This window comes from Stenotrophomonas sp. 05N423 (assembly GCF_056397145.1).
The window spans coordinates 1-57426 of record NZ_JBFTMV010000005.1 but is presented as its reverse complement, the minus strand read 5'-3'; the positions used below and the strand labels follow the sequence as shown (position 1 = coordinate 57426).

Here is a 57426-nt window from a genome sequence, read left to right as displayed (position 1 = left end):
CATGTCCACGCCGACGGTGCCGATCGCGCCCTTGGCGGTGCGCAGGCCGACGTGGTCGCCGCTGGCGTCCAGGCCGTCGATCTTCTCGTTGCTGAAGTTCGACTCGTAGTAGCCCGCGCCCACGAACGGGCGGAACACGTTGTCGGCGGCGCCGAAGTGGTACTGCGCGCTCAGCGCCAGCGGCTGCTGCTCGACGGTGCCCGCCTTGGCGCCGCTGCTGGTGCGGACGCGATGGTCGAACTTGTCGGCCGCGCCCCACAGTTCGACGGCAATGTTGTCGTTGAAGTAATAGCTGGCGCTCACGGTCGGCGCCGGGCCGCCGTCGAATTTGTCGATGCCGTTGGCCGGGCCGCTCTTGGGCTGCAGCAGGGTCACGCCACCGACGACGGCGAAATGCTTGCCGGATGCGGTGTCGGCGCTGGCGTCCTGCGCGAACGCGGCGGGCGAAAGCGCCAGGGCGCCAAGGACGGCGAAGCTCATGATCTTGATGGTACGCATGGGTGATTCCTCGTGTTGCTCTCGGGATTGCGTTGTTATCGAGGCCCTCGGTCGGGGCGCGCACATCCTCGCCGCGGCAGGATGAATCGATCCGCACGCGTGATGGCCTGCGCGCGATGGTGTTCAGGGAAAATGGCCGCATGCCCGCAGTACCGGCCTGGGGCCGGGAAAAATCATTCATGGAGTTGTGTCGCGCGTGACGAACGAAACGGTGTTGCAGGGACTGCCTGCGCAGGTGAATGCGCAATGCCGCATGCTTGTGCTCGGCTCGATGCCGGGCATGGCGTCGCTGCAGGCGGCGCGCTACTACGCGCACCCGCGCAATCGTTTCTGGCCGGTGATGGGAGCATTGTGCGGCTTCGACCCGCAACTGGATTACACGGTGCGCCTGGCCCACCTGCAGCAGGCCGGCGTCGGGCTGTGGGATGTGATCGGCCGCTGCCGGCGGCGCGGCAGCCTGGATGCGGCCATCGTCCGCGGCAGCGAGGTGGCCAACCCGCTGCCGGAACTGGTCCGGGGCCTGCCGCGGCTGCAGGCCATCGCCTGCAATGGCTCGGCGGCGGCGCTGGCGTTCGAGCGCCATGTGCGCCCGGCGCTGCCGGCCGGGCACGGGTTGACGCTGCTGGCGCTGCCATCGACCAGCCCGGCCAACGCCGCCTGGTCGTTCGAGCGGCTGCTGGGCGAGTGGGCGCGGCTGTCGCCGTGGTTGCCGGTAGCGGAACACTCCATCCCCTGAGCGGCTGGACGCAGGGGACAGGCCAGGACAGACGGCAGGCCAGCGGTGCCCGTGGGCAGGGCGGCCGCGCCCGCGGCCCGCGGGGCATGGCGTGTCCTTGTCCGTGGACATACGTAGGCGAATCCAGCGACGGCGGTTGGCGCTGCGGCGCGCTGGCGCCACAATAGGGGTTTCCCTCACTGTTGCTGGAGTTGTTTCATGGCCGAAATCAAGGAAGCAGTTGTCCCCGATATCGGTGACTACAGCGACATCCCGGTGATCGAGGTGCTGGTCGCCGTCGGTGATACGGTCAAGAAAGACCAGGGCCTGGTCACGCTGGAATCGGACAAGGCGACGATGGAAGTGCCGTCGGCCGTGGCCGGCGTGGTCAAGGAAATCAAGGTCAAGATCGGCGACACCCTGTCCGAGGGCAAGGTCGTGGCGCTGATCGAGGTGGCCGCCGAAGGCGCTGCCGAGGGCGCCAAGCCCGCCGCCGCTGCTGCTCCGGCCAAGGTCGAGCCGACCGTCGAGACCGGCGCCAGGGTCGAGCCGGTGGCCGTGGCCCCGGTGCCGGACAAGCTGGCCCAGCGCGAGATCGCGCAGGAGACCGTGCTCGCGGCCAGCAAGCCGGCCAGCCCGCCGGTGCAGTTCAACGCCGAAGGCGTGCTGCCGTCCAACGTGCCCTACGCCAGCCCGGCGGTGCGCGTGTTCGCCCGCGAGCTGGGCGTGGACCTGGCCCAGGTGGGCGGCACCGAGAAGGGGGGGCGCATCACCAAGGCCGACGTGCAGAAGTTCGTCAAGGGTGCATTGTCCGGCGGCGTCGCCGCGGTTGGCGGTGCCCCGGTGGCGGCCGGTGGCGGCCTGAACCTGCTGCCGTGGCCGAAGGTGGACTTCAGCAAGTTCGGCGAGACCGAAGTACAGCCGCTGTCGCGGATCAAGAAGATCTCCGGCGCCAACCTCGCCCGCAACTGGGCGATGATCCCGCACGTCACCCAGTTCGACCAGGCCGACATCACCGACCTGGAAGCCCTGCGCGTGGCGCTGAACAAGGAGAACGCCGCACCTAATGGGAGCGGGGCGGGCATCAAGCTGACCATGCTCGCCTTCCTGATCAAGGCCAGCGCCGCGGCGCTGAAGAAGTTCCCCGAGTTCAACGCCTCGCTCGATGCCAGCGGCGAGAACCTGACCCTGAAGAAGTACTTCCACATCGGGTTCGCCGCCGACACGCCGAACGGCCTGGTCGTGCCGGTGATCCGCGACGTGGACAAGAAGGGCGTGGTGCAGCTGGCCGCCGAGATGGGCGAACTGTCGAAGAAGGCGCGCGACGGCAAGCTCGGCCCGGCCGACATGAGCGGCGGCTGCTTCTCGATCAGCTCGCTGGGCGGCATCGGCGGCACCGCGTTCACCCCGATCGTCAATGCGCCGGAAGTGGCCATCCTCGGCGTCTCCAAGTCGTCGATCCAGCCGGTCTGGAACGGCAAGGAGTTCGCGCCGAAGCTGCTGCTGCCGCTGTCGCTGAGCTACGACCACCGCGTCATCGACGGTGCGCTGGCCGCGCGCTTCACCACGTACCTGTCGCAGGTGCTGGCCGACATGCGCCGCGTGCTGCTCTGATCCCGAGGACTTGAAAGATGGCGAACACGATTGAAGTCAAAGTCCCCGATATCGGCGATTACAGCGCAGTGCCGGTGATCGAGATCCTGGTGGCCGTGGGCGACACGGTGGCCAAGGACCAGGGCCTGGTGACGCTGGAGTCGGACAAGGCGACGCTGGAAGTGCCGTCTTCGGCCGCCGGCGTGGTCAAGGAAATCAAGGTCAGGCTCGACGACAAACTGTCCGAGGGCGACGTGGTGGTGGTGCTGGAAGCCGAAGGCGCCGCTGCTGCACCGGCTCCGGCCGCGACTCCGGCCCCAGCCCCGGCGGCGCAGCCAGCCGCCGCGGCCGCCCCGGCGGCGGTCAGCGCACCGACGGCTTCGGCCCCGGCAGCGACCGGCCCGGTCGAGGTCAAGGTGCCGGATATCGGTGACTACAGTGGCGTGCCGGTGATCGAGATCCTGGTGGCCGTGGGCGACACGGTGGCCAAGGACCAGGGCCTGGTGACGCTGGAATCGGACAAGGCGACGCTGGAAGTGCCGTCTTCGGCCGCCGGCGTGGTCAAGGAAATCAAGGTCAAGCTCGACGACAAACTGTCCGAGGGCGACGTGGTGGTGGTGCTGGAAGCCCAGGGCGCCGCGGCTGCGGCCGCCAGCAACGTGGTGCCGGGCAGCAAGCCGCCGGTGACCCCGTCGCATCGCGCGCCGGACCCGGCCGTGGCCGCCAAGGCGATGCCGTCCAGCGGCCGCACCGCCGACATCGAATGCCGCATGGTGGTGCTGGGCGCCGGCCCGGGCGGCTACACCGCCGCGTTCCGTTCGGCCGACCTGGGCATGGATACAGTGCTCGTGGAGCGCTACTCCAGCCTCGGCGGTGTCTGTCTCAACGTCGGCTGCATTCCGTCCAAGGCGCTGCTGCACGCGGCCGAGATCATCGACCATGCCGCGCATGCCGATGAGCTGGGCATCGCCTTCGGCAAGCCGAAGATCGCCCTGGACAAGCTGCGCGAATACAAGGAAAAGGTCGTCGGCCAGCTGACCAAGGGTCTGGCCGGCATGGCCCGGCAGCGCAAGGTGCGCACCGTGCAGGGCGTGGCGAAATTCGTCTCGGCCAACGAGCTGGAGATCGCCGGCGACGACGGCAAGACCCAGCTGCTGCGCTTCGAGCAGTGCATCATCGCCGCCGGTTCGCAGGCGGTGAAGCTGCCGAACTTCCCGTGGGACGACAAGCGCGTGATGGACTCCACCGACGCGCTGGAACTGGCTGAGGTGCCGAAGTCGCTGCTGGTCGTCGGTGGTGGCATCATCGGCCTGGAAATGGCCACCGTGTACAGCGCGCTGGGCGCGGCGGTCACCGTGGTGGAGTTCATGGACCAGCTGATGCCGGGCGCCGACAAGGACCTGGTCAAGCCGCTGGCCGACCGCCTGAAGAAGCAGGGCATCGAGGTCCACCTCAAGACCAAGGCATCGGGCGTGACCGCCGACAAGAAGGGCATCACCGTCACCTTCGAGGCCGCCACCGCGGGCGAGAAGCCGGCGATGGAGAGCGGTACCTTCGACCGCGTGCTGGTCGCAGTTGGCCGCGCGCCGAACGGGAAGAAGATCGACGCCGACAAGGCCGGCGTGGAAGTGACCGACCGCGGCTTCATTCCGGTCGACCGGCAGATGCGCACCAGCGTGCCGCACATCTTCGCCATCGGCGATATCGTCGGTAACCCGATGCTGGCCCACAAGGCCACGCACGAGGGCAAGCTGGCCGCGGAAGTGGCCTTCGGCGAGAAGAAGGAGTGGGTGGCCCGCGTGATTCCGTCGGTGGCCTACACCAACCCGGAAATCGCCTGGGTCGGCGTCACCGAGACCGAGGCCAAGGCCAAGGGCCTGAAGGTCGGCGTGGCGAAGTTCCCGTGGGCGGCCAGCGGCCGCGCCATCGGCATCGGCCGCACCGAAGGCTTCACCAAGCTGGTGTTCGACGAGGAAACCCACCGCGTGATCGGCGGCGCCATCGTCGGCGTGCATGCCGGTGAGCTGCTGGCCGAGATCGGCCTGGCCATCGAGATGGGGGCCGAGGCTGAGGATATCGGTCACACCATCCATGCCCACCCGACGTTGAGCGAGTCGGTGGCGATGGCCTCGGAGATCTACGACGGCACCATCACCGATCTGTACATCCCGAAGAAGAAGTAACCCACGCGACGCCCCTTCACCGGGGCGTCGCTGTTTCCGGCGTTTGAAGGAGCAGGGAATGTTGCGAGTGATCGTGGCGGCAGTGTTGCTGGCAGGTGCGGGCAATGCGTTGGCGGAAGACGAGGATCCGCAGCTGGATGCGGCGTTGCTGGAATGTCCAGGCGCGGCGTCCTTCGTGAAGGCGGACAAGGCGCGCGAACAGGAATTGATGCGCAGAAGCGCCGGCATCGTGCCGTCCGAGCCGCAGTTGCGCGAGCAGTTGCTGGAAATGGCGCGCGTCGATCAGCAGGCACGCGAAGGCGACTGGTCGCAGGCGATGGTCGAGAAGATGCTTGCGGTGGACGCGGCGAACCTGCCGAAGATCAGGCAGGTGGTCGCCGATCACGCAGGCCTGCCGGACGTGCGTGCGGTTGGCGTGGATGGCCTGGGCGCGGCCTGGCTGCTGGTGCAGCATGCCGACAGCGATGCCGGCTTCCAGCGGCAGGTGCTGGACGGGCTGGCGCCGAGGGTGGCAAGCGGCGAGATCTCGTCGCGCGAATTCGCACTGCTGACAGATCGGGTGCTGGTGAATTCCGGCAAGCCCCAGCGCTACGGCAGCCAGCTCGCCGCGATCAGTGGCAAGCGGGAGCCGAAGGCCATGGAAGCGCCGGAGCAGGTCGACCAACGCCGTGCCAGCATCGGGCAGATGCCGTTGGCGGATTACATCTGCGTCGCCGCGCAGATGTTCCCGGCACCGGCCACCGATGCCGACGGCAAGCTTCTGTAGGCCTGCCATTGGTGTCGTGGAGCGGCGCTATGCCGCGCGTGGGCGCGCCCCTGCCGGGCATGGTTCGGCACGCCGTGACCGGCGGGATCAGAACGACAGGCTTACGCCCGCCATTGGGCCCTTGAACTCCTGCTTCAGGCCGATGACGCCGTCGCTTCCTTTCCTGTCGGCGTCGAGCTTGAACCAGTCGTAGCCGGTGAAGATGCCGAAATTCGGGTTGAAGTTGTACTGCACGATGGCATTGGCGCGGCTCAGGTCGCCCTTGTAGTGGTCGAAGCTGCCCCAGCGCGTATTGAGGTACTGGCCCTGCAGGTTGATCAGCCAATGCCCGGTCGGGGTGAAGGTCAGCCGCGCGCCGATCACCGGCGCGATGCCGTCGGTCTTCCCGTCGAGGAAGCGGCCTTGGTAGAGATCTCCCAGGTCGGCATGGGCATCCACGCTGACCCTGGCGTACTCGGCGCCCAGCTGCAGGCCCAGGTCGAAGCGGTCGCCGTCGACGACCGAGTAGTCGTACACCAGGCTGGCGACCTGGTACTTCAGTTCACCCTTGACAAAGCTGCCCGCCGGCACGGTGGTGCCGGCGAAGCTGACGCTGTCGTCCAGCGTTTCGCGCCGGTCCTTGTCGTACTTGAGGTAGTCGAATATCAGCCGCTGCCGGTCGCTGATGCGGAACAGGCCGTCCACGCGCGGCTCCCATTCCTTGCCGCCCAGGTCGAAGTCGCGGTCGAAGGAAACGTCGCGCCCATCGACGACGGCGCTGCCGCGCAGGGTGTTGGAAGAATCGATATGCATCGCGCCCACGCGCAGGGTGAAGCGCGGATCGCTGTCGGTGGCGCTGGCCGCTGCGGGATGCAGGAAGGCGAGGGCAAGCGTGCAGGTCGTGAGGTGAGGGGAAAATCGCATCGTTCTGGTTGCTCCGTGTGTCGAATCCGGAACAGCCACCCTGGACGAAGCGAAGTGCCGCCTGCGTGACCGGAAGGTGCAGGGGATGTACAGAAAGTGCGGCGAGGTGGCCCGGTTGGGGGCCACCTCGCCCGTTGCGCCCGCCGCGCACATCGACGAGGTAATGGCGGCGGACGTGCATCTGTGACCCGGTACCGACGCCGAAGTTCCACATGTTGCGATGCAAAAATCGGGCTTCCCGGCCTTACCCGGAGCCGGCCGAAAAATCCAGTAAATGCGGCAACTTGCGGTTCGGAGGGGGGCGGCTTGTGGCGGTTGTCTCGCAAAATGTCCCCCTGCTATAATTTGGCGGCTCGATGAGGCGCTCCCGGCGCCGTCCAGATCTCCTTGTTCCATGAAGCAGGACATTCCACGTGCTGAACTCCGTTGATGCGGGTCGGCGGCTGATGCTGCGTGCCGCGGTCTACCCGCTGGCCGCAGTGGTTGTCCTGGCTCTGGCCTTCCTGCTGGTGGGGCCTAAGTACGCCCTTGGCGCGCTGGTTTCCGGCGTGACGGTGGTGGCGGGGACGGTCCTGGCGGCATGGGTGGGGCTCGGCGGCGGCGTACAGGCCGCCGGTTCGGCGATGATCCGCATGTTCCTGGGGTTTGCGCTGAAGATCGTGCTGATTGTCGCCGTGCTGGCAATGGCGTTTGTCTGGTGGCGGCTTCCTCCCTTGGCGCTGCTGGCGGCGATTCCAGTGGCGCTGATGTTCCAGGTTCTGGCTCTGGCCAGGCGTTGATCGAATTCACATAAAGGTTCCGGACACATGGCGGGCGAGGCTCTAACCCCTACCACCTATATCCAGCATCACCTGCAGAACCTGACCGCCAAGGTCGGGGACGGCGGCGGCTTCTGGACCATCCACGTCGATACCATCGTCACCGCGGTGCTGCTGGGCCTGCTGATGGTGTTCGCCTTCTGGATGGCCACCCGCAAGGCCACCGCGGGCGTGCCGGGCAAGTGGCAGGCCTTCGTCGAGATCTGCCTGGAGTTCGTCGATCGCCAGGCCAAGGACACCTACCACGGCAAGAGCAAGCTGGTGACGCCGATCGCGATCACCATCTTCTTCTGGATCCTGTTGATGAACCTGGTCAAGATGATCCCGGCCGACTTCATCGCCAAGCCGCTGGAATGGGCGGGCATCCACTACTGGAAGCCGGTGCCGACCGCCGACGTCAATGCCACCCTGGGCATGTCGATCAGCGTGTTCTTCCTGATGGTCTTCTTTTCGCTCAAGTCCAAGGGCCTGGTCGGCTTCGTCAAGGAGTTCCTGACCGCCCCGTTCGGCAAGTGGATGATGCCGTTCAACCTGATCCTCAACATCGTCGAGTGGCTGAGCAAGCCGATCTCCCTGGCGATGCGACTGTTCGGCAACATGTTCGGCGGCGAGATCGTCTTCCTGCTGATCTGGGTGCTGGGCGGCGCCGGCGTGTTCGGTGCTGTTGCCGGTGGTGCGTTCGGCCTGGGCTGGATGCTGTTCCACCTGCTGGTGATTCCGCTGCAGGCCTTCATCTTCATGATGCTGTCGATCGTGTACCTGAGCCTGTCGGAAGACAGTCACTGAGTTACAAGCTTCATCCAGTTCCAACCTTCATCCGTTTCATCACCCTTAGCTACTTAAGTTCTCGGAGAAAACCATGTACTTCGCCGTCCTGACCAATCTTGCCCAAGTCCAGAGCTCCACCGCCCTTGCCGTCGGCATCATGATCGGCCTCGCCGCGCTGGGCGCCGGTCTGGGTCTGGCCATCATGTCCGGTAAGTTCCTGGAATCGGCTGCCCGCCAGCCGGAACTGATCCCGGTCCTGCAGGTGCGCATGTTCATCACCGCCGGCCTGATCGACGCCGCGTTCATCATCTCGGTCGCCGTCGGCCTGCTGCTGGCCTTCGCCAACCCGCTGGCCTCGGCCCTGCTGGCCGAAGCCGCCAAGCTGGCCGGCTGATCCAGCTGCAGTGAGATGGCCGGTTGCCCAAGGGCAGCCGGCTTCGGATGAAGGTTCGGCCGTGTCGCCACGGCGGCACGGCCACCCCCGACACCAGCGATCGAGCTAACCCATGAATATCAATCTCACCCTCATTGCACAGGCCCTGGCCTTCGCCGCGCTGATCTGGATCATCGCGACCCTGATCTGGCCGCCGCTGATGAAGGCCATCGAAGAGCGCCAGCAGAAGATCGCCGAAGGCCTCGCCGCTGCCGACCGCAGCCAGAAAGATCTGGCCCAGGCGGAAGTGAAGGTCAACGAGGCGCTGAAGGAAGCCCGTGGCAAGGCCAACGAGATCATCGACCAGGCCCACGCCCGCGCCAACCAGATCGTCGAGGCCGCCAAGAACGAAGCCATCGCCGAAGCCAACCGCCAGAAAGAACTGGCCCAGGCTGAAATCGACGCCGCCGCCAACCGCGCCCGCGAAGACCTGCGCAAGCAGGTGTCCGCCCTGGCCGTGACCGGCGCCGAGAAGCTGCTCAAGCGCGAAATCGACGCCAACGCCCACAAGGCGCTGCTCGACGAGCTGGCCGCGGAGATCTGATAGATGAGCCAGGCCCTCACGCTTGCCCGCCCGTATGCCCGCGCCGCGTTCGCGATTGCGCGCGAGGACGGCAAGTTCGCGCCGTGGTCGGAAGCGCTTGCGTTCTCCGCCCGCGTTGCCGCCGATCCGCGCGTGTCGGCCCTGCTGTCCAATCCGGAGCTGGGCCGCGGCGACGCCGTCGCCCTGCTGGCCCCGGAAGCGGCGGGTGAAACCTACGGCCGCTTCCTGAACCTGCTGGCCGAGTCGCACCGCCTGCAGCAGCTGCCGGAGATCGCCGGCCTGTTCGACCAGCTGCGCGCGGAAGCCGAAAACGTGGTCAAGGCCACGGTGACCTCGGCGGCCGAGTTGTCGGCCGACGAGCTGGAAAAGATCAAGGCCGCGCTGCGCAGGCGTTTTGGCCGCGACGTCGAGGTATCGACCGCGGTGGACGCTTCGCTGATCGGCGGCGCCGTGATCGACGCCGGCGACGTGGTCATCGATGGTTCGCTCAAGGGCAAGCTGTCGCGCCTGCAGACCGCGCTCGCACACTGAATTCACTTATCGTCCGGCTTGATCGCCGGCACTAGGACTTGACGATGGCTACCACGCTCAACCCCTCCGAAATCAGCGAACTGATCAAGAACCGCATCGAGAAGGTCGCCCTGTCCGCGGAATCGCGCAACGAAGGCACCGTGACCTCGGTGTCCGACGGCATCGTGCGCATCTACGGCCTGGCCGACGTGATGCAGGGCGAAATGATCGAGCTGCCGAACAATACCTACGCACTGGCGCTGAACCTGGAACGCGACTCGGTCGGCGCCGTGGTGCTGGGCGACTACGAGCACCTGCGCGAAGGCGACGTGGCCAAGACCACCGGCCAGATCCTGTCGGTGCCGGTCGGCCCGGAAATGCTCGGCCGCGTGGTCAACGCGCTGGGCGAGCCGATCGACGGCAAGGGCCCGCTGGGCACCTCGCTGACCGCTCCGGTCGAGCGCGTCGCCCCGGGCGTGATCTGGCGCAAGTCCGTCGACCAGCCGGTACAGACCGGCTACAAGTCGGTCGACTCGATGATCCCGATCGGCCGCGGCCAGCGCGAGCTGATCATCGGCGACCGCCAGACCGGCAAGACCGCGATGGCCATCGACGCCGTGATCAACCAGAAGGGCACCGGCATCAAGTGCGTGTACGTCGCGATCGGCCAGAAGGCCTCGACCGTGGCCAACATCGTGCGCAAGCTGGAAGAGAACGGCGCCCTGGCCCACACCGTGGTCGTGGCCGCCACCGCTTCCGAGTCGGCCGCGATGCAGTACATCAGCGCCTACTCCGGCTGCACCATGGGTGAGTACTTCATGGATCGCGGTGAAGACGCCCTGATCGTGTACGACGACCTGTCCAAGCAGGCCGTTGCCTACCGCCAGATCTCGCTGCTGCTCAAGCGCCCGCCGGGCCGCGAAGCCTACCCGGGCGACGTGTTCTACCTGCACTCGCGCCTGCTGGAACGCGCCGCCCGCGTGTCCGAGGAATACGTCGAGAAGTTCACCGAAGGCAAGGTCACCGGCAAGACCGGTTCGCTGACCGCGCTGCCGATCATCGAGACCCAGGCCGGCGACGTGTCCGCCTTCGTCCCGACCAACGTGATCTCGATCACCGACGGCCAGATCTTCCTGGAGACCGATCTGTTCAACGCCGGCATCCGCCCGGCCGTGAACGCCGGCATCTCGGTGTCGCGCGTCGGTGGCTCGGCCCAGACCAAGATCATCAAGAAGCTGTCCGGCGGCATCCGCATCTCGCTGGCGCAGTACCGCGAGCTGGCGGCGTTCGCGCAGTTCGCTTCGGACCTGGACGAGGCAACCCGCAAGCAGCTCGAGCGCGGCCAGCGCGTCACCGAACTGATGAAGCAGAAGCAGTACGCGCCGATGTCCATCGCCGACCAGGCGCTGTCGATCTACGCCGTCAACGAGGGTTACCTGGACGACGTGCCGGTCAACAAGCTGCTGGCGTTCGAAGAGGGCCTGCACGCCCACTTCGCCAACACCGCCGGCGAGCTGACCGCCAAGATCAACGCCACCGGCGCCTGGAACGACGAGATCGAAGCCGCCTTCAAGAAGGGCATCTCCGAGTTCAAGACCACCGGCAGCTGGTAAGCCGCATGTAGAGCGGGGCGCTCGCCCCGCTTCACTGTGACAAAGCGGGGGACAGCCCTCCGCGCTACGGGAAACAAGAGATGGCAAGCGGACGCGAAATCAAAACCAAGATCAAGAGCGTGCAGAACACCCGCAAGGTGACGCGCGCGCTCGAAATGGTCTCGGCCTCCAAGATCCGCAAGGCGCAGGATCGGATGAAGACCTCGCGTCCGTACGCGCAGGCGATGAAGCAGGTGATCGGCCACCTGGCCCAGGCCAGCACCGATTTCCAGCATCCGTTCCTGGTCGAGCGCGAGAACGTCAAGCGCGTGGGCTACATCGTGATCTCCTCCGATCGCGGTCTGGCCGGCGGCCTGAACAACAACCTGTTCCGCAAGGCCGTGGCTGAAATGCGCGGCTGGCAGGACCAGGGCGCCGAGATCGACATGGTGACCGTGGGCCAGAAGGCCAGCGTGTTCTTCCGCCGCGTCAACGTGAACATGGTCGGCAGCGTCACCCACATCGGCGACCAGCCGAAGCTGGAAACGCTGATCGGCGTGATCAAGGTCATGCTCGACGCCTTCACCGAAGGCAAGGTCGACCGCGTGTACCTAGTCTACAACCGCTTCATCAACACGATGACGCAGAAGGCCTCCTTCGACCAGCTGCTGCCGTTGCCGGCCAGTGAGACGCAGGTCGCCTCGCACGACTGGGACTACCTGTACGAACCCGATGCCGCGACCGTGCTCGAGCACGTGATCACGCGCTACATCGAGTCGCTGGTCTACCAGGCCGTGCTGGAGAACGTTGCTTCCGAGCATGCGGCACGCATGGTGGCGATGAAGGCGGCAAGCGACAACGCGAGCAAGCTGATCGGAACCCTGCAGCTGGTCTACAACAAGGCCCGCCAGGCAGCGATCACCCAGGAAATCTCCGAAATCGTCGGCGGCGCGGCAGCAGTCTGACGCGCACAGTCAAAGCATTTACTTAGAGGATGCAGCAATGAGTCAGGGCAAGATCGTTCAGATCATCGGCGCGGTCGTCGACGTCGAATTCCCGCGCAGCGACGTGCCGAAGGTGTACGACGCGCTGAAGGTCGAGAACACCGAAATCACGCTGGAAGTCCAGCAGCAGCTGGGCGACGGCATCGTCCGCGCCATCGCGCTGGGCTCCACCGACGGCCTGAAGCGTGGCCTGGTCGCCAACAACACCAACCGCGCCATCTCGGTGCCGGTCGGTGCCGGCACCCTGGGCCGCATCATGGACGTGCTGGGTCGCCCGATCGACGAAGCCGGCCCGGTCGCCGCTTCCGATTCGTGGGAAATCCACCGCGCCGCCCCGTCGTACGAAGACCAGTCCTCCTCGACCGAGCTGCTGGAAACCGGCATCAAGGTCATCGACCTGATGTGCCCGTTCGCCAAGGGTGGCAAGGTCGGCCTGTTCGGCGGCGCCGGCGTCGGCAAGACCGTCAACATGATGGAGCTGATCAACAACATCGCCAAGGCGCACAGCGGCCTGTCCGTGTTCGCCGGCGTGGGCGAGCGTACCCGCGAGGGCAACGACTTCTACCACGAGATGAAGGACTCCAACGTCCTGGACAAGGTGGCGATGGTGTACGGCCAGATGAACGAGCCGCCGGGCAACCGTCTGCGCGTCGCCCTGACCGGCCTGACCATGGCCGAGTACTTCCGCGACGAGAAGGACGCCAACGGCAAGGGCAAGGACGTGCTGCTGTTCGTCGACAACATCTACCGCTACACGCTGGCCGGTACCGAAGTGTCGGCGCTGCTGGGCCGCATGCCGTCGGCCGTGGGTTACCAGCCGACCCTGGCCGAGGAAATGGGCGTCCTGCAGGAACGCATCACCTCGACCAAGACCGGTTCGATCACCTCGATCCAGGCCGTGTACGTGCCCGCGGACGACCTGACCGACCCGTCGCCGGCCACCACCTTCGCCCACCTGGATTCGACCGTGACCCTGTCGCGTTCGATCGCCTCGCTGGGCATCTACCCGGCGGTGGACCCGCTGGACTCGACCTCGCGCCAGATGGACCCGCAGGTCATCGGCACCGAGCATTATGACACCGCCCAGCGCGTCCAGCAGACCCTGCAGAAGTACAAGGAACTGAAGGACATCATCGCCATCCTGGGCATGGACGAACTGTCCGAGGAAGACAAGCAGGCCGTGTCGCGCGCCCGCAAGATCGAGCGCTTCTTCAGCCAGCCGTTCCACGTGGCCGAAGTGTTCACCGGCTCGCCGGGCAAGTACGTGCCGCTGAAGGAAACCATCCGCGGCTTCAAGGGCATCGTCGACGGCGAGTACGACCACCTGCCGGAGCAGGCGTTCTACATGGTCGGCGGCATCGAAGAAGCGGTCGAGAAGGCCAAGAAGATGGCCGAAAAGGCCTAATTCCGGCGTAAGGCGGAGTCCGCTCCGCCGCCGCGGCATCCTGCGGTGGGCGCAGGCCCACCCAACCAGGCGAAGAGAGTTCCATGAGCACCATCCGTTGCGACATCGTCAGTGCCGAGCAGCAGATCTTCAGCGGCGAAGCGACCCTGGTCGTGGCCACCGGTGAACTGGGCGAGCTGGGCATCGCGCCCAAGCACGCACCGCTGATCACCCGCCTGAAGCCGGGCAAGGTCGTGGTCACCACCGCTGCCGGCGAGCACCTGGATTTCGCCATCTCCGGCGGCATCCTGGAAGTGCAGCCGCAGGTCGTGACCGTACTGGCCGACACCGCCATCCGCGCCACCGACATCGATGAAGCGGCGGTGCGCAAGGCCAAGGAAGAAGCCGAACGCGTGCTGGCCAACCGTGGCGAGGCCATGGAGCTGGCCGAGGCGCAGCAGCGCCTGGCCGAAGTCACCGCGCAGCTGCAGGCGCTGGAGCGGTTGCGCCGCAACCTCAAGCACTGAGTGCGGGCTGGAAAGGCAAAGAGGAACGCCGGGCTTGCCCGGCGTTTTTCGTTTGTGCGCGGCAGGAATCCGCATGAACGCACCCAGGTGCATCCCGAGGCTTCCCTTTTGGACCCCTGCGCATCGATACGCGCTGTTGCAGAGAGATCTGCATGCGGGCCCGTTCACGCACCAAGGTGCGTTCCTGCAAAGGATTCCCGGCTCAGCGGTAGACCACGTGCCGCAGCAGGAAGAAATTCAGCACCGCCAGGCCGCCTTCCACCAGTGGTTTGGCCAGCCAGGCCATCTGCAGGCCCAGCGTCTGCGCGGCCCAGGCCAGCAGCCAGCTGCTGAGCGCGGTCATCAGCAACCACAGGGCGAGGAAGCGTGCGAAGTGCTTCCATCCATGGCGGCGCCCGTCTTCGCGCGGAAAGGTATAGCGGCCGTTGAGCCAGAACCCGAGCAGAGCGCCGCTGCTGCGCCCAAGCAGGTTGCCGGGCACCGGCGGCAGGCCGGCGGCCGTGGCCGCCACGAACACCAGCCAGTCCAGCAGCAGCTGCATCAGGCCGGCGGCGATGTAGCGGCCGCCTTGTCGCAACAGGGTCATGGGATGAGGGCAGGAATGGGAAGCCGCCAATGCTACCTGTTGGCGACGGAGGCGTGTCCCGGCGCGGCGCGCGGCGATACGGAATGTGGGTCGGTTGCCGGCCTGCCATGCCTGCACCTGTCCATTCGAGGCGCTTTCCAAACCGGCCGTATGCTCCGGGACACGACCGACACCGCTGCGGCGCATGCGCGGCGAACAGGCATATCCCGCAGCGCCATTGCGCTCGACGGCCCGCCAGCGCGTTCTTAGAATCCAGACATCGATTACCGGAAGTCCACCGATGAGCCAAGCGTTGCACGTCATCATCCTCGCCGCCGGCGCCGGCAAGCGCATGAAGTCGGTCCTGCCCAAGGTGCTGCAACCGGTGGCGGGGCGGCCGATGCTGGCGCACGTGATCGAGACCGCGCGGCAACTGCAGCCGGCCGGCATCCATGTGGTTCATGGCCATGGTGGCGAAGCGGTGCGCACCGCCTTTGCCGGCCAGGACGAGCTGCTCTGGGCAGAACAGGTGCAGCAGCTGGGCACCGGCCATGCCGTGCTGCAGGCGATGCCCGCGGTGCCGGATACCGCGCAGGTACTGGTGCTGTACGGCGACGTGCCGCTGATCCGCGCCGATACGCTGCGCGCGCTGCTGCACGATGCGCCGCGGCTGGCGGTGCTGGTGGCCGAGCTCGACGATCCCGCCGGCTACGGCCGCATCGTGCGCGATGCCGAGGGCAAGGTCGCGGCCATCGTCGAGCAGAAGGACGCCGACGACGAGCAGAAGCGCATCCGTACGGTGAACACCGGCATCATCACCGCCGAATCCACCGCGCTGCGGCGCTGGCTGTCGGGCCTGTCCAACGCCAACGCGCAGGGCGAGTACTACCTGACCGACGTGTTCGCCGCGGCCGCGGCCGAATACACGCCGGCCACGCTGGTGCACGTGGCCGATCCGCAGGAAGCCGAAGGCGCCAACGACCCCTGGCAGCTGGCGCAGCTGGAGCGCGCCTGGCAGCTGCGTGCGGCGCGTGCGCTGTGCGAGCAGGGCGTGCGCCTGCTCGACCCCGCGCGCCTGGACCAGCGCGGCACGGTCAAGGCCGGCCGCGACGTGCAGATCGACGCCAACGTGGTGCTGGAAGGCGAGGTCGAACTGGGCGACGGCGTCGTCGTCGGCGCCTTCGTGCGGTTGAAGGATGTCAGGCTCGGCGCCGGTACCGAAGTGCGCCCGCATTGCGACCTGGAAGGCGTGGTCAGCGAGGGCGCGGCGCAGATCGGTCCGTTCGCGCGGCTGCGCCCGGGCACGGTGCTGGCCGAAGGCGTGCACGTGGGCAACTTCGTCGAGACCAAGAAGGCGACGCTGGGCAAGGGCAGCAAGGCCAACCACCTGACCTACCTGGGCGACGCGGTGATCGGCAGCGGCACCAACATCGGCGCCGGCACCATCACCTGCAACTACGACGGCGTGAACAAGTTCCAGACCACCATCGGCGACCGCGTGTTCGTCGGTTCCAACAGCTCGCTGGTGGCGCCGGTGACGCTGGGCGACGATGCCACCATCGCCGCCGGTTCGGTGGTCACCCGCGATGCGCCGGAAGGCCGGCTGACGGTGGCGCGCAGCCGCCAGCAGACCATCGAAGGCTGGAAGCGCCCGCAGAAGAAATCCTGATCAACCCAACCGGGGCAAGACGCATGGACGGTTTTGAACAGCAACTCGCGGCATGCAGCACGTTCTTCGTCGCCACCGCGCAGATCGGCGGCGGCCTGCTCGGCCTGGTATTCGTGGCGATGACCTTCAACCGCGACCGCCACGGGCTGGGCAGGGATGGCGCGATGCACGCGCTGGCGCAGCAGATCTACCTGGACTTCCTCAGCGTGCTGGTGTGTTCGCTGCTGTTGATCGTGCCGGTGCTGGGGCGGGAGAACCATGGCCTGCTGCTGCTCGCGGTCGGGCTGGTGCTGATGGCGCGGACCCTGCGCAGCGTGGTCGCGCTGCGGCGTGGGTTGTGGTCGCGGCCGGTGGTGCTGCAGCGCTTCGGCCTGTCGATGATGGGGCAGCTGTTCTTCATTCTCGCCGGTGTGCTCCTGCTGTTGCCGCAGGGACGGGTGGAGCAGGCATTCCCGCTGGCGATGTGCGCGGCGCTGGCATTGCTGGTGGCGGGCAGCCGCAGCGCGTGGCTGTTGATCGCGGTCGACGAGGCCGAACCGGGCGCTTGACGCGCGGCGGGAGCGGGGCGCGTCCTCTGCCGGTTCAGGCGGCGCCGGGCAGCAGGATGGTCACGCAGAGGCCACCGTCGTTGCGGTTCTGCAGCGAGATGCGGCCGTCGTGCGCCTCGACGATTTCGCGGGTCAGCGCCAGGCCCAGGCCGGTGCCGTTGCGCTTGGTCGAATAGAACGGCATCAGTGCGTTCTGCAGCACCGCCTCGTTCATGCCGCTGCCGCGGTCCAGCACCTCGATGCGCAGCCAGTGCGGCAGCCGCGCCAGCCGGACTTCCACCGCATCGTCGGTCACGCCGTTGTCGGCGCTGGCCTCATGCGCGTTCTTCAGCAGGTTGAGCAGCGCCTGCGAGAACTGCGCCGGATCGATGCGGCTGCACAGGTCCTCGGGCGGCGGCACCATGCGGAACGGGATCTGCTGCTGCAGGCCGCCGAGGAACGGTGCCCAGGCAATTGTCTGCAGCTGCGGCTGCGGCAGCTTGGCGAAGCGCGCATAACCGCGGATGAAGCCCTCCAGGTGGCGCGCGCGCTCCTCGACCGTGCCGAAGATGTCCTCCAGCCGGTCGGTGCGGCCGCGCCGCACCAGTTCGGCGCCGGAATGCGCCAGCGAGGCGATCGGCGCCAGCGAGTTGTTGAGCTCGTGGCTGATGACGCGGATGACCTTCTTCCAGGTCTGCACTTCCTGCCGCCGCAGTTCGGCGGTCAGCAGGCGCAGCAGCAGCAGGTCGTGCGGCCGGCCGTTGAGATGGAAGCTGCGCCGCGACAGGTGGTAGATCTGCTCGTCGTCCTCGTCGACCTCGCCACCGCCGTCGTTGGCTTCGCGCACCGCGAACAGGCTGTCGCCGCCGCGTGCGATGGCGTTGCGCAGTTCCACCGGCATGTTCTCCAGCAGCTCGTGCATGCGCTTTCCTTCCAGCTTCCAGCCGCCGTGCAGCAGCTTGCGCGCGGAGATGTTGGAGAACGCCACGCGCTGGACGCCGTCGCCGCCATCGGCCAGCAGCAGCATCGCCACCGGCGTGTTCTGCACCATCGTGTCCAGCAGCAGTTCGCGCTGCACCAGCGCCTGGCGCTGTTCGCGCAGTACATCGCCGAGTTCGGCGTGCGCCTTCACCAGCTGTGCCAGCTCATCGTCGCCGCGCCAGTGCACGCCGAAGTTGTATTCGCCGTCGCGGTAGCTGCTGGTGATGCCGGCCAGCGACCGCAGCAGCGAGCGGATCGGCGCGGTGGCGCGGCGCAGCGTCCACCACATCAGCGCCAGCAGCAGGGCCGTCGAAACCGCGGCGACCACCCAGCCACGGTCCATCCAGTAGGCCAGCAGCCAAGGTACGGCCGCCGCCAGCCCCAGCACCGGCAACAGGCGCAGGAACAGGCGGAAAGTGAAGGAGCGCGTTCTCAACATGGCCGTCTCATTCGCGCGGGATGCCGTGGCGGTCCATGCGCCGGTACAGCGCCTGCCGGCTCAGGCCGAGATCGGCTGCGGCCTGGGCGATGACGCCGCCGGCACGTTCCAGTGCAGTGATGATCCGCGCGCGGTCCGGTTCGTCCGCCGGCGCGGTCGGGCGCAGCGGCGCACGCGGCAGGTTGAGGTCGGCCGCTTCGATGCGCGGTCCCTGCGCGAGCAGGCTGGCGCGCTGGATCACATTGCGCAGCTCGCGCACGTTGCCGGGCCAGGTGTGCCGCTGCAGCGCCTGCGCGGCCTGCGGCGACAGCGCCTTGCCCTCGTCGCCGAGGAAGTGGCGCGCCAGCGGCAGGATGTCCTCGCGGCGCTCGCCCAGTGCCGGCAGCGTCAGCTCGACCGTGTTGAGGCGGTAATAGAGGTCTTCGCGGAAGCTGCCGTCGCGGATCATGGCCGGCAGGTCGGCGTTGGTGGCGCTGACCACGCGCACCTTCACCTGGCGCTCGCGGTTGGAACCCAGGCGCTCGAAGCGGCCGGTCTCCAGCACGCGCAGCAGCTTCATTTGCCCGGTCAGCGACAGGTTGCCGATCTCGTCCAGGAACAGCGTGCCGCCGTCGGCGGCCTCGAACTTGCCCTCGCGCGCCTTGTTGGCGCCGGTGTAGGCGCCGGCCTCGGCGCCGAACAGCTCGGCCTCGATCAGCTCGGCGGGAATCGCACCGCAGTTGAGCGCGACGAACGGGCCGCCGCGCTTGCCGGCGTTGGCCTGGATGATCTCGGCGATCTTTTCCTTGCCGGCGCCGTTGGGGCCGGTGATCAATACCGGCAGGTCGGAGCGTGCGACCTGGCAGGCCAGGCTGATGACGCGCTCGCTGGCCGGGTCGGCGAACACCACGCCGGCCAGGTCGTAGCGTTCATGCAGGCTCTGCCGCTGCTTCAGCTCGCGCTGGCGCCGGCGGCTCAGTTCGCGACGGGTCTCGGCCAGCTCCAGCAGGTTGTTGACCGTGGTCAGCAGGCGCCCGTCGTCCCACGGCTTGGCCAGGTAGTCGGCGGCGCCGGCCTTGACCAGCTCCACTGCGCTGTCCAGGTGGGTCCAGGCGGTGAGCAGGATGACCGGCAGGTCCGGCCAGCTGTCGCGGATCTGCCGGAACAGCACCTGTCCTTCCTCGCCGGAGGTGGTGTCGGCGGTGAAGTTCATGTCCTGGATCACCAGGTCGAACTCCTGTTCGGCGAGCATCGCCAGCCCCTGCCCGGGCGAACACGCGTGGCGCGTCTCGATGTCGTGCAGCGAGAACAGCACGTCCAGCGCGGTGGCCACGGCGGCATTGTCGTCGATGATCAGTATCTGCGGCATCACGGTTCGGGCAGGCGGGAGGAAAAGGGAAGCGCAGACCTTACACGTTGCGCGCTGCATCCGCAGGTGGCGGACGCCATCTCGAAAGACGCATCGCGTGCCTTTCCCGGCATCATGCGCTGCGCGTCGCCACGGCTGGCGGAATCGACGCCGCGCGCCGGGCCGGGCCCAGTACCGCGGCCTGGCCCAGCAGCCACAGCAGCAGCGCGCTGGCCGGGATGTAGGCCAGCGGCAGGCGCGGCAGTTCGTACTGGCGCATCAGGGTCAGGTTCAAGGTGTAGGCCAGCAGCACGCCGAGCACGATGCCGGTGCTGGTGAGCACGAAATTCTCGGCCTGGAAATAGCGCAGTATCTGCGCGCGGGTGGCGCCGAGCGCGCGGCGGATGCCGATCTGGCGGGTACGCTGCTGCACCCAGAAGCTGGCCAGGCCGACGATGCCGAAGGCGGTCACCGCCAGCAGCGCAACGCAGACGCTCACCAGCAGCCAGATCACCGCGCGGTCGCGGCTGTAGAAATCGCGGCGCATCTCGCTCACCGTGCTCTGCGTGTCGATGATCCGGTTGGGGTCGGTCCGGTTGAGCGCGGCCACCGCGGCCTTGAGGACTTCGCCGCGGCGCGCGGGATCGGTGCGCAGCACATAGCTGCCGTTGGACACCCACAGCGGGAAAATCATGGTGTGGAAGCTGTCCTCGAAGGTGCGGCCGCGTCCCGGCGCGATGAGCCGCTCGACCACGCCGACGACGCGGCTGGGCTTGTCGCCCCACACGTAGATGTCCTGGCCGAGCGCGCTCCTGCCCGGGAACAACCGCGCCGCCAGCGAGCGGCTCAACAGGACGGAAGGTACCTGCGGCGTCGGTCCGGCCGTCTCCAGCGCGTCCTGGTCCTGGTACTCGTCGGGATTGAAGCCGCGACCCTCGGCGATGCGCAGGCCCAGGGTGGGCAGCAGCCGGCCATCGTCCATGTAGTTGGACGCGGTGACGATGGACTCGGCCTGGCCCGGGCGCAGATTGATGCCCGAGGCCCAGACGTTGTCGCCGTAGGGCAGCTGGTTGACGCTGGTGACCGACTTGACCCCGGGCACGGCGGCCAGGGTGGCGGTGTCCTCGCGCCGCATCGCGTCGCGGTTGCGGTCCGGCTGCAGGCTGCTGACGCTGATGTAGACCAGTTCGTCTTCGGCGATGCCGCTGTCGCGGCGCATCTCGCCGGTACGGTGGCCGATCACGAAGATCGCATTGCAGATGATCGCGCAGCTCAGCGCGATCTCCAGCACGATCAGCGCGGCGGCGGTCTTGTGCCGCATCAGGACGGAGAGGATGGGGCGGATTTCCATGGTGGTTCTCTCCTTACTGGCTCTTGAGCTGCAATGCCGGCGGCACCTGCATCGCCCGCCACGCCGGCAGCATGCCGGCCAGCAGGCTGGCCAGCAGGGCCAGTGCGAAGGTCATCAGCAGCGTGCCGACGTCCAGTTGCGCCAGGCGTGCGTAGTCGTCCGGTTGCTGGCGGATAAGCCACAGCCCCAGCGCGGCGAAGCCGAGGCCGAGCAGGCCGCCGGCCAGGCCGATCGCCCCGGCCTCGGTCAGGCATTGCCGGAAAATGTCGCCACGCGCGGCTCCGAGCGCGCGGCGCACGCCGATCTCGCCGCTGCGGCGCAGGAACTTGGCCAGCAGCAGGCCGACGGTGTTGAGCAGGCACACCAGCAGGAAGCCGAACGCCAGCCACATCTGCATGCGCACGTCGTTGGGCACCACCCGGTTGTAGTCGAGCCAGCCCATCACGTCGTCCAGGCGCACGTTGGTCGGGCGCTCGAAGCGGCCGGCGGCACGCTGCTGGTCCGAATAGTCGGCCAGGTACTTGCGGTAGTCGGCGGCCTGTTCCGGCGATTCCAGTTCCACCCAGTACTGCAGCCAGGTGCAGGGGGCGTTGAGTCCGCGCGCCCCCTCCGGGTCGCCGTTGCTGTTGCCCCAGCAGTTCATGCTGCCCTGCGTGGGCAGGCGCATGTCGCGCGAGGTGGAGAATGGCAGGAACACCTGCTCGCCGCCGCCGAAGCGGCGGTTGCTCAGGTCGTAGAAGCGCGGGTTGAGCTTCCACTCGTCCATCACCCCGATGACACGCAGCACGCCCTGCGACGCGTGGATCTCGCGCCCGATCGGATCGGCGTCGCCGAACAGTTTCTCTGCCAGCTTGGCGCCGATCACCGCCACGCGCGCGCGGGAGACGTCGTCGTCCGCGCTCCATGCATGGCCGGCGCGCAGCGGCGCGTTGAACATCGCGAAGAAGTCGGCCGTGGTGTAGCGCGAGGACGCGCGGAACGGCTGCGCGGCGGCGCCCTCGGGCAGGATCGTCAGCGAACCGGCGCTCATCATCGCCTGACGCTGGCCGCGCTTCTGCCGCAGCAGTTCCTCGGCGTCGAAGCGGGTCATCTGCTCCATCGGCTCCTGGTCCACAGCGACATCGCGGCCGAGCGTGCGCGGCTCCAGCCGTGGGTAGAACAGGCGCGCGCTTTTTTCCGGGATCGGGTCGCCGGACAGCACCTTGTACAGCGTGAGCGTGGTCATCGCCGCGCCGATGCCGATGCCGATGGTCACCACCATCAACGCGGTCAGCACCGTGTTGCGGCGGAAGCTGCGCAGTGCGAGCTGCAGGTAATAGCCGAGCATGAGGGCTCCAGGATTTCCTATCCCTCTGGGGTGGATGCCCTCCGGGGATTGCGGTGCGAAGTGATGGATGAGTGGGGATCCGCCGCGATCCAGCGTCCCCTTGCCCCAGCCCCTCTCCGTGGGGAGAGGGGTTTCACCCCGGGGGCCTTCAGGATCAGGTGCTGCGGGTGGCAACGGCCGGCGGGATCGCCGCGGCACGGCGGGCCGGGCCGAACACCGCCATCTGCCCCAGCAGCCACAGCGCGCCGGCGCCGACCGGCAGGTACAGCAGCGGCAGGCGCGGCAGTTCGTAGCGTCCCATCAGCCACTGGTTCAGCAGGTAGGCCAGCAGCATGCCGATGACGATGCCGATCGTCGCCAGCAGGAAATTCTCGGTCTGGAAGTAACGCAGGATCTGCCCCTTGGTCGCGCCGAGCGCGCGACGGATGCCGATCTGCTTGGTGCGCTGCTGCACCCAGAAGCTGGCCAGGCCGACGATGCCCAGTGCGGTGACCAGCAACAGCAGGCCGCTGACGATCAGCAGCAGGCCGATCATGTCGCGGTCATTGGCGAAGTACCTGGCGCGGCCTTCCTCATAGGTCTGCTTGCGCCAGACCAGGCGGTTGGGATCGTTCTTGTCCAGCGCGGCCAGCGCCTGTTCGAGCACCTCGGCGCGGCGCGCCGGGTCGGCGACGCGGATCAGGTAGCGGCCACCGTTGGAAAAGTTCATGCGGATCGGGAAGATCACCGAGAACGTACGGTTGCCGCCCATCAGGTTCGGGCGCAGCAGGGTGTCGACCACGCCGACGATGGTCAGCTGGATGTTGGCCATGTACACGGTCTTGCCGACCGCACCGCCCTCCGGGAACATCTTGTCGGCGGCCGCTTTGCTCAGGATGATCGCCGAGCGCAGGCTGGCGACGTCCTCGATCGAGCGCAGCGCGTCGTTGCTCTTGTACTCGTCGGCGTTGAAATCGCGGCCGGCGATCAGCTTCAGGCCCATGGTGGCCAGCGCGCCCTCGTTGACCATGTACTGGGTGGCGTTGAGGGTGGGCACTTCCTGCTCGGGGGTGAGCGAAAGCGAGGTGTTCCAGCTGCCGTTCTGGAACGGCAACTGGTTGCTGACCGCCACGCGCTCCACGCCGGGGATGGCGCGCAGCGAGGCTAGGTCCTCGGCGGTGCGGGCGTCGGCGTCGGTCTGCTGGCCGATGCCGCTCAGGCCGATCTCGATCAGGCGGTCGTCGTCGATGCCGCTGGCCAGGTTCAGGGTTTCCAGACGCTGGGTAACGATGAACAGCGCATTGCAGATGATGGCGCAGCTCAGCGCGATCTCCAGCACGATCAGCGCGGCCGCCATCTTGTGGCGCGCCAGCGTGGAGAGGATGGGGCGGATTTCCATGGGGTTCTCCGGAAGCGGAAATGAAAAACGAGGAGTGGGAAGTGAGCGGAGAGCCGTTTCGCCTGCTCCCCACTCCTCCAGTTGTTCCAGCTTTATTGGCTCTTGAGCTGCAGCGCCGGCGTCACCTGCATCGCCCGCCATGCCGGCAGGATGCCGGCCAGCAGGCTGGCGGCGATGGCCAGGGCGAAGGTCAGCAGCAGCATCGAGCCGTCCAGGTGCGCAAGCGACGCGTATTCGGCCGGACGCTGCCGCACCGCCCACAACCCGCCGAGCGCGAACAGCAGGCCGAGCAGGCCACCGGCCAGCCCCACCGTGCCCGCCTCGACCAGGCATTGCTTGAAGATCTCCATGCGGCTGGCGCCGAGCGCGCGGCGCACGCCGATCTCGCCGCTGCGGCGCAGGAACTTGGCCAGCAGCAGGCCGACAGTGTTGACCAGGCACACCAGCAGGAAGCCGAACGCCAGCCACATCTGCAGGCGCACGTCGCCGGGCACCACGCCGCGGTAATCCATCCACGCCATCACGTCGCGCAGGCGGGTATTGGCCGGGCGCTCGAAGCGGCCGGCTGCGCGCTGCTGGTCGGAGTAGTTGTCCAGGTAGGTCTTGAACGCTGCAGCGTCGCCGGCCGAGTCCAGCTCCACCCAGTACTGGATCCAGGCGCAGGGCACGTTCAGCGCGGTCGCGTCGTTGACGATCTCGCGGCCGAAGCAGTTCATGTTGCCGCTGCGGTCCAACTCCAGGTCGCGCGAGGTGGAGAACGGCAGGAACACCTCTTCCTTGCGGTCGAACTTGCCGACGAACACGTCGTAGAACAGCGGCTGCGGCGACCAGGTATCGAGTACGCCGACGATGCGCAGAGGGTGGCCTTCGAACAGCACTTCGCGGCCGACGCTGTTCTCGCCCTTGAACAGCTTCTCGTTGAGGGTACGGCCGATCACCGCGACCCGCGCGTGGCCGGTGTCCTCGGCGGCGCTCCAGCCCTGTCCGTACAGGAACGGCGTGTCGAACATCGGGAAGAAATCGCCCGAGGTGAAGCGTGCGCCGACGCTGAAGGGCTTGAGCGCGTCCACGCGCGGATCGACGATGCCGTCGCCGCCGGTCATCATCGCCTGCCGCGGTGCCTTCTTCTGCCGCAGCAGTTCCTCGGCGTCGAAGCGGGTCAGCTGCTGTTCCGGCTCCTCGCCCGGCTTGTAGCCATCGCGGGTGTAGGGATCGAGCTGCACGTAGAACAGGCGCTCGCTCTTGTGCGGGATGGGGTCGCCGGAAAGCACCTTGAACACGGTCAGGGTGGTCATCGCCGCGCCGATGCCGAGCGCGATGGCCAGGACCATCAGCGCGGTCAGCACTTTGTTGCGGCGGAAGCTGCGCAACGCCAGTTTGAAGTAGTAGGTAAACATGATTGTTTCCTTGCGCGGCTCAGGCGCTGCGGGTGGCGACGATGGGTGGGACGGCAGCGGCGCGCAGCGCCGGGCCGAGTACGGCCAGTTGGCCGAGCAACCATACGGCGATGGCGCCGGTGATGACCATGTGCGGGTCCAGGTGATCCAGCTCGAACCGGCGCATCAGCCATTGGTTCAGGACGAAGGCCAGCAGCGTGCCGAGCAGCACGCCGGCGCCGACGATCAGGAAGTTCTCCAGCTGGAAGTAGCGCAGGATGTCGCGGCGGGTCGCCCCCAGTGCGCGGCGGATGCCGATCTGCTTGGTGCGTTGCTGCACCCAGAAGCTGGCAAGCCCGGTCACGCCCAGGGCGGTGATGGACAGCAGGATGGCGACGATCGCCAGCAGCATGCGCGCGGTCGCGCGCTCGTTGCGGAAATAGTCGGTGCGAAGTTCGGCCACGCTCTTGACCTCCTGCTGCACGTGGCCGGGATTGGCCTGCTGCATCGCCTTGGCCGCCAGCGGCAGGACCTGCTGCAACTGGCCGGGCTTGCTGCGGATCAGGTAGCCGCCGCCCAGTCCTTCGCTGCTGAGCTTGAACTCGATGAGCATGGCGTCGTCGTCGTCGGCATGGCCGGTGATCGCGGCACGCAGCGGGGCGATGACGCCAACCACGCGCAGGGCGACCGGATTGCCGAATACGTCGGTGTGCAGGGTTTTCCCCAGGGCCGATTCGCCCGGAAACAGGCGCGAGGCCAGTGGCTGGGTGAGCAGGGCGGGCATCTGCGCAGGGGGTGTGGATGCTGCGCCGCCGTTCCCGGGTTCGCTGAATATCTCCTGCGGCGTGGGGATTTCATCTTCGAGGAGGTCGCGGCCTTCCAGCACCTGCACGCCCAGCACGCGGTTCAGTCCCTGGCTGCCGACGAACTGGTAAGGCCGCGCCTGCGGCTGCGAGGCATCGGCGTGCAGGAACACCGGCATGCGCGGCACGCCCCACAAGGGCACGATGCCGAATGCCGCCGCCTCCACGCCGGGCACCGACAGCAGGGCCGCCAGACTGCTCCCGGCCGTGCCGGGGTTGTCGGCGCCGATCACGCCGATGCTCTGGATCAGGCCAACGTCGCTCTCGGTGATGCCGGTGGGTTGGGCGGCACGCTGGAAAGTGCCGGTGATGATGAACATCAGGTTGCACAGCACGGCCAGGGTCAGGGCGATTTCCAGGACCAGCAGGAGTACCGATGCGCGGTGGCCGCGCAGGGCCGAAACAACGGGGCGCATGTGGGTGAAGAGGTTCATGACGATTTCACCTGCAGGGCGGGGGAGACGCCGGCGGCGCGCCAGGCCGGCCAGACGCCGGCCAGCACCGCCGAGCACACGGCGAGCGGCAGGGCCACGGCGAGCATCGGCAGGTCCAGTTGCACGCTGCCTGCGTAGGCCATGGGCTGCTGCCGCACCAGCCAGAGGCCAAGCCAGGCCAGGGGCAGGCCGGCCAGCCCGCCGATCAGTCCAACCAGCCCCGATTCGGTGAGGCATTGTAGGAAGATGGCCCGGCGCGGCGCGCCCAGGGCGCGGCGCACGCCGATCTCGCCGGACTTGCGCAGGAATTTGGCGATCAGCAGACCGATGGCGTTGACCAGGCACACCAGCAGCACGCCGAAGGCGATCCAGGTCTGCATGCGTACCGTGGCCGGGATCACGCGCTTGTGGTCGAGCCAGTCGATCACGTTGCGCAGGCGCACGTTCGGGGCGCGCTGGAAGCGTCCCAGCTGGTGTTGCTGCACGCTGTAGTTTTCCAGCGTGCGCAGGTAGCCGGCGGCCTGCGTGGCGCCGTCCAGCCGCACCCAGAACTGCACCCAGCTGCAATCCGGCGTTTTCGGATCGTGGCCGCCGTTGCCGCCGCCGCGTGTCCAGCAGCGCATCGGCCCGTAGCCATAGTCCTGCGGCAGCTCCATCCAGGTGAAGAACGGCAGATACATCTGTTCGGGCCGGGCAAACGCGCCGGAATTGACGTCGTGGAACCTGGGGCGCGGGTTCCAGTCGTCGATCACGCCGACCACGCGGAAATTGCGGGTGGCGATGACGAGGCTGCGGCCCACGCTGTTGGCGCCGTCGAACAGGCGGTCGTTGAGCGTGCGGGTCAGGACGACGACCTGCGCGCGGTCGTCGTCCTCGCGTTGCGACCACGCGGCGCCGTGGATGAAGTGGATGTCGAACATGTCGAACAGATCGGCGGTGGCGGCGCGGGTGGTCACCATCGTCAGCGGGCTGTTCTCCACGTCGGCCCGCATCGGCAGCCAGTTGCTGCTGGTCAGCGTGCGCTGGCTGGGGCCGGGCAGCGCGTACAGGTTCTGGGCGTCCTGCCAGGTCAGGTCGTCGGGCGGCTCGGAATCGGCGCCTTCCAGATTGGCCGGGCGCGGATCGACCTGCGGGTGGTACAGCACGCTGCTGCGGGTCGGAACCGGATCGCCGCTCAGGTTGTGCAGAACGGTCAACATCGTCATGGCGGTGCCGATGCCCAGGGCGATGGCCAGCACCATCAGCGCGCTGAGCGCCCTGTTGCGGCGGAAGCTGCGCACGGCGAGTTTGAAGTAGTACGCGAGCATGGTGGGCTCTTTTGTTTCCTCAGGGCATCAGGCCGTCAGGCATCGGATCGTGATTCCTGCGCAGGCGGGAATCACGGATCGAAGCGATGCAGGCAGGTCACGGGCATGTTCAATGGGTTAGGTGGAGCGGGTGGCGACGATGGGCGGGACGGTGGCGGCGCGCAGCGCCGGGCCGATGACGGCGGCCTGGCCCAGCGCGAACAGGGCGAGCGCGCCGAGCGGCAGATAGAGCAAAGGCAGCCGCGCGGTCTCGAAGAAATGCATCAGCAACTGGTTGCCGGCATAGGCCAGCAACATGCCCAGCACGATGCCGGCGCCGGTCAGCAGCAGGTTTTCGGTCTGGAAATAGCCCACGACCTGGCGACGGGTGGCGCCGAGCGCGCGGCGGATGCCGATCTGCCTGGTGCGCTGCTGCACCCAGAAGCTGGCCAGGCCGACGATGCCCAGCGCGGTGACCAGCAGCATCGCCAGGCACACGCCCAGCAGCAACCGGGTCATGGCGCGGTCCTGGGTGAAGTAGTCATGGCGCAGCTCGGCCAGGGTGCGGCTGTATTCGCGGTTGAGGATGGCTTCGGGCGCCAGCGTTGCCGCGGCGGCCACCGCGTTGTGGAGGATGCCGGGCAGGTCGCGCGGATCGGCGCGCAGCACGTAGGTGCCGCTCTGCGCGTCGGTGACGACCGGCACGATCACCGACCACTGCGCCGCGGCGACACCGCCCTCGCTGCGGCCGGGGTTGGGCACGGCGAAGTGCTCGACGATGCCCGCCACGCTGAAGCGCGAGCTGGCCATCCAGAACTCCTTGCCCAGCGGGTTCTCGCCGGGCCACAGGTGCGCGGCGAAATCGCGGGTGATCCATACCTGCACATTGGCCGGCAGGAAGTTGTCGATGGGCTGGTAGTCGGCGGCGGTGAAGGCACGGCCCTGTACCGGCCGCAGCCCCAGCGTCTGGATCGCACCCGGGTCGAAGGTGTAGAAGTGCGGGACGCCGCCGAAGCGCTTGCCTTCCGGGTCCAGTGTGATGCCGGCGACGCCGGCGCGCTGCGCGAACGGCACGCTGTTGACCACGCCGGCGGCCTGCACGCCGGGCTGGCGGCGCAGGAAGTCCAGCCAGCGGCCGTTGATGTCGGCGGGGTTGCAGCCTTCGCAGTCGTTCAGCGCCAGCGTGGCCAGCGATGCTTCGTCCACGCCGCTGTCCAGGCCGATCAGGTCGATGCGCGCCACCGCCATGAACAGCGCGTTGCACAGCACCGCGCAGGCCAGGGCGATCTCCAGGGTGATCAGCAGGGCCGAGACGCGGTGCCGGGTCAGGGTCGCGAGGATGGGTTTGATGTCCATGATCATGTTCACAGCGACTTGACCTGCAGGGCGGGATCGATCCGGCTCGCGCGCAGCGCCGGCAGCAGGCCGGCGACGAGCGTGGTGGTCACGGCCAGGGCGAAGGTGAGGGCAAGCATCGGCAGGTCCAGGTGCACCATGTCGGCATATTCCAGCGGTTGCTGGCGCACGTTCCACAGGCCCAGCAGGGTCAGGCACAGGCCGGCGAGGCCGCCGGCCAGGCCGATCAGCGCGGCTTCGACCAGGCACTGCGCGAACACCATCGAGCGGGTGGCGCCGAGCGCGCGCAGCACCCCGATCTCACCGCTGCGGCGCAGGAACTTGGCCAGCAGCAGGCCGACGGTGTTGAACAGGCAGATGCCGAGGAAGGCCAGTGCCAACCAGGCCTGCAGGCGTGCATCGCGCGGCACCGCGCCGTTGTAGTCCAGCCATTCCATCAGGCCGGGCAGGCGCATGTTGCCGGTCTGGCTGACGCGGCCCAGTTCGTGCTGCTGGCGCACGTAGCCGTCCATGAACTGGCGGTAGGCGGCCACTTTGGCGCTGCTGTCCAGCTGCACCCACAGCTGCAGCCATACGCAGTTGGAGTTTTCCAGGTAGCCGGGGCGCTCGGGCAGGCCCCAGCAGGTGAACTGGCGGAAGTTGCCGGCGTTGATCTGCAGGCCGGTGAAGAACGGCACCATCACGTCCTCGGGCTTGGCGTAGTACGACGCCGTATCGCCTTGGGCGAAGCGGCCGCCGGCCACCGTGTAGAACTGCGGCGAGGGCCGCCACGGCGCCAGCACGCCGACGATGCGCACGTCGCTGCCGCGGATGCGCAGCATTTTCCCGGTGCTGTCCTTGCCGCCGAACAGGTGCTGGTTGAGGTCCCAGGAGATCACCGCCACGCGCGCGCGGCGCTCGTCGTCCTCGGCCGACCAGCCGCTGCCCCAGGCCATCGGCACCTGGAACATCGGGAAGAAGTCGGCGGTGGTGGAAAGCATCGTGGTCATGCTCGCCGGCTCGCCGTTTTCCGGTGCCTGCAGCTTCACCGGGCTGTCCACCACCAGTGCCTGGCGGTCGCCCTTGCCCGCCCGCCACAGGTCCACGGCCGAGGTGTAGTCGAGCATGTCCGGCGGGTTGGTGCGTGGCTCCACGCCCGGCATCGCATCCAGCTGCGGGTAGTACAGGTGCTGGCTGCGGCCGGGCAGCGGGTCGCCGGAAAGCAGGTGCCGCACGGTCAGGGTGGTCATCGCCGCGCCGATGCCCATGGCGATGGACAGCACCATCAGCCCGGTGAGCACCGGCGTGCGGCGCAGACTGCGCAGGCCCTGGCCGAGGTAGTACGGGAGCAGCGACAACATGTCCGGTCCTCAGTCCTGCGTGGCCGCTTCGGTGGCCGCCACGCCACGGCCGAGCGACGGCTCGCGCAGCAGGTCGGTGGCCTGGCCGTCGACGATGTGCACGTTGCGCTGCGCGCGCGCGGCCAGTTCCGGATCGTGGGTCACCATGACGATGGTGGTGCCCTGGCTGTTGATCTCCTCCAGCAGTTCCATGACGCCGCGCGCCATCTGCGTGTCCAGGTTGCCGGTCGGTTCGTCGGCCAGCAGCAGGCGCGGGCTGCCAGCCAGGGCGCGGGCGATGGCGGCGCGCTGCTGCTGGCCGCCGGACAGTTCGGCCGGATAGTGCTTCATGCGCGAGCCCAGGCCGACGCTGCTCAGCGCCTTCTCGATGCGCTCGCGGCGCTCGGCCGAGGGCATGCCACGATAGCGCAGCGGCACGTCGACGTTGTCGAACAGGTTCAGGTCGGGGATCAGGTTGAAGCCCTGGAAGATGAAGCCGATCTTCTGGTTGCGCAGGCGCGAGCGGGCGTCGTCGCCAAGGTGGCTGACGTCCTGGCCGTCGAGCAGGTACTGGCCGCTGGTGAAGGTCTCCAGCAGGCCGGCGATGTTGAGGAAGGTGGTCTTGCCAGAGCCCGACGGACCGGTGACGGCGACGAACTCTCCTTCGCGCACGTGCAGATCGAGCGAGCGCAACGCATGGGTTTCGACCTGTTCGGTGCGGAAGACCTTGGAGACGGATTGCATCTGGAGCATGGGAAGTTCCTGCGCTGGAAAGGGAAATGTTGGGAAGGACGGGGGATCAGTTGATGGAAACGCGTTCGGCGTCGCCGAACAGGTCGGTACCGGAAACGACGACCTTCTCGCCCGGCTGCAGGCCGGAGACGATCTCGACTTCGCCCAGGCTGCTGACGCCGAACTGCACCGGACGGCGGCTGGCGGTGCTGCCGTTGACCACCCAGGCATAGCGGCCGCCGGACTGCTCGACGAACGGACCGCGCTCGACCTTGATCACGTCCTTGCGGGTGTCGAGCAGGATGCGCGCGCTCATGCGCTGGCTCTGGCGCAGGCCCTCGGGCTGCTTGTCGGAGAAGCGGATGCGGGCCACGACCTCGCCGTTGACCACCTCCGGCGATACCGCCGAAATCTCGCCCGGGAACGGCTGGCCGGAACCGCTGGTGAGCTGGGACGGCATGCCGATCGCCAGGTCGCGGGCGAAGCTTTCCGGCACCTTGATCTCGATCTCGAAGCGCGACAGGTCGACCACGCCCAGGATCGGCGCATTGGTTGCGACCTGGGTGTGCTGGGTGGCCTGTACCTGGCCGACCTGGCCGTCGAACGGCGCGCGCAGGGTCAGCGCATCGACCTGGCGCTGCACTTCGTCCACCACCGCCTGCTGGCGGTTGGCGAGCAGGCGCTTGTTGCGTGCGTCCAGGTCCGCGCCCTGGCTCTGCAGCGCGGCGTCGCTCCTGGCGTGCTGCAGGGTGATTTCGGCCTTCTTCAGGTCATCCTGTGCCTTGGCCAGGTTGACCTGCGGCACCGCGCCGCCGTCGTAACCGCGCTGGTAGCGCTCCAGATCGCGGGCGGCGGCCTGGCGGTCGATGGCGGCCTGATCGGTGACCTTGCTGGCGGTGGCGCGGGCCAGGGTGGCGTCGAGCGCGGCGCGGCTGGCCTCGGCCTCCAGACCGGCCAGGGTGGCCTGCTCCTGCGCCAGCTTGCTGCGCAGTTCCGGGCTGTCGATCACCGCCAGTTCCTGGCCCTGCTTGACCACGTCGCCGGCCACCACCTTCAGGGTCACGGTGCCGGCGGAGATGGCGTACAGCACCGGGCTGTTGGCGGCGATGACGCGGCCGTCGGCGGCGATGTCGCGGACCAGGTCGCCGCGGCCGACGGTGGCGATGCGCAGGCGCGCGCCATCGAACGAACGCGAGCCGCCGAGCCAGCCCTTGGCGACGAAGCCGATGCCGGCCAGGACCACCACCGCGGCGACGGCCGGCCACAGCCAACGGCGCCACTTCGGCTGGGAGCGCTGGGAAAGTGTCTGGTCCTGTGCGGAAGTGTCGCGGATCATCGTCGGCATCACTGGAAGAGTTGGTATCGGTTAAGCAGATCCCGTGCCAACTTTCAAGTTGCTGAAAATAAAGAAATATATTCTGGGTGATGATGTGTCCGGGTGTCCGCGGACACCGCCGCGGACAGTGTCCGCGGGGGTGATGTCCGGCCATTGTCCGGTGGATGTCCGAACCGGCTGACCTAGAATGTCCGCCTGTGAATCCGGATGGATGGACTATGTGCGGCATTGTGGGAGCGATCGCTGATCGCGACGTGGTACCGGTACTGATCGAAGGACTGAAGCGGCTGGAGTACCGGGGCTACGACTCCTCCGGCATCGCCGTGCTGAACGACCGAGACGTCCGCCGCGTGCGCCGCACCGGCCGCGTGGCCGAGATGGAGAACGCCGCCGCCGCCGAAGGTTTCGCCGCGACGCTCGGCATCGGCCACACCCGCTGGGCCACCCACGGCGGCGTCACCGAATCCAACGCGCATCCGCACATCAGCCATGGCGTGGCGCTGGTGCACAACGGCATCATCGAGAACCACGAGGAACAGCGCGAGCGCCTGCGCGCGCTGGGCTACGAATTCGAATCGCAGACCGATACCGAGGTCATCGCGCACCTGATCCACCACCACCTGCAGACCGACCACGACGACCTGCTCGGCGCCCTGCAGCGCGCGGTGAAGGAACTGACCGGCGCCTACGCGCTGGCGGTGATCAGCCGCAAGGAGCCCGGGCGCATGGTGGTCGCGCGCATGGGCTGTCCGCTGCTGGTGGGCCTGGGCGAAGGCGAGAACTTCGTCGCCTCCGATGTCTCGGCGGTGATCTCGGCCACGCGCCGGGTGATGTTCCTGGAAGAGGGCGACACCGCCGAGCTGACCCGCGCCGGCGTGCGCGTGTTCGGCGCCGACGACACGCCGGTCCAGCGCGAGGAGCGCATGTCCGACGTGTCGCTGGCTTCGCTGGAGCTCGGCCCGTACCGCCACTTCATGCAGAAGGAGATCCACGAGCAGCCGCGCGCGCTCGGCGACACCATCGAAGCGGCGATAGACGCCGGTGGTTTCCCTGCCGGACTGTTCGGCCGCAACGCCGAGGCGGTGCTGGCCGGCATCGAGGGCGTGCAGATCCTCGCCTGCGGCACCAGCTACTACGCCGGCCTGACCGCGCGCTACTGGATCGAAGCCATCGCCGGCCTGCCGTGCAGCGTGGAGATCGCCAGCGAATACCGGTACCGCGCCGCCTACGCCAACCCGAAGCACCTGGTCGTCACCATTTCCCAGTCCGGCGAGACCCTGGACACGATGGAGGCGCTGAAATACGCCAAGTCGCTGGGGCACGCGCACACGCTGTCGATCTGCAACGTGCCGGAGAGCGCGATCCCGCGCGCCAGCGAGCTGGTCTGCTACACCCGCGCCGGCGCCGAGATCGGCGTGGCGTCGACCAAGGCCTTCACGACCCAGCTTGCCGCGCTGTTCCAGCTGGCGGTGGTGCTGGGCCGTCTGCACGGCCGCGTCGATGCGGCACAGGAAGCCGATTACCTGGAGCAGTTGCGGCACCTGCCGGGCAGCGTGCAGCACGTGCTCAACCTGGAGCCGCAGATCGTCGCCTGGGCCGAGCGTTTCGCTGGAAAGTCGAACGCGCTGTTCCTCGGCCGCGGCCTGCACTATCCGATCGCGCTGGAAGGCGCGCTCAAGCTCAAGGAAATCTCCTACATCCACGCCGAGGCCTATCCGGCCGGCGAGCTCAAGCACGGGCCGCTGGCATTGGTCGACGCGGAGATGCCGGTGGTGGTGATCGCGCCCAACGACAGCCTGCTGGAGAAGGTGAAATCCAATATGCAGGAAGTGCGCGCGCGCGGCGGCGAATTGTTCGTGTTCGCCGACCAGGACAGCAACTTCACCGCCTCCGAAGGCGTGCACGTGATCCGCACGCCGCGTCATGCCGGCGTGCTCAGCCCGGTGGTGCACACCATCCCGGTGCAGCTGCTGGCTTATCACACCGCGCTGGCGCGCGGCACCGACGTGGACAAGCCGCGCAACCTCGCCAAGAGCGTCACGGTGGAGTGAGCGCGGTGATATCCGCTTGAGGACAGGGCGGCCGGAGCGGAAGAACCGTTTCCGGCCGCTTGTTCATTGCAGACCGGCGATGCCCAGCATCCCGCCCGCGGCGCCGCAGCCGATCACCACCAGCCACGGCGGCAGTTTCCAGAGCGCGAGTGCAGCCAGTGCGGCCAGCGCCAGCACGATATCCAATGGCGCATGGATGGCGCTGGTCCACACCGGGTCGTAGAGCGCGGCCAGCAACAGGCCGACCACTGCCGCGTTGATGCCGGTCAGCGCGGCGCGCATGCGCGCGTTGCCACGCAGACGGGTCCAGAACGGCAGGGCGCCGGCCACCAGCAGGAAGGACGGGGCGAATATCGCCAGCAGGCACAGCAGGCCGCCGATCCAGCCCGACGGCGCGGCCTGCGTGGACGCGCCGAGGAAGGCGGCGAAAGCGAACAGCGGACCGGGCATTGCCTGTGCCGTGCCGTAGCCGGCGAGGAAGGCGTCGTTGTCCACCCAGCCCGGCGGCACCACCGCAGCCTGCAGCAGCGGCAGCACCACGTGGCCGCCGCCGAACACCAGCGCACCGGTACGGAAGAAGGCGTCCGCCTCGGCGATGGCCTGGCCCGGCCGCAGTGCGGCGAGCAGCGGCAGCCCGGCCAGCAGGCCAAGGAACGTGGCCAGCCACACCGTGCCGGCCCGCCGCCCGACGGGTATCGTCCATGCAGCGCGTTCCCGTGGCGGCGTGGGCTTGAACAGCAGCAGCCCGGCCGCCGCGGCCGTGGCGATGATGCCCGGCTGCGTGAAGGCGGAAGGGGCGAGCAGGGCGACACTGGCGGCCGCCAGCATGAGGGCGAGCCACGCGCCGCCCGCGTACAGATTCCGGTACATGCTCCAGACCGCCTGCGCCACCACCGCGACCGCCACGATCTTCAGCCCGTGCAGCGCGCCGGCCGACATCGCGCCCGGGTGCGTGGACAGGAATCGGGCGAACGCGATCAATGCGACGGCCGAGGGCAGGGTGAAGCCGGCCCAGGCGGCGAGCGCGCCGCGATAGCCGCATCGCGACAGGCCCAGCGCCATGCCGACCTGGCTGCTGGCCGGTCCCGGCAGGAACTGGCAGAGCGCGACCAGGTCGGCATAGCCGCGTTCGTCCAGCCAGCGCCGCCGCACCACGAACTCGGCGTGGAAATAGCCCAGGTGCGCGACCGGCCCGCCGAAGGAGGTCAGGCCCAGGCGCAGGAACACGAGGAAAACGCGCCATGCGCTTTCCACGGCATCCGGGTGCCTATCTCCGTCGGAAGGCGCATCCATCTAAGGAACCACGGCCGCTCCCTGGCGAAGTTGGACCGGGATCGCCGTACCTCCCTTCGCGATGGGCATCACCGGCGCATGGCGGATGTGGCGATGACCTGAAGAGGGGGAGCGGGAAGCATGCGGCGGACATGAAGGTGCGCGGCGACAGGGGTAACGGACATTAGCGCAGGTCGATGACGGGAGCGCCCATTGCCTCGGGTCGTGTGTTCCGGCCGGAGCGGAAGGCGGAACTCCATTCCGCCAGCTGCTATCGGGCAGTCCCGGCCAGCGCCTGCAGTGATGTCCAGCCGACATCGATGTTGTGCTCCAGCGGCAATGAGGCGTAGAGCCAGCGCCCCTCGCCGTCCACACTGCTGGAACCGGCCAGCGTGGCCTGTCCGGCGATCAGGCAGGTTCGTCCGCCGTCCACCGGATGATCGCCACCCAGCGGCAGCCATGCGGTCCTGCAGCCATCGATCGGCCCGTTGTAGTAAAGCGCTCCCCCGGTGATGTTCCATTCGCGGTAGTGGGCGGCATCGGGGAAGTGGGTGTCGTAAGGGACGACCGACTGCAACCCGGGATCGGCACACCAGACTCCGGTCCGCGATGGTCGGGTGAAGCAGATCTGTTGCCCGGCCGGGTCATGGCGGGCGACGGCCACGTCTTCCAGCGTCGCGATGCTGCGCCAGTCCGGCAGCGAATAGAGCACCAGTCGCAGTTTGCCCTGGCCACCGTCAGTGCCGACCAGCAGGTGGTCCGGCCGGTCGGTATAGGCGGCGAACGCCGGCGAGGGCGCCGGTACCGGCAATGGGGTCGCCGTGTCGCTGCCGACCTCGACCTCGAACAGACGGTCGCCGTCCTCGCCACGTCCGATTACCAGCAGCCTGCGGCCGTCGCCCGACCATACCGGCGGATGGCGCGGCACCGGGACGATGCCGGGCACCGCGCGCAGGGTTTCCGGGTGCGCCGGCTGGCCGATCCACAACTGCGCGTGCAGGCTGCGGTCCGACACGAAGGCCAGGGTGCTGCCGTCCGGGGAGATGCCGGGTGTCAGGTCCACGCCGCTGGAGGCGAATACCGGCTCGCCGGCGCCGCTGCCATCGGTGCGGAAGCGGAACATGCCACTGCGCAGCCGGTCGATCTCGAACGTCATCGACCAGTCGTCCGCGGCGATATCCGGCTGGATCGGATTACCGCTGGCCAGCACCGGCAGCGGAACCGGATCCCCGCCGGACAGATCGACGCGGTACAGCCGCACCTCTTCCTTGACCAGGCTGAAGACCACGCCTTGGCTGTCGGGCAGCCAGGCCCAGCCGCGGATGTCGCCGCGCAGGGTGGTAAGCCGGCGCGGCGCGCCGCCTCCGGCGGGCATCATCCACAGGTCGCCGAGCGTGGTGCCGCGACGGAAGCCGAGCCAGCGTCCATCGGGGGAATGGCGCGGCAGTGAGTCGACGGCATCGCGGTCGACGCTGTAGTCCAGCGGCTGCCAGTGTCCACTGGCCAGATCGAGCCGGCGCAGGGCGCCGCCCGGGCCTGTCGTGGCGCGCGTGCCTCCGGCGATGAGGGCGCGGCCGTCGGGCGTCCAGTCGAACGGCAGCCCGTCCGGGTTCGCGCAATCGCCCGCGGCGCGCTCGCCGCTGCCGTCGGCGGCCACGACCATGAAACGGCAGTCCTGGCCGGAGTTGCGGACGAAGGCGATGCGTCTGCCATCGCGCGACCACGCCGGCAGGCTGTCCTGTTCCCCGGGGCCGGGGAACAGGAACTGGCGCGCGCTGGCCTGCGAGGTGCGCTGGATGTGCAGCAGTTGCCTGCGGGTGCGTGGATCGAGGCGGGCGAACACCAGTTGCGTTCCGTCGGGTGACAGGCGTGGCGTGGTTTCCTGCTCGGGCGAGGAAACGATGGCCCGATATTGCAGCGACGCCTCACGCGCGGATTCGGCGTGCGAGGGTGCCGGGTCCCTGTCGCGCGCGGAGCCTGCATGGAGGAACAAGGCCAGCAATCCGAGCAGTGTCGATGCCGCTGCTGCCACCGCCCACCAGCGCCGCCGGGGCGGTGTGGCAGGCGGGGGCAGGGACGGCGCGGGCTCGCAGACTGCAACAGGTGGCGCCTGCCATTCGTGCGCGGCCAGCAGGCGATAGCCGCCCTTGGCGATGGTCTCGATGTAGCGTGGTGCTTCGCGGTCGTCGCCGAATGCCTTGCGCAGCAGGGCGACGGCCTGGGTCAGCACATCGTCGGTGGGCAGGGTGTCGGGCCATACGCGCGCCAGCAGCGCATCGCGGCTGACCACCTTGCCGGCTTCGTCCACCAGCGCCAGCAGCACCTGCAGCGACTTGAGCGTCAATCTCCGGGACCCGCCGTCGATGCGCGAGACCACGTTGCGCCGCGCCAGATCGACATCGTGATCGCCCACGCGCAGGAGTCCGGAAGGGACGGCCTGCGCTCCCGCTGCGTTGCCCTTGCGACGTTCGTCGATGACTGCCCGTTCTTCCATTCCGCCGGTCTGCCCGAGTGCAGGCTTGGCCAGCATGCCCCGCCTTGATCATGGAGATGACGCGGGCCGCGCATGCACGGCACGCTGACGTCGTCCGCCCAGTGCGATGCAAGGCCGTACCGGCCGTTCCATCACGGGGCGGAGGATGCTGGCGGTGTGGATGCGGCGGCATGTGCCTTTGGTCAGGTCGCGCAGCGGCGTTCAGGCTGGCGATGCCTTTGGCCTGCCTGACGCAGGAACGCGGCCGCATTGTTTGCATGCTCTGGCGTCTGGCCCGCTCCATGGTCATCGCGACTTCAAGCAGATTCCGCCGCGGCGCCCGCTGCCTAGCCTTGCATCCGTGTCCATTCCGGGCACGGATGAAGAAGGAAAGCGTCATGTACCGATGTCTGATGATCGCCCTGTCCCTGGGAACTGCCGCCATGCTGCCGGTGGATGCCCTGGCGGCCGGGAAGAGCGCCGACGCGCTACCGACCTGCGTCACTCTGTCCGGCCAGCACACGGCGGTGCGCGCGGGCGCCGAGCGCATGCTCATCGCCGATGGCGACAAGCATCTCCGCCTGGATTTCGGCGGCTACTGCGAGGCGACCATGCGGAGTTCGAGCGTGGTGGTCGCCACCCGCGGCAGGGAGAACGTGGTCTGCACGCGCGGCAGCGTGGTGGCTGCCAGGGGCGCCTCCTGTGCGGTGCGCGAGATGCGTGTGATCGACGAGGCCGAATACAGGCGCCATGCCCGCCGCCGCTGACGCCGCGGTTCCCCGCCACCGACGAAGGCCCGCACCGGCATGCCGTGCGGGCCTTTGCGTTTCCGTGTCCGGCGCGGATGGTGGAAACGTGCCGATGGCAGCGGCGGCGGGGAGTGTCCGCACTGTCCGGTTGTCCGCGGAGCGGACGGTCCGCGCGGCGCGTGGCGCGTGGAACCGGCGATTTCGGAAAGATTTCGGCTGCATTTCCGGCATTTCAGGCCTCGAACGATCAAACAGATGGCCAGATCCGACAAAGGAGTGGTCATGCAGGTGCAAGTGCAGGTACTGAGGCTCGATCGCGGCGAGGTGCAGGAGCTGGAACGCGGCGGCGATCCCGGCGTCCCGTGGTTGGTGGCGGTCGCGCGTGGTGCCAGTCTGGCGGTCAACCCCGCCGAGGCGTCGCTCTGGCTGGTGCTCAGGGGCGGGCTGGACATCGCGGCCCGCACCGGTGCGTTCCGGCTCGGTGCGGGCCAATGGATCCATTTCGATCGTGGCGCCTGCCCGGTGCTGCATGCCGGCGAGCGCACCGTCGCCATCGGCATGGTCATACCGGCCGACATGCAGATGCAGGCGCTGCGTTCGCCGCAATTGGCGCTCTTCCCCGGTCGTGGCGCGATGTCGGCGCTGATGCAGCGGTTGCTGGCGCGGCGCTGGCGGGCGGTGGCGGGCACGCCTGCCCGGGGCATACAGGCCATCGCGGCCGACCGGTGGCAGATGGAGCGATGGCTGCGCGCGGCCGCCGGCCTGCAGCAGGGCCAGCAGGCCCAGATCGCGCGCTGCCCGGGGCGCTCGCTGTCGCACCGGCGCCAGGTGTACGCGCGCATGCAGCGCGCGCTGCTGTACATCGAAGGACACATGGACCGCGTGGTCCGGATCGGCGAGCTGGCCGAGCTGAGCAGCATGTCGGTCTGGTATTTCACCAAGACCTTCCGCGCGGTCTATGGCGAATGTCCGCAGGCCGCCTCGGTACGCCTGCGCCTGGCCAACAGCGCACGGCTGATACGCGAGACGCCGCTGTCCATCACCGAGGTGGGAGTGGCCAGCGGCTTCGAGAACAACTGCAGCTTCTCGCGCGCGTTCCGCACGCACTTCGGCGTTTCCCCCTCGCTGTACCGCAACGGCGAGCGGAGCGTGCCGGCAGACCGTGCAAACCCAATGGACAGGGCATGCGGCGCAGTGGCGTGAGCGGCTCTTTAACGTCGTGTGGCGTTAACGCCTCACTAACATCATCAGGAGAGAAATCCGTGAAAACCCGCTACTCCATGCAGGCCGTCCGGCGGGCCGCGCTCCCGCTGGGAATCGCCGCCGCACTGGTTCCGTTCGCTTCCCTGGCGCAGTCGCAGTCCGACGTATACAGCCTGGACCGGATCGAAGTGACCGGCTCGCGCATCAAGCGCGCCGACGTCGAAGGCGCCGTGCCGGTAACCGTGATCGACCGCGCCGCGATCGACGCCAGCGGCCATGTTTCCGTCGCCGACGTGCTGCGCGACACCACTTTCGCCTCGTTCGGGAATTTCAGCCCGCGCTCGGGCAGCAGCGCGCAGGCCGTGTCCGACGTCGACCTGCGCGGCATTGGCTCGGATCGCACGCTGGTGCTGGTCGATGGCCGCCGCGCCCCCTATGCGCCGTCGCTGGGCAGCAATGCCGACCTCAATACCATTCCGTTGGCGGCGGTGGAGCGCATCGAGATCCTGTCCGACGGCGCCTCCGCGTTGTATGGCTCCGATGCCATCGGTGGCGTGGTCAATGTGATCCTGCGCAAGGATTTCGATGGCGCCGAGGTGCGCATCGGCAAGGGCACGCCGAGCGTGACCGGTGGCGATACCGACGAGGCCTCGGTGCTGTTCGGCACCTCCGGCGAGCGCGGCAACCTGATGTTCGGTGCATCGTACAACTCGCGTGGCATCGTCTTCGCGCGCGACCAGCTTGGCGGCGATATCCGCGGCGGCTCGCTGTACGGAAACAATTTCTATTTTGAAAGCGCGACCGAACCGGGCGAGGAGGGCGAGGCCGGCGGCGCGCTGCCGGGCTATGCCTGCAACGATCCGGATTTCTGGATGAACGGCAAGAACTGCGTCTACGACTACAACGCCGAGGCCGCCAACGAAGCTTCGATAAAGAACAAGTCACTGTTCGCGCGCGGCACGCTGCAGCTCAACGATGCGGTGTCCCTGTATTCGGCGGCCAGCTACAGCCATGCCAGCAGCTTCGGCCGCTATGCGCCGACGCCCGGCGTGCTCTACGTGCCGGAAAACTCCCCCAACGACCCGGTCCCGGGCGATGGGCGCGGCGCATTCGTCTACCACCGCTATGCGGCCGCGGGCAATCGCGACACCTTCGTCGACAACACCGTGCTGGACATCAACCTGGGGATGAACTGGCAGGTTGGCGACCGGCTTTCCATCGATGCCGGCCTGCGCCGCAGCGATGCCCGGCTGGGCGAGCTCGGGCGCGGTTACATCGTCACCCCGCTGGCCGAGGCCGCCGCCGCCGATGGCCGTTACAACCTGCGCGATCCTTTCGGCAATGCGGAAGACGTGATCAAGGGCTTCACCACCACCACCAGCCGCGACGGCAAGTTCGTCATCGAGGAGGCCTATGCCAATGCGTCGCTGGACCTGTTCGACATGGCCGGTGGGCGCTCCGCGGTGGCCTTCGGCGTCGAGTCCCGCAGCGAGGACTACGCCGACATCTACGACTCGCTGTCCGAGGCCGGGGTGGTCGCCGGCTCGGCGGGCAACTCGGCGGCCGGCAGCCGGCGCGTGAACGCGGCCTATGCCGAGTGGCTGCTGCCGGTGATGGACCGCTTCGACTTCACCCTGGCCGCCCGCTACGACCGCTACAGCGACTATGGCGGCGACCTGTCGCCCAAGGCGTCCCTGCGCTGGCAGCCGCTGCCCAACCTGACCCTGCGCGCATCCGCGGGCAAGGGCTTCCGGGCGCCTACGCTGAACCACATCCACGCAAAGCGTTCGTTCTCCGCCGAACAGGTACAGGATTACCGGACCTGCCTGGCGATGGGGTATTCGGCCGTGGACTGCGGCGGCGACGCCAACAATGACGGCATCGCCGATGGCCCGGTGGGCAAGAACGTCAGCTACCAGGTCGATACCTGGTACAGCGGCAATCCGGATCTGGGTTCGGAGCATTCGCGGCAGTACAGCCTGGGCATGGCATGGGATCCCCTGGATTGGCTGAACGCGACCTTGGACTACTACCACATCCAGATCGACAACCGCATCCGCCTGATCGAATACCAGGAGCTGGTGGATTTCGACAACAACGGCTTGCCGCTCCCATCGGGCACCAAGGTGGAGCGGCGTCCGAACGGCTCGATCAAGCAGGTCGATACCGCCTTCGCCAACGAGGGCGACCTGACCACGCGCGGCCTGGACCTGAATCTGCGCGGCAGCTTCCAGGATACTCACTGGGGCAAGTTCGAGAGCTGGCTGCAGCTCGGCCGCGTACTTGAGTTCAAGGTGGTCGATGGCACCCTGGTCAAGGACCGCCTGGGCTGGGTGACCGCACCGAAGATGCGCGGCAGCCTGCGCAATACCTGGACCTCGGGCAACTGGAGCCTCAACTGGAACGCCAATTACATTGGTGCCCAGAGGAACCCGTCGGTCAAGCCCAGCTTCGGCTTCTTTGCGGGCGATCCCGACACGCGAGTGGGCAGTTACGTGACCCATGACCTGGCGTTGACCTACAAGACGCCGTGGAACTCCGGCATCACCCTGGGCAGCAACAACGTCGGCGATCGCTACCCCACGCCGGTCGAAGTCAACAGCCGCCCGTGGAACTTCAATCTGTACAACGGGTATGGCCGCATTATCTATATGCGCTACACGCAGAAGTTCTGACGGCCGGTAACAACGTTCCGGCGATGGGCGCCCCGGGGGGGCGCCCGTCGCCGTATCCGGCCCCGGGGGAGTGCACGGCCTCGCTGCCGGCGATATGCCACAATCGCCGCCGCACGGCAGGAAGCTGCAGGACCCCGACGTTTTGACCACGACCACCCCCACGACCACCCCGCCGCTGTTCTCGGTCGTGCCCGCCGGCATCTTCGGCCCGCTGGCCTCGGCCAACCGCCAGAACTACTGGTCGCTGCTGTGCCGGATGTTCGACGAGTTCTTCGGCCCGGACGCGCCGGTGCCGCCCAGCCATGGCTTCCCGCGCCGCGAGATCACCGCCGCGATCGAGCGCTACCTGCTCACCGACGATCCGTGGGAGGACGAGGACGGCCAGGCCCCGGACGCGCCGCTGAACGTGCGCGCCAACGCCATCCACGACCGCTTCCGCGCCGCCGGCTGGCTGCGCCAGGAACGCATCGGCGCACGCGAGATGGTGACGATGCCGCCGATGGTGGCGCAGCTGCTGTCCACCCTGGTGGAGTTCAGCGAGCACGGCCCCACCTTCGTCTCGGCCAAGATGCGTTCGGTGGAGCTGCAGCTGCAGCAGGTGGCCGAAGGCCGCATGGACGGCGGCATCCTCGACGAGGCCGCCGACCAGGCACGCCGCCTGCTGGTGTCGCTGGCTTCGATGAGCCTGCAGGTGCGCGACCTGATGCCGGAACTGAGCAAGGCCGAGACCACCGCGCAGTTCGCCCGGCAGTGGTTCGAGCGCTACGTCGGCCAGCTGTTCATCGGCGACTATGCCGAACTGCACCGCGCCGACCACCCGATGGCGCGGCGCAGCTCGATCCTGGCGATGGTGCAGCAGCTCGAATCCGGTGCGCCGCGGGAGACGCTGGTGGCCTGGTACCGCGAGCACGTCACCGGCGGGGATGAGGCGCGCGCGCAGCAGCGGCTGTCGCGCAGCCTGGGCCGGTTGCGCGAGCTCGAACGCATCGACGAATACCTGACCCGCCTGGACGAGGACATCCGCCAGGCCAACCGCCGCGCGCTGGCCTTCCTCGACTACCGCCTGCGCGCACCCGACAAGCTTGATGTGCTGCTGCGCCGCGCCTGCCGCGGCGTGCTCTCGGCGCCGGAGGATGCGCTGCGCCTGCCGGTGGCGCCCGGCCCGCTGATGGACGAGACGCGCCTGCGCCCGCCGCACCGCAAGCCGGCGCCTATCCCGCGCAGCGCCAACGCCACCACGCCGCCCACGCCCGAGCAGCTGGCGCGGCTGTCGCTGCTGCGGCGGATGAAACGTGCGCGCCTGGTGAATGCCGAGGACATGGCGCGCTACGTCGGCCGCCACCTGCAGCAGGGCGCGGCGATCGACTCGGCGCGGCTGGACATCGCCAGCATCGAGGACCTGCGCGCCTACCAGACCCTGCTCACGCTCGCCCTGCGTGGCAACCGCATCGGCGGCCTGCGCCGCGAGGACCCGCTCGGCCGGCTGCTGCGCGGCTTCCGCGTCGAGCTGCTCGATGCCGGCAATGGCGACGACAACGATTACCTGCGCGGCCCGCGCTTCCGCATCCTGCGGGTCGGCGCAAAACTCCCGGAAACCGCATGAAACGCAGCTGGAACACCCTGAGCCAGATGTCCAACGGCACCTATGCCGTGCAGGACTTCGAGCGCGCCGCCTACCGCCTGGCCACCGAGCAGGTGCTGTACGCCACCGATGCGCGTTCGCGCGTGGCCTACCACCTTGTCGAAGACCATTACGCCGATTTCGTCGCCGCGCTGGAGCCGCTGGGCATCCGCCTGGAGCGCAACGCGCATTACCGTTATGTGGTGGCGCTGCCGGCGCATGGCGAAGGCGCACCGGTGACGCTGGACGAAACCCTGGCCCTGCTGGTGCTGCGCCAACGCTACGACGAAGCGATGCGGCAAGGTCTGATCGAAGACCACGGCGAAGTGGTGGTGGAGCTGCCCGAGCTGCAGGAAAGCTGGCAGGCGCTGACCGGCCGCGCGATGCCTGACGTTGGCGCGCTGCGCGCGCTGGCGCGCACGCTCAAGCGCTGGGGCGTGAGCCGGCTGGTGGAATCGGAGGGAGACGACCCGCAGCCGTTCCACCTGCGCGTGCGCCCGGCCATCGTCGAGATCGTCGGTGAGCAGTGGCTGCAGCGACTGGACCAGCACAATCGCGACGAAGCGGGCGACGCGGACGCGGAGGACGACGATGCAGCAGCTTGAACGCATCCACCTGGTCCAGTTCTTCCTCTTCGAGGCGCAGAGCCTGCAGCTGGATGCGACCAGCGCCATCATCGCGCCCAACGGCGCCGGCAAGAGCGCCCTGCTCGATGCCCTGCAGATCGTGCTGCTGGGCGGCGACCGCAGCCGTATCCGCTTCAACGCGCAGGCCGGCGGCAGCCACCGCGCGCGCACCATCCGCGACTACTGCCTGGGCGTGTTCCGCAGCGGCGAGGAAGGGCGCAAGCGCCGCACCGCCACCACCTACATCTCGCTGGTGTTCCGCGACACCGAGACCGGCGTGCCGCTGACCGCCGGCATCGCGCTTGGCGCCTCGGCCGATGAACCCGAACACCGTACCCACGGCCTGTACCTGCTGCCGGGCGTGGCGCTGGAGCTGGACGAACACGTCGAACGCATCAACGGCAAAGAACTGCCGCTGGCCTGGAACACCTTCCGCGAGCACATCGCGCGCCGCTGCAAGGAGGTGGAGGAAACGCCGCAGCTGCATCCCAATGCCGAGCGCTTCCTGCGCGACCTGCTGCTGCGCCTGCGCGCCAGCCCGTCGGCCAGTCCCGACCTCAATGCCTACCGCAAGGCCTTCCTCAATGCGTTGAACCTGCAGCGCGTCGAGGATGTGGACCTGTTCGTGCGCACCCTGGTGGCCGAAGACCGGCCCACCGATATCGCCCGTTTCCGCGCGCTGCTGGACAGCTTCCGCCAGATCAAGGAGAAGATCGAACAGGTACGGCAGCGCATTGATGCTGCCGAAGGCGTGGAGCGCCAGTACGAAAAAATCGCCGGGCAGGCGACCCGCGCCGCGTCCGCGCGCGCATTGGCTGCCGAATACGCGCGCGACCTGTACAGCGAACAGCTCGACCAGGCCGAAGGTGCCCTCGCCACTGCGGAAAACACCTTGGCCGACACCCGTCGCCGCCTCGTCGATACCCGCGTCGAACGCGACACCCTGCGCGAGGAACAGGCGCGCGCCAATGCCCGCCTGCAGGGCAGCGCCGGCTATGGCGAACAGGCGCAGCTGGACGAACTGGCCGACCGCGACCGCGACCGCCTCGCCCAGCTGAAGAAGGACCTGGCACGCGAAGTCGCTTTCGTGCGCGAGCAGTTCCGCCAGCTCGACAGCCTCGCGCTCGATGACATCGACGCCGACGCACTGGCCGCCATGCGCGCCGACTGGGACAGCTGGCATACCGGACTGTCGGCGCTGGCCGCCGAAGACGCCCTGCCATGGACGCCGGAAGACCTGTTCGCCCGCGCGCGACAGGCCCTGCGCGCCGCCGCGCCATTGCGCGAGCAGGTCGATCGCCATGCCCGCCAGCTGCATGCCGCGCACGACAAGGCGCGCGACGCGCTGGAAACCGCGCGGCAGAACCAGAAGCGCATGGCCGCCGGCCAGGCAGAACTGCACCCGGATACGGTGCGGTTGATGAGCTACCTGCGCGATGCCGGCATCGACGCGCGCCCGGTCTGCGACCTGGTGCGCGTCACCGACGCGACATGGCAGCACGCCATCGAGGGCTATCTGCGCAGCAACGTCGAAGCGCTGCTGATCCCGGACAAGGACGAGGAACGCGCGGTCAAGCTGTACCGCGGCCTGTCCGGCGGGCGTTCGGTATATGGCGTCAAGCTGGCGCTGTCCAGCCAGGCGCGCAACTCGCGCGGCGGTGAAGAGCCGGCCGCCGGCAGCGTCGCCGCACTGCTGGAAGGCGTCAACGCCGATGCACTTGCCTTCCTGCGTCGCCAGCTCGGCGAACTGCGCTGCGTGGAGACCGAAGCCGAGCTGGTGCGCAGCCGCCAGGGCCTGACCCGCGACGGCCTGCTCTCGCGCGGCGGCAGCATCGAACGCCTGCGCCTGCCGGCAGCGGGCGACCTGCGCATCGGCGCGTCCGACAACCGCGCGCGCCTGCGCGTGCTGCACGAGGAAATCGAAAAGGCCGAGCAGGAGGTACGCCAGATCGAGCCGCGCCTGCGCCGCGCCGACGATTGCCAGCGCGGCTTGGCGCGGCTGGCCGACGCCGACGCGGTTGCGCAGGCGCTGCACGAGCGCGTGCTCGAGCATCGCCAGGTGGCCGAGCGCTACCGCAGCGCGCAGGAAAGCCGCCTCGCCTCGCTCGATCCGGACCTGCTGCGCTTGTCCGAGCAGCTGCGCGAATTGAACGCCCAGCTGGCTGATTGCGAGAAGCGCGCCGATGCACTGGTCGGCCAGGAAGCGGTGGCGGCTTCCAACCTCGAACGCACGCACGGCCTGCTCGACGGCCTGCGCCAGCAGGAAGAACTGGTCGCGCGCCGTGCGGTGGAAGCCTTCGCCGATCCGGACGTCGACCCGAACCGGGTCGAGCGCCAGCGCGAGGAACTGGACGAGAAGTATCCGTCGCTGGAAGAACGCGCGCGCCGCTGCGAGGAACGCGCTAAGGACAGCGACGCGCAGCTGGCGCGGCTGCTGCCCGAGGCGTGGAGCGGGTTGGCGCAGTACGCGCGCGACCATGGCCTGGAACTGGACTTCGACGCCAGCGCCTGGCGCCCGGCGCGCGGCCTGCTGCAGCGCGAGCTGACCCAGCTGCGCGACACCGAGCTGGTGCAGTACGAGGAGGAAGCTCGGCAGGCCTACGCCACTGCCGTGGATACCTTCCGTACCGGCGTGGCCTCCACGCTGTACGACAACTTCACCCGGCTCAAGACGCAGATCAACACGCTCAACCGCACCCTGCGCGCCAGTCCCGCGTTCTCCAACAACGAGCGCTACCAGTTCCACTACGACGTGGTGCCGGAGTTCCGTGAGCTGCACCGCTTCATCCAGCGCGCCGCCGACATCGGCGGCGAGGACACGTTGTTCGAAAGCGCCGGCCAGGTGCCCGAGGCGTTCCGCGCGCTGGTCGAGGACAAGGCCGCGGCGCATGTGGCCAACTCGCCGCTGGACGACTACCGCCGCTTTTTCCGCTTCGAGGTACAGATCCGCCAGGAGGACCGCGTGATCGGCAGTCTCAGCGAACGCATGCGCTCCGGCTCCGGTGGCGAACACCGCGCGCCGCTGTACGTGATCGCCGGCGCCGCGTTGGCTGCGGCCTATGGCAAGAGCGAGGCGCATCCGGGTGGGCTGGGGCTGATCCTGCTCGACGAATTCGGCGACAAGATCGACGCGCAGAACGCGCGCGCCATCACCGGCTACCTGCGCTCGCTCGGCCTGCAGCTGATGCTGGCCGCGCCGGATACCGCGCAGGGCACGCTGTCCGGCGTGCTGGACAGCTACATCGAACTGTTCCGCGACGGCGACCTGCTGCAGGCCGAACGCATCGAAGTCACCGAAGCCGCGCGCACCCTGCTGCTGTCCGACCAGTTCGATCTGCACCCGGAACTGCTGGCGGCCGAGACCGAGCGCATCGAACGCGAGCAGGCGACAACGTGACTCTGGCGCCGGGCCGCGAACAATAGGCAGGCCCGGCGCATGCTGGAACGGCATCGGCGGAAAACGCCGGCCGCCCGCCATCGTAGAGCGGCTTGGCCACGGAGATGCCTTCCGCAGCATCTGCGCCGCGGAATACTCCGGCGCAAACCCCGTCGCGGCTGCGGCCGCTCCTGCGAAAGAGACCGGCTCCCTCAGCGGTTGCCGATGATCTCGACCCAGTAGCCGTCCGGGTCCTTGATGAAGGCCAGGCTCTTCATGCGGCCATCGCTCAGGCGCTTCTGGAACGGTACCTCCAGTTCCTCGAAGCGCGCGCAGGCCGCTTCCAGTTCCGGCACCGACACGCAGATGTGGCCGAAGCCGCGCGGCTCGCTGTTGCCGTCGTGGTAGACCGGGCCGTCCTGGTTCTCGGTGCCATGGTTGTGGGTCAGTTCCAGCACGCCGGGGATGCCGGCCATCCACAGGCGGCGCTGCGCGTCGTCTTCGGGTACCTGCGTGCCTTGCGGCACGTAGGCCAGGAAGTACAGGCTGAACGCGGCTTCGGGGAAATCGCGCTTGTCGATCAGGCGGAAGCCGAGCACGCGGGTGTAGAAATCCAGCGAGGCGGCGATGTCCTTGACCCGCAGCATGGTGTGGTTGAAGACGAAGCCGGTGGTTTCGGCCGGCGGCTGCGCGGCCACGCCGGGCTGCGAGTGGAGAGCGGTCAGGCTCATGGCGTCGTTCCTGGAGGATGGGGGAGGGGCGATTCTAGTGGGCCGGGCGTTGTCGTACCGGGAACGCAGCGTGCCGCGCTCCCGGAGGTTCCCGCAGGGCTCAAGGGTGCCGGGCATATGGCTGGAGGGTGCCGTCCTTGCCAAGCAGCGCCACCGTGAACGCGTCGCGGCGGCCATCCGCTGATTCCATGCCGGGCGAACCGATGGGCATGCCGGGCAGCACCAGGCCGCGTGCGGCGGGTTTCTCGCGCAGCAGGCGCCGCACGTCCGCGGCGGGGACGTGGCCTTCCAGCACGTAGCCCCCAACTTCGGCGGTATGGCAGGACGCCTGCGACAGCGGGATGCCCAGGCGCTGCTTCACCGCCACCATGTCGGCGCTGTCGTGGGCCATCACGGTGAAGCCGGCCGCACGCATGTGTTCGATCCAGCCGTTGCAGCAGCCGCAGTTCGCGTCCTTGTGGACGTGCACGACCTGCGCCGCGTGGGCGCCGTGTCCGGATGCCGCCTGCTTGCCCGGCGCGTGCGGTGGTGCGGCCTCGCAGGCGGAGATGGTGAAGGCGGAAGCGGCGACGAGCAGCAGCGACGCCATCCTGTGCAGGGATACATTCATGTGAATCTCCTTGGAGAGGTGGCGGAAGGCCGCTGGGGCATTTCGCCGTAGGGAAACGCGGTCAGAACCAGAAGCGCACGCCGGCGACCCAGCGCGAATCGCGCGGGCTTTCCCCGGCATCGCGGTGCAGTCCGGCCGTCCGGCCGAACCGGCGCTCGTGCACGAAGCCGACGTAGGGCGCGAAGCGGCGGGTGATCTCGTAGCGCAGGCGCAGGCCCGCCTCCACGTGGCCCAGTCCGCTGCCGATGCCGCGACGTGGATCGTCGTCGGCGGCCACGCTGGCGCCCAGTGTCGGCTGCAGGATCAACCGGTTGCTCAGCAGCAGCGAGTACTCCGCTTCCACCGCCAGTTCGGCCTTGCGCGGCCCGCCCAGATAGGCGGTGGCGGCGAATTCGAACTTGTAGGGCGCCAGTCCCTGCACGCCGATGGCCGCGCGGGTCAGGCCGGGCGCATCGCCGCCGTCATGGCGGACACCGCCGACCACATCCCACCAGGGCGAGATGGCATGGCCGTAGAGCGCGTCCAGCGACCACTCGCCGAGCCGGCCTTCACTGCGCTGTCCTTCGCTGCGCAGCCACAGGCGGTCGATGTCGCCGCCGAACCAGCCCTTGGCGGCCCAGGACTGGCCGCTGCCTTGGGCGTTGTTCCAGGCTTCCAGGTGGTCGAACAGCACCAGGCTGTTGAAACCGGGGGCGTGCTCCATCGCATGCGGTTTGAGCGTGGGAAAAGCAGCGGTCAGATCCGCGGCGGTCGGCTCGGGAATGGGTGCGCGGGGTGCCTGCATGGCCGCCGTACCGTGCCCCGCGTGATCGTCATGCCCGCCATGCATGTCCATACCGGATGCGTTGGCCGGCATGTGGCCGGCATGGGCATCGGCAGAAGCTGGCGGCTGTGCGTGACCGCCATGCATGTCGTGCCCGGCATGGGCGTCATGGCTGTCCGTGGATTTTCCGGCGGGCGGATCCATCGCGTGACCGGCATGCGGGTCCGCGGCCGGCTGTGGCGGCATCGCGTGGGATGCATGATCCATCGGTGCGGCGTGGCCTGCATGCGGATCGGGCGCCGGTTCGGCCGGTTTCGCGGCCGCCATGTGCGCGGCATGATCTGTGTGCGGATTGGCCTCGTTGGCCTCGTTGGCCTCGTTGGGCTCCGCGGGTGCGTGACCCGCATGCGGATCCGGCTTCGTGCTGGCTGCATGGCCGTGATGGCCTGCATGTGCGTCCTGCGCGGCAGCGCTACCGGTGGCCGCGGCCAGGGCGATGAACAGCAGGGATCGGGTCATCGTCTTCATGCCTCGATCCTCACTTCGCGCATCATGCCCGCTTCCATGTGGTACAGCAGGTGGCAGTGGAAGGCCCAGCGGCCCAGTGCGTCGGCGCGCACGCGGTAGCTGCGGCGCGTGCCCGGCGGCATGTCGATGGTGTGCTTGCGCACCTGGAACCGGCCATCGGCGTCCTCCAGGTCGCTCCACACGCCATGCAGGTGGATGGGGTGGGTCATCATCGTGTCGTTGACCAGCACGATGCGCATGCGCTCGCCGTAGTTCAGCCGCAGCGGTTCGGCACCGGCGAACGGGATGCCATCGAAATTCCAGGCGAACTTCTCCATGTGCCCGGTCAGGTGCAGCTCGATCTCGCGGCCGGGTTCGCGCCCGTCCGGGTCGTCGAACAGCGAACGCAGGTCGGCGTAGGCGAGCACCCTGCGGCCGTTGTCGCGCAGGCCGATGCCGGGGTCGTCCAGCCGCGGCGAGCTGGCTGCGCTCTGCATGTCCACCAGCGGATTGCCGCGTTCGCCGGGAGGATGCTTCGGCGCGCTGCCGCCATGGCCGGCGTGCGCATCGTGCCCGCCGTGCGCCATCTGCATGGTGTCGTGGCCGCCACCGTGGTCGTGGGCCATGTCGGCCATGGTCAGCAGCGGCCGCGGGTCCAGCGCCGGCACCGGCGCCTGCAGGCCGTGGCGCACCGCCAGCATGCCGCAGGCGTGACCGGTGCGGCCCATGTCCTGGGCGAAAATGGTGAAGGCATCCTGCCCCGCAGGCTCGACGATCACGTCGAAGGTTTCGGCCACGGCGATGCGGAATTCGTCCACGCTCACCGGATGGATGTACTGACCGTCGGCAGCCACCACGGTCATCTTCAGCCCCGGGATGCGCACGTCGAAGTAGGTCATCGCCGAGCCGTTGATGAAGCGCAGCAGCACCTTCTCGCCGCTGCGGAACAGCCCGGTCCAGTTGCCGGCCGGCGCGGTGCCGTTCATCAGATAGGTATAGGTATGGGCGTTGATGTCGGACAGGTCCGAGGGCGTCATCCGCATCCGCCCCCACATGCCGCGGTCGGCCAGCGTGGCGCGCAGGCCGTCGCGACGGGTGTCGCGCATGAAATCGCCCACCGTGCGCTGGTAGGTGTTGTCGTGCATCGGCATCTTCTTCATGCGCCGGTACAGCGCGACCGGATCCAGGTCGGTCCAGTCCGAGAGCAGGATCACGTGCTCGCGGTCGAAGCGGTACGGCGGCGGCTCCAGCGGATCGATCACCAGCGCGCCGTACAGGCCTGCCTGCTCCTGGAACATCGAATGGCTGTGGTACCAGTAGGTACCGGACTGGTGCAGCTGGAAGCGGTACTGGAAGGCCTCGCCCGGCGCGATGCCGTCGAAGCTCAGCCCCGGCACGCCATCCATGTTGGCCGGCAGCAGGATGCCGTGCCAGTGGATCGAGGTCATCTCGTCGGCAAGCGTGTTGGCCACGCGGATGTTGACCGTGTCGCCCTCGCGCCAGCGCAGGATCGGCGCCGGCAGCGAGCCGTTGACGGTGACGGCACTGCGTGCGCGGCCAGTGAAATCGACCGTGGAGCGGCCGATGGCCAGGCTCAGGTCGGTGCCGCGCAGCTCGCTGGCGGCGGCCGCGCGGGCCGGCGCGGCGAAGGCATCGCCGGCGCGCCACAGCCCGGTGCCGGCGACGACGCCACCCAGGGCCAGGCCCTGCACGAAGCGTCGCCGCGACAGCGACGAGCGCGGGTCGGAAAGAAAATCGTTTTTCATGGAAACTCCATCGGCCATCCACCGGGGAGGGCAGACGGCAGGCGCGGATTGCGTTGGACGTGCAGGAGCGCGCGTGGCGCACGACGGCAATCGACGTCGTCTGCGCGATGGGCGGTGCTCCTGCGGGAAAGCCGCCAGCGGCGATGGCTACGCGCTGGCGATCATGGCCGGATCAGGCGATGGGAGGCCGGTTGAGCTTGGCCGGACGCACGTCGTAGCGCGCGGGCGCAGGCGCCACGGGTTCCGGGGAGCGCGCGATCTCGCTGACCGGCGACGCCACCGGCGCGGGCAGCATGTTGCAGTGCTGGGTGCAGTCGCAGTGCTTGCCGTCGCCGCAGGGCGAGGCCGGGGGCTGCGGCTGCTTGGCTGCATCGTGCATGCCGCCGCCGTCGTGGCAGCAGGCATGGTCCATGTCCATGTGCGCGCCCGCTGCGGCATCGGCCGGCATCGCCATCGCCGTGGCCGACCACACCGACCCGACCGCACCGGCGATCAGGGACAGGCACAGCAGCAGGGGCAGCAGGATGCGCGGCACGCGGAGTCGGCATGAAATGGAGTGCGCACCATACCATCGTGCGGCGCTGGCTGCCGCAGCCGGACGGGTGCGCCCGTACGCAGCAGACCATCCACAGTAGAATCGGCCATCAGTTTTCATCGAGTGTGCGATCCATGTCACAGCGCGCCTGGGTGGCGGCGGCCATCCGCAAGATCGAGGCCGATTTCAACCGTTCGGCCGACACCCACCTGATCCCGATCGACCTGCCCGGTTTCCCGGGTATCGACGTCTACCTGAAGGACGAGTCCAGCCACCCGACCGGCAGCCTCAAGCACCGCCTGGCGCGTTCGCTGTTCCTGTACGCGCTGGCCAATGGCTGGCTGCGCGAGGGTTGCCCGGTGATCGAGGCGTCCAGCGGCTCGACCGCGGTGTCCGAGGCCTACTTCGCCCGCCTGCTTGGCCTGCCGTTCATCGCGGTGATCCCGGCAAGCACCTCGCCGGAGAAGATCGCCGCCATCGAGTTCCACGGCGGCCGCTGCCACCTGGTGCAGCGCGCCTGCGACCTGAACTGCGAATCGGAACGGCTGGCGCGCGAGACCGGCGGCCACTTCATGGACCAGTTCACCTACGCCGAACGCGCCACCGACTGGCGCGCCAACAACAACATCGCCGAATCGATCTTCAAGCAGATGGCCGAGGAGCCGCACCCGGTGCCGGAATGGATCGTCTGCAGTCCGGGTACAGGCGGTACGGCTGCCACGTTGGGACGCTATGTCAGCTACCGCCGCCACGACACGCTGATCCTGTGCGCGGACCCGGAAGTGTCGGTGTTCTACGACGGCTACTGCGCGGCGCTGGCTGGTGCCGACTGGCGTGACATGACCTGCGAAGGCGGTTCGCGCGTGGAAGGCATCGGCCGCCCGCGCGTGGAGCGCAGCTTCATCCCCACCTGCGTCGATGCGATGGTCAAGGTGCCCGATGCCCTGAGCCTGGCCGCCATGCGCCATGTCAGCGCCACTCTAGGGCGCCGCGTCGGCGGCTCCACCGGCACAAATTTCATCGGCGTGCTGCAGGCGGCCCAGCTGATGCGCGACGCCGGCCGCGATGGTTCCATCGTCACCATCCTCTGCGATGTCGGCGAACGTTATGCGCACAGCTACTACAACCCGGCCTGGTATGAACAGCAGGGCATCGACGTGGCCGGCGCGGATGCCGCCATCGCCGCCGCGGTGAACGGGCAGGGCCTGCCGGCGCTGCCTTGTGCCTGGCTGGAACCGTCGCCATATCGAAGCTGATACCGGCTCCGCCGGCGCTGCTTCCAGGATTCCCATGACTGCCAACCCCCTGCTCGACTTCTCCGGCCTGCCGCGTTTCGATGAAATCCGCCCGGAACACGTCACCCCGGCCATCGATACCCTGCTGGCCGAGGCCGAAGCCGCGGTGACGGCCGCCGGGACCGTGGCGCCGGTGAGCTGGGAAACTTTCGTGACGCCGCTGGACGACGCCACCGAGCGGCTGTACCGCGCCTGGGGACAGGTCGCGCACCTGCAGGCAGTGGCCGACACGCCGGAACTGCGTGAGGCCTACAACGCCAATCTGCCGAAGATCAGCCGTTTCGGCAGCGCGATGGCGCAGAACCCGGCGCTGTATGCGCAGTACAAGGCGTTGGCGGCATCGCCCGGGGTTGCGGACTTCAATGAGGCCCGGCGCAAGGCGCTGGACAACGCATTGCGCGATTTCAGGCTGGGCGGCGCCGAGCTCAATGAGGCCGGCAAGGCGCGCTTCGCGCAGATCCAGCAGGAATTGTCGGCGCTGTCGGCGAAGTTCTCGCAGAACGTGCTCGATGCCACCGACGCGTTCGCCCTGTACGTCGAGGACGAGGCCGGATTGTCGGGTCTGCCTGCCGACGTGCTCGCCAATGCCCGCATGGCGGCACGGAAGGCGGAGCGCGAGGGTTGGAAGCTGACCCTGCACATGCCCTGCTATCTGCCGGTGCAGACCTATGCGGACAACCGCACGCTGCGCGAAACGCTCTACCGCGCCCATGCCGTGCGCGCCTCCGAGTTCGGTGACGCCGTGCTCGACAATGGCGGCAACATCGACCGCATTCTGGCCCTGCGCACGGAGCTGGCCGCGCTGCTGGGTTTCGACAGCTACGCGGAATACTCCATCGCCACCAAGATGGCGACGGATACCGCGCAGGTACTGGGTTTCCTGCGCGACCTGGCCGCACGCGCCAGGCCGTACGCGCAGCGCGACCGTGCCGAGCTGGAAACCTTCGCCCGCGACGATCTGGGTTTGGACGGGTTGCAGGCCTGGGACTTGGCCTATGTCGGTGAAAAGCTCAAGCAGGCGCGCTACAGCTACTCCGAACAGGAGGTGAAGCAATACTTCACCGAGCCCAAGGTGCTCGCTGGCCTGTTCGGCGTGATCGAGAGCCTGTATGGCCTGAAGGTGCAGCCGGACAAGGCGCCGGTCTGGCACGAAGATGTGCGCTTCTACCGGCTTGTGGATGCCGATGGTGCACTGGTCGGCCAGTTCTACATGGACCTGTACGCGCGCGAGGGCAAGCGCGGCGGCGCCTGGATGGATGACTGCCGCAACCGGCGTGTCAACGCTGCCGGCGTGCAGACACCCTTGGTCTATCTGGTCTGCAATTTCGGCCGCGGCAGCGACGGCAAGTCCGCTACCTTCAGTCACGACGAGGTCACCACTGTCTTCCATGAGATGGGGCATGGCCTGCACCAGCTGCTGACCCGTGTCGGCGAACTGGCGGTGGCTGGCATCAATGGCGTGGAATGGGATGCCGTCGAGCTGCCCAGCCAGTTCATGGAGAACTTCTGCTGGGAGTGGGAGCAGGTGCGGGCGATGACGGCGCACGTCGACACCGGTGCCCAGCTGCCGCGTGCCCTGTTCGACAGGATGCTGGCCGCGAAGAACTACCAGAGCGGCATGTTCACCGTGCGCCAGCTGGAGTTCGGCCTGTTCGACATGCTGCTGCACAGCCGGTACCAGCCGGCGCAGGAGAACGTGCTGCAGCTGCTGGAGCGCGTGCGCAGCGAAGTGGCGGTGAACTTCCCGCCGGAATGGAACCGCTTCCCGCACCAGTTCAGCCACATCTTCGCCGGCGGCTATGCGGCCGGCTACTACAGCTACAAGTGGGCCGAGGTATTGAGCGCCGACGCCTATGCCGCGTTCGAGGAAGCGCCGGAGCAGGTCGCCGGGACCGGTGCGCGCTTCCGCGACGAAGTGCTGTCGCGCGGGGGCAGCCGCAGTGCGGCGGAGAATTTCCGTGCGTTCCGTGGCCGCGAGCCGCGGATCGACGCTTTGTTGCGCCACAACGGCATGGCTGCTTGATGGGTCACGGCATCACCCAGGCGGAATTCAGCTGGGGTGATGTCGCATCGCGCTATTGATGCACGACCTTTCCTGCAGGCATCGGACATGCCCCGTCTCATTCCGCGCCTCGCTGCTGCCGCCGCCATCGTCGCGGTGGTCCTGTGGTTCCAGCCCGAGATCGTCGAGCCGTCGGCCAAAGTCGGTGGCAGTGGCCTGAATCTGCGCAGCGCGCCGGATACGCGCGCCGAACGGGTGGCCGTGCTGCCCGTGGGGACGACGGTGGAAGTGCAGCGCTGCCTGGACGACCTGAGCTGGTGCAATGTCCGCCATGATGGGCAGAGCGGTTGGGTGGCGGCCGACTACCTGATCGCGCGCAGCGACGGCAGGCGCGTCAAGGTCGCCGAAGCTGGCAAGGAGCTTGGCGTGGTCATCGAGACCGCGAAACCGGGAGGTTGAGAGTGCGGCCTGCGTTCCGGGTGTGGCGACGCATGAATGCACGAAGGGCATTTTTGCCCCTTCCCAAAATTTGAATCACGCCGTATAGTTCCGCTCCTTCGCAGCCGGCCCCGGTTGGCAGCGAAGGAAGAAGTTGGAGTCACCCTCATCGAGGTGTTGACGGCAACGAAAAGGCTGCCATAATAGGCGGCTCGCTTCGACGAAAGGC

47 protein-coding genes (1 of these 47 only partly in view) are annotated in these 57426 nt (G+C 68.1%); 25 read left to right on the top strand and 22 right to left on the bottom strand.

Annotation, left to right across the window (positions count from 1 at the left end):
* Window positions 1–498, bottom strand: the 5' portion of a protein-coding gene (locus AC1DGW_RS09960) for an OmpW/AlkL family protein (RefSeq protein WP_478022332.1). The gene continues 144 nt to the left of window position 1, outside the view; 498 of the gene's 642 nt are visible here — the first part of the coding sequence; the start codon lies at window positions 496–498; its stop codon lies beyond the left edge, outside the window.
* Between the two features lie 196 nt (window positions 499–694).
* Between AC1DGW_RS09960 and AC1DGW_RS09955 the strand changes: the two genes are divergently transcribed.
* From AC1DGW_RS09955 to AC1DGW_RS09940, 4 genes are all read left to right on the top strand, one after another.
* Window positions 695–1234 (top strand): DNA-deoxyinosine glycosylase, encoded by a 540-nt coding sequence (locus AC1DGW_RS09955; protein WP_478022330.1) that lies wholly within the window; start codon window positions 695–697, stop codon window positions 1232–1234.
* A 198-nt stretch (window positions 1235–1432) separates the two neighbouring features.
* Entirely contained in the window at window positions 1433–2827 is a 1395-nt protein-coding gene (locus AC1DGW_RS09950; protein WP_478022327.1) for a dihydrolipoyllysine-residue acetyltransferase, read from the top strand.
* Between the two features lie 17 nt (window positions 2828–2844).
* Window positions 2845–4989, top strand: coding sequence for a dihydrolipoyl dehydrogenase (lpdA, locus tag AC1DGW_RS09945; RefSeq protein WP_478022325.1), 2145 nt, complete (start codon window positions 2845–2847; stop codon window positions 4987–4989).
* Window positions 4990–5047: 58 nt separating this feature from the next.
* Entirely contained in the window at window positions 5048–5755 is a 708-nt protein-coding gene (locus AC1DGW_RS09940) for a DUF6624 domain-containing protein (protein ID WP_478022323.1), read from the top strand.
* Window positions 5756–5842: 87 nt separating this feature from the next.
* Here the strand turns inward: AC1DGW_RS09940 and AC1DGW_RS09935 are convergent, their stop codons facing one another.
* Window positions 5843–6658 carry a hypothetical protein gene (locus AC1DGW_RS09935; protein ID WP_478022321.1) on the bottom strand — a complete coding sequence of 272 codons (816 nt, stop codon included), beginning with the start codon at window positions 6656–6658 and terminating at the stop codon, window positions 5843–5845.
* Between the two features lie 413 nt (window positions 6659–7071).
* On the opposite strand from AC1DGW_RS09935, the gene AC1DGW_RS09930 reads away from it, so the two are divergent.
* From AC1DGW_RS09930 to AC1DGW_RS09890, 9 genes are all read left to right on the top strand, one after another.
* Window positions 7072–7437: a hypothetical protein gene (locus AC1DGW_RS09930; protein ID WP_200911390.1), complete on the top strand. Its 366-nt coding sequence runs from the start codon at window positions 7072–7074 to the stop codon at window positions 7435–7437.
* Between the two features lie 27 nt (window positions 7438–7464).
* Window positions 7465–8262: a F0F1 ATP synthase subunit A gene (gene atpB / locus AC1DGW_RS09925; RefSeq protein ID WP_478022319.1), complete on the top strand. Its 798-nt coding sequence runs from the start codon at window positions 7465–7467 to the stop codon at window positions 8260–8262.
* Between the two features lie 73 nt (window positions 8263–8335).
* A complete protein-coding gene (gene atpE / locus AC1DGW_RS09920; protein WP_057639996.1) occupies window positions 8336–8638 on the top strand; it encodes a F0F1 ATP synthase subunit C in 303 nt (100 codons plus the stop codon).
* Between the two features lie 112 nt (window positions 8639–8750).
* The gene (locus tag AC1DGW_RS09915) at window positions 8751–9221 is read left to right on the top strand and encodes a F0F1 ATP synthase subunit B (RefSeq protein WP_478022317.1); all 471 of its coding nucleotides are present in this window, start codon (window positions 8751–8753) and stop codon (window positions 9219–9221) included.
* Window positions 9222–9224: 3 nt separating this feature from the next.
* Window positions 9225–9752 carry a F0F1 ATP synthase subunit delta gene (locus AC1DGW_RS09910; RefSeq protein WP_478022315.1) on the top strand — a complete coding sequence of 176 codons (528 nt, stop codon included), beginning with the start codon at window positions 9225–9227 and terminating at the stop codon, window positions 9750–9752.
* Window positions 9753–9796: 44 nt separating this feature from the next.
* Window positions 9797–11344, top strand: coding sequence for a F0F1 ATP synthase subunit alpha (atpA, locus tag AC1DGW_RS09905; protein ID WP_478022313.1), 1548 nt, complete (start codon window positions 9797–9799; stop codon window positions 11342–11344).
* An 80-nt stretch (window positions 11345–11424) separates the two neighbouring features.
* Entirely contained in the window at window positions 11425–12288 is an 864-nt protein-coding gene (gene atpG, locus AC1DGW_RS09900) for a F0F1 ATP synthase subunit gamma (protein WP_478022310.1), read from the top strand.
* Window positions 12289–12325: 37 nt separating this feature from the next.
* On the top strand, window positions 12326–13732 hold the full coding sequence (gene atpD / locus AC1DGW_RS09895; protein WP_478022308.1) for a F0F1 ATP synthase subunit beta: 1407 nt from the start codon (window positions 12326–12328) through the stop codon (window positions 13730–13732).
* 83 nt (window positions 13733–13815) lie between these two features.
* Window positions 13816–14238: a F0F1 ATP synthase subunit epsilon gene (locus AC1DGW_RS09890; protein ID WP_054661996.1), complete on the top strand. Its 423-nt coding sequence runs from the start codon at window positions 13816–13818 to the stop codon at window positions 14236–14238.
* A 202-nt stretch (window positions 14239–14440) separates the two neighbouring features.
* Here AC1DGW_RS09890 and AC1DGW_RS09885 read toward each other — a convergent pair whose 3' ends face one another.
* Window positions 14441–14824: a GtrA family protein gene (locus tag AC1DGW_RS09885; RefSeq protein WP_478022304.1), complete on the bottom strand. Its 384-nt coding sequence runs from the start codon at window positions 14822–14824 to the stop codon at window positions 14441–14443.
* Between the two features lie 280 nt (window positions 14825–15104).
* On the opposite strand from AC1DGW_RS09885, the gene glmU reads away from it, so the two are divergent.
* Both glmU and AC1DGW_RS09875 read left to right on the top strand, forming a co-directional pair.
* Complete coding sequence (gene glmU / locus AC1DGW_RS09880) at window positions 15105–16472, top strand: bifunctional UDP-N-acetylglucosamine diphosphorylase/glucosamine-1-phosphate N-acetyltransferase GlmU (protein WP_478022300.1); 1368 nt, start codon at window positions 15105–15107, stop codon at window positions 16470–16472.
* Between the two features lie 23 nt (window positions 16473–16495).
* A complete protein-coding gene (locus tag AC1DGW_RS09875) occupies window positions 16496–17020 on the top strand; it encodes a hypothetical protein (RefSeq protein ID WP_478022296.1) in 525 nt (174 codons plus the stop codon).
* Window positions 17021–17054: 34 nt separating this feature from the next.
* Here AC1DGW_RS09875 and AC1DGW_RS09870 read toward each other — a convergent pair whose 3' ends face one another.
* The 12 genes from AC1DGW_RS09870 to AC1DGW_RS09815 form a co-directional block, all read right to left on the bottom strand.
* Window positions 17055–18416 carry a sensor histidine kinase gene (locus AC1DGW_RS09870; protein WP_478022700.1) on the bottom strand — a complete coding sequence of 454 codons (1362 nt, stop codon included), beginning with the start codon at window positions 18414–18416 and terminating at the stop codon, window positions 17055–17057.
* Window positions 18417–18426: 10 nt separating this feature from the next.
* Window positions 18427–19767 carry a sigma-54-dependent transcriptional regulator gene (locus tag AC1DGW_RS09865; RefSeq protein ID WP_478022294.1) on the bottom strand — a complete coding sequence of 447 codons (1341 nt, stop codon included), beginning with the start codon at window positions 19765–19767 and terminating at the stop codon, window positions 18427–18429.
* A 112-nt stretch (window positions 19768–19879) separates the two neighbouring features.
* Window positions 19880–21097 (bottom strand): ABC transporter permease, encoded by a 1218-nt coding sequence (locus AC1DGW_RS09860; RefSeq protein WP_478022292.1) that lies wholly within the window; start codon window positions 21095–21097, stop codon window positions 19880–19882.
* A 13-nt stretch (window positions 21098–21110) separates the two neighbouring features.
* Window positions 21111–22424: an ABC transporter permease gene (locus AC1DGW_RS09855; protein WP_478022290.1), complete on the bottom strand. Its 1314-nt coding sequence runs from the start codon at window positions 22422–22424 to the stop codon at window positions 21111–21113.
* Between the two features lie 154 nt (window positions 22425–22578).
* The gene (locus tag AC1DGW_RS09850) at window positions 22579–23802 is read right to left on the bottom strand and encodes an ABC transporter permease (protein ID WP_478022287.1); all 1224 of its coding nucleotides are present in this window, start codon (window positions 23800–23802) and stop codon (window positions 22579–22581) included.
* 92 nt (window positions 23803–23894) lie between these two features.
* Window positions 23895–25199, bottom strand: a complete 1305-nt coding sequence (locus AC1DGW_RS09845) for an ABC transporter permease (RefSeq protein ID WP_478022284.1) — start codon at window positions 25197–25199, stop codon at window positions 23895–23897.
* A gap of 19 nt (window positions 25200–25218) precedes the next feature.
* The gene (locus AC1DGW_RS09840) at window positions 25219–26475 is read right to left on the bottom strand and encodes an ABC transporter permease (protein ID WP_478022280.1); all 1257 of its coding nucleotides are present in this window, start codon (window positions 26473–26475) and stop codon (window positions 25219–25221) included.
* Window positions 26472–27782, bottom strand: a complete 1311-nt coding sequence (locus AC1DGW_RS09835) for an ABC transporter permease (RefSeq protein ID WP_478022278.1) — start codon at window positions 27780–27782, stop codon at window positions 26472–26474. Before AC1DGW_RS09835 ends, AC1DGW_RS09840 begins: the two co-directional genes overlap by 4 nt.
* A 117-nt stretch (window positions 27783–27899) precedes the next feature.
* Entirely contained in the window at window positions 27900–29117 is a 1218-nt protein-coding gene (locus tag AC1DGW_RS09830; protein WP_478022275.1) for an ABC transporter permease, read from the bottom strand.
* Between the two features lie 8 nt (window positions 29118–29125).
* Entirely contained in the window at window positions 29126–30448 is a 1323-nt protein-coding gene (locus AC1DGW_RS09825; protein ID WP_478022698.1) for an ABC transporter permease, read from the bottom strand.
* An 18-nt stretch (window positions 30449–30466) separates the two neighbouring features.
* A complete protein-coding gene (locus AC1DGW_RS09820; RefSeq protein WP_478022273.1) occupies window positions 30467–31189 on the bottom strand; it encodes an ABC transporter ATP-binding protein in 723 nt (240 codons plus the stop codon).
* Between the two features lie 46 nt (window positions 31190–31235).
* Window positions 31236–32504, bottom strand: coding sequence for an efflux RND transporter periplasmic adaptor subunit (locus tag AC1DGW_RS09815; protein ID WP_478022269.1), 1269 nt, complete (start codon window positions 32502–32504; stop codon window positions 31236–31238).
* 218 nt (window positions 32505–32722) lie between these two features.
* Here AC1DGW_RS09815 and glmS point away from each other — a divergent pair, with 218 nt between their 5' ends.
* Entirely contained in the window at window positions 32723–34555 is a 1833-nt protein-coding gene (gene glmS / locus AC1DGW_RS09810) for a glutamine--fructose-6-phosphate transaminase (isomerizing) (RefSeq protein WP_478022267.1), read from the top strand.
* Between the two features lie 63 nt (window positions 34556–34618).
* Here the strand turns inward: glmS and chrA are convergent, their stop codons facing one another.
* Both chrA and AC1DGW_RS09800 read right to left on the bottom strand, forming a co-directional pair.
* On the bottom strand, window positions 34619–35848 hold the full coding sequence (gene chrA / locus AC1DGW_RS09805; protein ID WP_478022264.1) for a chromate efflux transporter: 1230 nt from the start codon (window positions 35846–35848) through the stop codon (window positions 34619–34621).
* A 250-nt stretch (window positions 35849–36098) separates the two neighbouring features.
* On the bottom strand, window positions 36099–38357 hold the full coding sequence (locus AC1DGW_RS09800) for a winged helix-turn-helix domain-containing protein (RefSeq protein WP_478022262.1): 2259 nt from the start codon (window positions 38355–38357) through the stop codon (window positions 36099–36101).
* Between the two features lie 341 nt (window positions 38358–38698).
* Here AC1DGW_RS09800 and AC1DGW_RS09795 point away from each other — a divergent pair, with 341 nt between their 5' ends.
* From AC1DGW_RS09795 to AC1DGW_RS09770, 6 genes are all read left to right on the top strand, one after another.
* Window positions 38699–39067: a hypothetical protein gene (locus AC1DGW_RS09795; protein WP_478022260.1), complete on the top strand. Its 369-nt coding sequence runs from the start codon at window positions 38699–38701 to the stop codon at window positions 39065–39067.
* A 264-nt stretch (window positions 39068–39331) separates the two neighbouring features.
* Window positions 39332–40252, top strand: a complete 921-nt coding sequence (locus tag AC1DGW_RS09790; protein ID WP_478022258.1) for a helix-turn-helix transcriptional regulator — start codon at window positions 39332–39334, stop codon at window positions 40250–40252.
* Between the two features lie 59 nt (window positions 40253–40311).
* The gene (locus tag AC1DGW_RS09785; RefSeq protein WP_478022256.1) at window positions 40312–42927 is read left to right on the top strand and encodes a TonB-dependent receptor plug domain-containing protein; all 2616 of its coding nucleotides are present in this window, start codon (window positions 40312–40314) and stop codon (window positions 42925–42927) included.
* Between the two features lie 142 nt (window positions 42928–43069).
* A complete protein-coding gene (locus AC1DGW_RS09780; protein ID WP_478022254.1) occupies window positions 43070–44530 on the top strand; it encodes a Wadjet anti-phage system protein JetA family protein in 1461 nt (486 codons plus the stop codon).
* The gene (locus tag AC1DGW_RS09775; RefSeq protein WP_478022252.1) at window positions 44527–45153 is read left to right on the top strand and encodes a DUF4194 domain-containing protein; all 627 of its coding nucleotides are present in this window, start codon (window positions 44527–44529) and stop codon (window positions 45151–45153) included. Before AC1DGW_RS09780 ends, AC1DGW_RS09775 begins: the two co-directional genes overlap by 4 nt.
* Window positions 45140–48571 (top strand): SbcC/MukB-like Walker B domain-containing protein, encoded by a 3432-nt coding sequence (locus tag AC1DGW_RS09770; RefSeq protein ID WP_478022250.1) that lies wholly within the window; start codon window positions 45140–45142, stop codon window positions 48569–48571. Before AC1DGW_RS09775 ends, AC1DGW_RS09770 begins: the two co-directional genes overlap by 14 nt.
* A 191-nt stretch (window positions 48572–48762) precedes the next feature.
* Here the strand turns inward: AC1DGW_RS09770 and gloA are convergent, their stop codons facing one another.
* The 5 genes from gloA to AC1DGW_RS09745 all read right to left on the bottom strand — a co-directional run bounded on the left by gloA (window position 48763) and on the right by AC1DGW_RS09745 (window position 53462).
* Window positions 48763–49281 carry a lactoylglutathione lyase gene (gene gloA, locus AC1DGW_RS09765; RefSeq protein WP_478022248.1) on the bottom strand — a complete coding sequence of 173 codons (519 nt, stop codon included), beginning with the start codon at window positions 49279–49281 and terminating at the stop codon, window positions 48763–48765.
* 100 nt (window positions 49282–49381) lie between these two features.
* On the bottom strand, window positions 49382–49891 hold the full coding sequence (locus AC1DGW_RS09760) for a DUF411 domain-containing protein (RefSeq protein ID WP_478022246.1): 510 nt from the start codon (window positions 49889–49891) through the stop codon (window positions 49382–49384).
* Window positions 49892–49952: 61 nt separating this feature from the next.
* The gene (locus AC1DGW_RS09755; RefSeq protein WP_478022244.1) at window positions 49953–50675 is read right to left on the bottom strand and encodes a copper resistance protein B; all 723 of its coding nucleotides are present in this window, start codon (window positions 50673–50675) and stop codon (window positions 49953–49955) included.
* A 503-nt stretch (window positions 50676–51178) separates the two neighbouring features.
* Complete coding sequence (locus tag AC1DGW_RS09750) at window positions 51179–52927, bottom strand: copper resistance system multicopper oxidase (protein WP_478022242.1); 1749 nt, start codon at window positions 52925–52927, stop codon at window positions 51179–51181.
* A gap of 172 nt (window positions 52928–53099) precedes the next feature.
* Entirely contained in the window at window positions 53100–53462 is a 363-nt protein-coding gene (locus tag AC1DGW_RS09745; RefSeq protein ID WP_478022240.1) for a CopL family metal-binding regulatory protein, read from the bottom strand.
* Between the two features lie 134 nt (window positions 53463–53596).
* Here AC1DGW_RS09745 and AC1DGW_RS09740 point away from each other — a divergent pair, with 134 nt between their 5' ends.
* The 3 genes from AC1DGW_RS09740 (at window position 53597) to AC1DGW_RS09730 (ending at window position 57218) form a co-directional block, all read left to right on the top strand.
* Window positions 53597–54718 (top strand): PLP-dependent cysteine synthase family protein, encoded by a 1122-nt coding sequence (locus AC1DGW_RS09740; RefSeq protein WP_478022238.1) that lies wholly within the window; start codon window positions 53597–53599, stop codon window positions 54716–54718.
* A 34-nt stretch (window positions 54719–54752) separates the two neighbouring features.
* Window positions 54753–56780: a M3 family metallopeptidase gene (locus AC1DGW_RS09735; protein WP_478022236.1), complete on the top strand. Its 2028-nt coding sequence runs from the start codon at window positions 54753–54755 to the stop codon at window positions 56778–56780.
* Between the two features lie 87 nt (window positions 56781–56867).
* Window positions 56868–57218, top strand: coding sequence for an SH3 domain-containing protein (locus tag AC1DGW_RS09730; RefSeq protein ID WP_478022234.1), 351 nt, complete (start codon window positions 56868–56870; stop codon window positions 57216–57218).
* Window positions 57219–57426 lie beyond the last annotated feature (208 nt).

What these genes read in the sequence shown, in the direction of transcription:
- AC1DGW_RS09885 (WP_478022304.1), bottom strand. Translation starts at nt 14,824, where the DNA reads ATGACCCTGTTGCGACAAGGCGGCCGCTACATCGCCGCCGGCCTGATG.
- AC1DGW_RS09910 (WP_478022315.1), top strand. Translation starts at nt 9,225, where the DNA reads ATGAGCCAGGCCCTCACGCTTGCCCGCCCGTATGCCCGCGCCGCGTTC.
- AC1DGW_RS09840 (WP_478022280.1), bottom strand. Translation starts at nt 26,475, where the DNA reads ATGAACCTCTTCACCCACATGCGCCCCGTTGTTTCGGCCCTGCGCGGC.
- gloA (WP_478022248.1), bottom strand. Translation starts at nt 49,281, where the DNA reads ATGAGCCTGACCGCTCTCCACTCGCAGCCCGGCGTGGCCGCGCAGCCG.
- atpD (WP_478022308.1), top strand. Translation starts at nt 12,326, where the DNA reads ATGAGTCAGGGCAAGATCGTTCAGATCATCGGCGCGGTCGTCGACGTC.
- AC1DGW_RS09740 (WP_478022238.1), top strand. Translation starts at nt 53,597, where the DNA reads ATGTCACAGCGCGCCTGGGTGGCGGCGGCCATCCGCAAGATCGAGGCC.
- AC1DGW_RS09845 (WP_478022284.1), bottom strand. Translation starts at nt 25,199, where the DNA reads ATGTTTACCTACTACTTCAAACTGGCGTTGCGCAGCTTCCGCCGCAAC.
- atpA (WP_478022313.1), top strand. Translation starts at nt 9,797, where the DNA reads ATGGCTACCACGCTCAACCCCTCCGAAATCAGCGAACTGATCAAGAAC.
- AC1DGW_RS09940 (WP_478022323.1), top strand. Translation starts at nt 5,048, where the DNA reads ATGTTGCGAGTGATCGTGGCGGCAGTGTTGCTGGCAGGTGCGGGCAAT.
- AC1DGW_RS09775 (WP_478022252.1), top strand. Translation starts at nt 44,527, where the DNA reads ATGAAACGCAGCTGGAACACCCTGAGCCAGATGTCCAACGGCACCTAT.
- AC1DGW_RS09790 (WP_478022258.1), top strand. Translation starts at nt 39,332, where the DNA reads ATGCAGGTGCAAGTGCAGGTACTGAGGCTCGATCGCGGCGAGGTGCAG.
- atpG (WP_478022310.1), top strand. Translation starts at nt 11,425, where the DNA reads ATGGCAAGCGGACGCGAAATCAAAACCAAGATCAAGAGCGTGCAGAAC.
- AC1DGW_RS09860 (WP_478022292.1), bottom strand. Translation starts at nt 21,097, where the DNA reads ATGGAAATCCGCCCCATCCTCTCCGTCCTGATGCGGCACAAGACCGCC.
- AC1DGW_RS09735 (WP_478022236.1), top strand. Translation starts at nt 54,753, where the DNA reads ATGACTGCCAACCCCCTGCTCGACTTCTCCGGCCTGCCGCGTTTCGAT.
- AC1DGW_RS09760 (WP_478022246.1), bottom strand. Translation starts at nt 49,891, where the DNA reads ATGAATGTATCCCTGCACAGGATGGCGTCGCTGCTGCTCGTCGCCGCT.
- glmS (WP_478022267.1), top strand. Translation starts at nt 32,723, where the DNA reads ATGTGCGGCATTGTGGGAGCGATCGCTGATCGCGACGTGGTACCGGTA.
- lpdA (WP_478022325.1), top strand. Translation starts at nt 2,845, where the DNA reads ATGGCGAACACGATTGAAGTCAAAGTCCCCGATATCGGCGATTACAGC.
- chrA (WP_478022264.1), bottom strand. Translation starts at nt 35,848, where the DNA reads ATGGATGCGCCTTCCGACGGAGATAGGCACCCGGATGCCGTGGAAAGC.
- AC1DGW_RS09800 (WP_478022262.1), bottom strand. Translation starts at nt 38,357, where the DNA reads ATGCTGGCCAAGCCTGCACTCGGGCAGACCGGCGGAATGGAAGAACGG.
- AC1DGW_RS09935 (WP_478022321.1), bottom strand. Translation starts at nt 6,658, where the DNA reads ATGCGATTTTCCCCTCACCTCACGACCTGCACGCTTGCCCTCGCCTTC.
- AC1DGW_RS09795 (WP_478022260.1), top strand. Translation starts at nt 38,699, where the DNA reads ATGTACCGATGTCTGATGATCGCCCTGTCCCTGGGAACTGCCGCCATG.
- AC1DGW_RS09820 (WP_478022273.1), bottom strand. Translation starts at nt 31,189, where the DNA reads ATGCTCCAGATGCAATCCGTCTCCAAGGTCTTCCGCACCGAACAGGTC.
- AC1DGW_RS09730 (WP_478022234.1), top strand. Translation starts at nt 56,868, where the DNA reads ATGCCCCGTCTCATTCCGCGCCTCGCTGCTGCCGCCGCCATCGTCGCG.
- AC1DGW_RS09830 (WP_478022275.1), bottom strand. Translation starts at nt 29,117, where the DNA reads ATGGACATCAAACCCATCCTCGCGACCCTGACCCGGCACCGCGTCTCG.
- AC1DGW_RS09865 (WP_478022294.1), bottom strand. Translation starts at nt 19,767, where the DNA reads ATGCCGCAGATACTGATCATCGACGACAATGCCGCCGTGGCCACCGCG.
- AC1DGW_RS09815 (WP_478022269.1), bottom strand. Translation starts at nt 32,504, where the DNA reads ATGATCCGCGACACTTCCGCACAGGACCAGACACTTTCCCAGCGCTCC.
- glmU (WP_478022300.1), top strand. Translation starts at nt 15,105, where the DNA reads ATGAGCCAAGCGTTGCACGTCATCATCCTCGCCGCCGGCGCCGGCAAG.
- atpE (WP_057639996.1), top strand. Translation starts at nt 8,336, where the DNA reads ATGTACTTCGCCGTCCTGACCAATCTTGCCCAAGTCCAGAGCTCCACC.
- AC1DGW_RS09835 (WP_478022278.1), bottom strand. Translation starts at nt 27,782, where the DNA reads ATGCTCGCGTACTACTTCAAACTCGCCGTGCGCAGCTTCCGCCGCAAC.
- atpB (WP_478022319.1), top strand. Translation starts at nt 7,465, where the DNA reads ATGGCGGGCGAGGCTCTAACCCCTACCACCTATATCCAGCATCACCTG.
- AC1DGW_RS09915 (WP_478022317.1), top strand. Translation starts at nt 8,751, where the DNA reads ATGAATATCAATCTCACCCTCATTGCACAGGCCCTGGCCTTCGCCGCG.
- AC1DGW_RS09950 (WP_478022327.1), top strand. Translation starts at nt 1,433, where the DNA reads ATGGCCGAAATCAAGGAAGCAGTTGTCCCCGATATCGGTGACTACAGC.
- AC1DGW_RS09890 (WP_054661996.1), top strand. Translation starts at nt 13,816, where the DNA reads ATGAGCACCATCCGTTGCGACATCGTCAGTGCCGAGCAGCAGATCTTC.
- AC1DGW_RS09875 (WP_478022296.1), top strand. Translation starts at nt 16,496, where the DNA reads ATGGACGGTTTTGAACAGCAACTCGCGGCATGCAGCACGTTCTTCGTC.
- AC1DGW_RS09770 (WP_478022250.1), top strand. Translation starts at nt 45,140, where the DNA reads ATGCAGCAGCTTGAACGCATCCACCTGGTCCAGTTCTTCCTCTTCGAG.
- AC1DGW_RS09855 (WP_478022290.1), bottom strand. Translation starts at nt 22,424, where the DNA reads ATGCTCGGCTATTACCTGCAGCTCGCACTGCGCAGCTTCCGCCGCAAC.
- AC1DGW_RS09850 (WP_478022287.1), bottom strand. Translation starts at nt 23,802, where the DNA reads ATGGAAATCCGCCCCATCCTCTCCACGCTGGCGCGCCACAAGATGGCG.
- AC1DGW_RS09755 (WP_478022244.1), bottom strand. Translation starts at nt 50,675, where the DNA reads ATGCAGGCACCCCGCGCACCCATTCCCGAGCCGACCGCCGCGGATCTG.
- AC1DGW_RS09750 (WP_478022242.1), bottom strand. Translation starts at nt 52,927, where the DNA reads ATGAAAAACGATTTTCTTTCCGACCCGCGCTCGTCGCTGTCGCGGCGA.